The sequence below is a fragment of the Legionella taurinensis genome (assembly GCF_900452865.1).
In the GTDB taxonomy this organism is placed as follows: domain Bacteria; phylum Pseudomonadota; class Gammaproteobacteria; order Legionellales; family Legionellaceae; genus Legionella_C; species Legionella_C taurinensis.
This window is the reverse complement of sequence record NZ_UGOZ01000001.1, coordinates 864,382-919,973: the sequence shown is the minus strand read 5'-3', so window position 1 is coordinate 919,973 and position 55,592 is coordinate 864,382. Positions and strand designations below refer to the sequence as shown.

Genomic DNA, 55,592 nt, shown 5'->3' with positions numbered 1-55,592 from the left:
CATTGTTTTCTCTGATCGCCTGCCTGGGAGCGGGTCTGGTGATTAAACTCACGTGGCGTTCACAACACGCGGGCAAAGTACAACCCGGCAGCCCGTTGTCAATGCCAGGTGAATAACCACCAGAACATCGTGCGGTTTACGTCGGTGTTAACCCTACCGGCCGATTAATATAAAAATCGCCGCGGCCAGCGCAATCACGCCCACAATAAATGACGGAATCATCACACCGGGCACAATCGCAATGATGGCCACGATAATTAAATAAACAGCGAGAAGAATAAAACCAATGTTGTTAATCAGTCGCATCATCGAATCCTTTTTAATTAGCGAATTGACAAGCATTCAGATTAACTGGTTTGTTACGGTTTGCCAACATCAGTCGGAGTGTAAACCAGGCTTCGTCTGGCAGTCTGCAGCAGTTTTCTTCTGAATAAGGCGGCAGAACGCACCAGAAGCGTTGACATGGTCAGACGCAACAATTGACGAAACCCCTGATGTACCCGACCTTGCCGCCATCCCCAGACTAACGGGATAACCAGCAAAACGAGCAGGCTCTCCTGACGCTCAATCACAGAACTCAGGTACTGTTTATGTGCAAGTACCTTGTCATAGCAGCGATAAAGGACAGCCTCTTGATGGGCAATCTGTTCAATCAGTTTTTTGCGGGATCCGTGCATGGGGTTTATCCTTGGGCGCATTCAGGTAATGCCTGGTCCTGGCAAAACTCATACGGTGCAGGTTGGTTTTCAATCGTCCAGCTGACAAAGCCAATAAGGCAAGATGAATAAAAAGAATCAGCAGCAGCGTGACAATCAGACTTCCAGACACCAATAAAAGCCCATACCCGATTAATACCGCGACTGTTGCCCAGGTTGTAATCAGCAACGTCAGCAACAGGCAGGCATTTACCAGGAGAGGGTAAACGCTCTGTCCCGCTAATCGGGCTTCAAGCCTGATCAGCGAAACCAGCGTTTTCACTAGGCTAATTTTGCCGGTAATAAAGCCTTCCAACTCGGTTAGCAGTTTCATTTATTTTTTCAATAATGAAGACAGTAAAAAACCGATACCCCCTGCAATCAGGATGGAAGCCAAGGGATTATCTTTCACTCTAACCAGCAAGTCATCGGTGTATTGTTTCACATTGGTGCCCGCTTCGTTGACTTTATTCATCCCTTGTTCATAGACTTCATTAGCTAATTTTTTTCCGTCATCCAGGAGATCTTTTGCAGCTCTTTGTATTGGCGTTTCTTCGTGGTCTCTTGAATTATTTCTTTGGGTAAAATCTTGATTGTTTCCATTCATTTTTTTCTTCCTTGTTTTGTTATTAATAAAAATAATGTAGCACAAATTTTATTGAAAAATTAAAGTTGTGTTAAGAAAGCATAGCACAAAATTTCCTGTTGCGTTTCGATGCCTGCCGTGGTCACGAATCATTTAACCGCGACCTGACGCGGACTCAGAAGCCTTAGCAAACGAATTAATCTAACGTCTTCGGCAAATTTTTTCCAAAAAATTCTATCAATTAATTTAATTTTAAGACTATTTCGATACACTTTACCCATGCACCCATAGGCTGATTATTATGTTCTCTTTTTTTGATTTTGAAGCGATATGTTTTGATACCAACAATGCACACGAACCTTCCGAAAGCTCAGTGGGAAAAACTCACTACGAAAAGGGGATTGAATATGCGAAAAAACTCCGTTTAAATGAGACGGTGCTTGGCCTGGGTGATGAAGGTGACGGGCAGGCGATAATCACCTCAGGAAGTCACCCTGATTTCGTCGCCGGCTGCTTTGCAGGCGCCCGTGGAAAAAAGGTACGATTAATCAAAACAAGCCATGCAGGCGAACCTGCACGTATCGGCGTTAACCACTACGCCATCGACGGCAGTAACAAGCCCCTGCTCATTTCCTATCCCTGTGCACCATCGGTCAAAAAAAATGAACACATTTCTTTTCTAAAAAGCCTCGGCGAAAAGAGCTACCACCTGGACACCAAACGCATTACTTTTTATCCCCAGCAAAGCCTGATTATAAGCAGCCAGACCCCGCAACGAAAAGAGGCCTTCCCTCAAGAAGGCGGCACAGCCCTGGCACTGCATACCATTACGGGATTACCCGTAATTAAAATGCATAAAGACAGTCAGGCTCGCGCGCATGAAAAACCCGTGTTTGAACGGATTGGTAATGGCAGTACAGTCTATATCACCGGACATGGCAGTTTGGGTTCTGATGGGTTAAGTGGGCTCTATATAAACCCTCACACGAACGCGAAACAAAAATGGTCTCTGGAAAATTTCAGGGATCTCATTCTTGCAAACTCGCAATTGCAGGAAAACGATTCTTTAACCATTGTCCTCTGGGCCTGTGAATCGGGTGGCGGGGGTGTCGACAGTGTGGCAGCCAAACTGGCCCTGCTTTTTCAGGAGAAGGGCATTAACACCCGCATCATCGCCTCCACGGTCGAGATGCTGCGCTTTGACGGCAAACCTGAGCCACATGAAATCCTGACAACAGAAGGCGCTTCCGCTTTCAATCCCGATGATCATTACATACCCCAAGGCAGATTACGCTTTCGAACAGCCAAACCCGACACGGTGCGTGTTTTCGACTGCAACAAGGAAGGTCTGTTTGAATCAAAAAATAAGGGGCCAGTGTATTTCACTGCCCAGGGTATGACAGGCATCCAGGCAACGGAAACGGCAAAACTTCTGTCCAAAGCGATCCTTGAAATTCAGTGTTCGCCTTATTTCCGCAAGGATTTAACCGATCGTACGAAAGCCGATAAGGCGGTTAAAGACCTGTTCGAGAAGGACAAGTCCACCTCGCCTTTTGTATTGCGGCCCGCATCCAGACACATGCCCGGTTACTTCTCGTTTGTCCTGACTTATTTTGATAAAGAGAAGAAACACATTTCTAATATTCTTTATCGCATCGACCAGAAGGGCAATTTATACAACGCGGCTGAATCCGATAAGGTAGGGAGTCTCATCGAATGCAATGGCTTATCGCCGCTTAACAAAATCATGGCACTGAATCAGGATTTATTCAAAGGATCAGCCAATTCCACTAAACAGGAAGTAGACGAGGGGTTGATTTCGAAACCTGAATTAAACCCTCTTCCCCCCTCTCAATCACCCTCCCCTTTAAAGGCTTACGACGAAACACCTTTGCATCAAAAAATCCAAAAAGCGGTCAACCAGGCGTCAGCGTGTTACCTGAGCTATCATACACAGGGCGTGAACGATCGGAATCTTAGAAGGGGTCTGTTCAGTTTCTTTCGTCATGGACAGCAGGGACAGGTCAATGCCCGCGAACTGTCCACAAGCATTTCGAAAAAAACCAGCACCGGTGAGATACTAACTCTCCTGCGAAACACCGCGCATTTACGGTTCCATAACCATTCGTTTGGCAGTTACCTAAAGGATGAAATTGATCGTATTTTAAACTTGGCTCCTGACTCAGCGAACAGTTGGGATGTGACAATGGACAAGCTTTCCAGCTTAGCCCCAAAGCCTTAATGACCTTGCTAAACACAAGGGAAAACCAAGACTAAGCCCGCGCATCGTCCTTAAGCTTTTCGCTTAAAAAAAGAAGCAGCGGATGGTGGCAGTCGTAAGCGGTGTTATCGAGCCGTTGAACGGCTTGAACACCCTGAAGCGCATTACACACAAAAAGCGCATCGGCGTTATACAACTGGTGCTGTGTTAATGGCAATTCCTGACAGACCACCCCCCAATCACCCGCCTTGGTTACTAGCCGCTGCCGGATAATCCCCGCCAGCAAACCGCAGGACAATGGCGAGGTATACAGGCGATTGCCGCTAATCATAAACAGGTTGGCAACCGTCGTTTCAGTCGCCTCGCCTTCCGTATTATAAAAAAGCACATCATCGGCTCCACGCTCTGCCGCCTGGCGACGGGCCATGATAGCCTCGAGGTAATTAATCGATTTCAGGCCATACACGGGATTGTGACGGTCTCGCCGCCAACTGGAGGATACCAGCGTAAGCGGTGCGGTAATCGGTGAATAACAGAAGGCTGTCAGTACTAATTGAGGGTCGGTGCCTGTCGTTAAAAGCCCTCTGGCTGACCGTCCGCCGCTTAATAAAGCCTTCAGGCCATTCACAGGCTCTTTGGCTTCATGCAGGCATTGCTGAAGGCGTTGCAGCCAGTGGGCATAAGGCAGTTCAAAGGCAATGCGGAGACGGGCGGCGGAATCGTGTAAACGCTGCCAATGCAAGTCAGGATAACAGGGCTTTCCATCCTGCACCCGCAGGGTTTCAAAAAGCCCTTCACCGAGATAAATCCTGTCCTCCCTTGTAAACGGACTTAATGCCGCAGGATCAGGCGAAAGGGGCGGCATGCTCAGTAATCAAGAAAATCGTCAAGCTCTTCACGCAGACGTTTTTCTTCCAGCATATTTTCCAGACGACGACGGGCATCCAGCGTGCCATCAACAGCCGCTAACGCCTCCACATCAATGTCAATGTCGTCCCCGTCATTGACAAAGGATTCCTCTTCGATGATGTCTTCTTCTTCGCCTTCAAATAATTCAGTCATAGTTAACCTCAGCTAAAAATTTTGAATAAAGAACCCAACAAAATTTTCCAGCTGTATAACTTATTTTTTTAAATTTTCCTAGAGTATTTGCAAAAATTTTTCACGTTCAAGCCCTCACCGCTTTTCATGACAAATGTTGAGTCATTGCCTTATCTGGGCAATAATAAAAAAATGAAACAAAAAAGCACTGGTTATGGCTGATCCGTTAAAAAATGCATTGAGGCAAGCTTTACGCGGTTTGCGCGGCAGGCTCTCGCTTGATTATCAGCAACACGCATCCATCAAGGTATGTGAGCGCATTAAAACACTTCAACAATACCGTAAGGCCCGGCGCATTGCCCTTTATCAGGCCGCGCAGGGAGAGATTGATTTAAGTGCCATCTGGCGTTCCGCGCCCATGCAGGGAAAATATTGCTACTTTCCCAGTTTAAATGACGATAAAACCCTGACTTTTTTACCTGCGACGCCAGCCACTTCGTTTGTAACCAATCGATTTGGAATTAAGGAGCCGGATGTCGCACGCAGTGAAGCCATTTCACCCCATGAACTGGATATCCTTTTCCTGCCGCTTGTCGCCTTTGACCTGTTGGGCGCGCGAATTGGCATGGGAGCCGGGTATTATGACAGGACCTTAGCCGACACCACCTCGCCTCTGTTGCTTGGCGTAGCCTATGAATTTCAGCGGCAAGCGTACCTTTTCCCTCAGGAATGGGATATTCGTCTGCACGCCACCATTACCCCCAAACACGTTTACTGGAGTGTCTAATGCCTAACTACTGGCTGATGAAATCGGAACCGTCCTGTTTCAGTATTGATGACTTGCAAAACGCCCCCAACCAAACCACACACTGGGATGGTGTACGCAATTACCAGGCGCGTAATTTCATGCGCGATCAGATGCAGGTTGGCGATCAGGTCTTTTTCTACCACTCCAACTGCAATCCACCCGGCATTGCCGGCATTGCCGAAGTGAGCAGCCCAGCTTATCCCGATCACACCGCGTTTGATCCCTTAAGCGAGCACCCCGATGACAAAAGCACACCGGAGAATCCCCGCTGGTTTATGGTGGATATCCGCTTTAAAGAAAAATTTAATCACCTCATCGCGCTGGATGCCTTAAAGCAATACCCCGAACTTTCAAACATGCCGCTGCTGCGAAAAGGGAACCGTTTATCGGTCCTGCCTGTCAGCCAGGATGAATGGGATTTTATAAACAGGACGCTTCGGGATTAACCGATTGCGTCTTCACCCACCTCGCCGGTACGTACACGCACGACCTGCTCAAGGTTGTAAACAAAGATTTTACCATCGCCAATTTTGCCGGTGTAAGCGGCTTTGCAGATGGCGTCAATAGCCGGTTCGACCATGTTATCTGGCAGGGCCAGTTCGATTTTAATTTTTGGCAGGAAATCCACCACATACTCCGCTCCGCGATACAGTTCGGTATGTCCTTTCTGACGCCCAAAACCCCGCGTTTCGGAGATGGTGATGCCCGGCACTCCAATTTCCATCAAGGCTTCATGCACATCATCCAGTTTGAACGGTTTAATAATCGCGGTTAGCATTTTCATGGCAACGTCCCCTACTTAACTCATTAATAAATACATGACTGCAAGGTCTAATTTTTGTTAGACTGGCACCCAAGAACAATCCTCGCCGGGAGATTAGCATGTTTGATCCAAAACAATTCGATGATTTAGCCCAAAAACTTTTTTCTACCTTGCCTGTCAGTCTACAGAATTTTGAAAAAGAGATTCAACAAAAATTCAAAGATGTTTTACAGGCCGCTTTTGCCCGTATGGATCTGGTTACGCGTGAAGAATTTGATATTCAAACCAAAGTACTGGCCAGAACCCGTGAAAAACTTGACGCATTAAACGAGCAGGTGGAGGCCCTGATGGCTAAAAGCCAAACGCACTAACCGGCTCGATGTACAGGGCATTGGAAGGACTCTGTACACCCGCCGACATTTAAGTCCAATCAATAAGGAAATCAATGAATCTCGCGTTAACCTATACCCGTAGCGCACAGGGCATTCATGCCAGGGCGGTACATGTCGAAGTGCATTTATCCAATGGGCTGCCGCAATTTACCATTGTCGGTCTTGCTGAAACGGCCGTGAAAGAAAGCAAGGATCGCGTGCGCAGCGCCATCATTAACAGTCAATTTGAATTCCCCTGCCGTAAAATCACGGTCAACCTTGCGCCGGCTGATTTACCCAAAACCGGTAGCGGCTTTGATTTACCCATTGCCTTGGGCATATTGGCTGCATCCGGGCAAATTCCCTCGGAGGGATTGCTCTCCCATGAATTTATCAGTGAGTTGGCGTTAAGCGGTGAATTACGCGGCCACACGCCCATTATTCCCAGTGTGGTCGCTGCCCGTCGCGAGCAGCGGCGCTTGATCATTGCTGAAGCGAATGCACGTGAAGCCGCGCTCACCGCTTACGATCAGGTGTTCAGTGCGGGCAGCCTGCGGCAAGTGTGCGATTATCTTCTTCACCAGACACCGCTTGATGCGATGCCGGCACTGCCTCCCCCTTCAGTCGTTGATCCGGGGTTGGATTGGTCCGATGTCAAAGGGCAGTACCACGCCAAACAGGCCATGGTCATCGCAGCCTGCGGCGGCCATAGCCTTTTATTAAGCGGGCCGCCGGGCAGCGGTAAAACCATGCTGGCGAAACGCTTCACTACCTTGCTTCCTGAATTGAACGAAACGCAGGCTTTAGAATGCGCGGCGATCCATTCGCTTCGCGGCAAAGTACCACCCTATGAACACTGGCGCATCCCTCCTTTTCGCTCCCCTCATCACACGGCCTCGCCCGTCGCGCTGGTGGGCGGAGGCAGCCCACCCAAGCCCGGAGAAATTTCGTTGGCACACCACGGCATCCTTTTTCTTGATGAGTTGCCCGAATTTCACAAACAGGTGTTGGAGACCTTGCGCCAACCCCTTGAATCAGGGCTTATTTCCATTTCACGCGCCACCATGCAGACTGACTTTCCAGCCGAATTTCAGTTCATTGCCGCCATGAATCCCTGTCCCTGCGGCCAATGGGGCAATCCCAAGGCCAATTGCCTGTGTACACCGGATCGAATTAAACGCTACCTCGGCAAATTATCCGCTCCGCTTCTCGACCGCATCGACATGCAGGTGAACGTGCAGGCGTTGTCACAACAGGAATTACTCAAGGCCAGTCCAACCCAGGAAGGCGAAAGTCAACGCATTCGTCTTCAGGTGCAGGAGTCACGCGCCCTGCAAATCAAGAGGCAGGGCAGGCTCAATGCCCGGCTTGACAGCAAAGCTTGTGAACAGGTCTGTTATCTTGGCAAGGAAGAAAAGGCGTTCCTGTCGCTGGTACTGGATAAACTGCAACTGTCTGCCCGCGCTTACCATCGCTTTTTGAAGGTAGCCCGTACCATTGCCGACATGCACAATGAAGAACAGGTTAAGCGGCCCGCCCTGCAACAGGCCCTGTCGTTTAAGCAATGTTTGCAGATGCCGCAGTAAATTCCTAGAATGGAAAACCATGCAATCAATAGATACCAGGCTCCAGAAAAAGCCTGGACCTTGACAGGACTCCATGATGAAGAGTAAAGCCAACATTGAAACCGCCACTGTCCGCGATCATCTTGCCAATGAACGGACGTTTCTGGCCTGGATAAGAACCAGTATCGGCATCATGGCCTTTGGTTTTGTTGTGGAAAAATTTTCCCTGTTTCTGCGGCAGGCAGCCAGTTTTTTTCATAAAGCCCATCTGCCGCTGATGAACAACGTGTCCCCCAGCCTACAAAGTTACTCTGCGATGGTCGGCATTCTGCTTGTCGCGCTCGGGGCCTTGATGTGCCCTGTCGCTTTTATCCGTTATCATAAACTGAAAAAGCAAATCACAACGGGGAATTATATCCCCACCTTCTTTTTTGATGCCCTGCTCGCAATCATTGTTTTCATCATTGGCGTGTTTTTAACTGCTTCGTTAATTCGCGGCTTTTAATCCGATCTGTTTTTGAATCAGCGATTCGATGATGGCCATGCGCATAAATACCCCGTTATGTACCTGCTCAAGAATCACGGATTGCGGCCCGTCAGCGACGTCGCTTTCAATTTCCACACCGCGATTAATCGGTCCGGGATGCATGACAATGGCATCCGGTTTTGCCAGAGCCAAACGCTCTTGAGTCAAGGTAAAGAAGTGATGGTAAGTCGAAAGATCCATGTGCTCTTTTTTACCAAGACGCTCGCGTTGTACACGCAGGCACATCACCACATCCGCCTCGCTGATTCCTTCACGCAAGCTCTCGGTGAGACGTCCGTAATGAACTTCCTCCGGTTGCCATATCTCAGGAGCAACCAGCATTAATTCGCCAACGCCCATGAGTTTGCAGAGGGCCTGCAATGAATTAGCCACGCGTGAATGGCGCAGATTGCCTACCACCGCAATTTTTAATTGCTTGAGGTCTTTCTTTCTTTCAGCAATGGTCATCCAATCGAGCATGGCCTGCGTCGGGTGGGCGTGTTTGCCATCGCCCGCATTGATGATGTGAACAGGACTGTCCTGTAATTGCTGCGCCAACGTTTCCGGTAGACCCTCCTGCGTGTGCCGGATGACGAAAAGATTAATGTCCATGGCGGCCAGGGTTTTAATCGTGTCCTCAATGGACTCCCCCTTACTGACCGAGGAACTCTCCAAATCCAGATTAACGACGGTCACACCCAGGCGCTTGGCTGCCAGTTCAAAGCTGATGCGCGTACGGGTACTGTTTTCATAAAAAAGATTAGCCAGCGCATGCGAAGAATAATCGGGATATTGCCCGTGTTTTTTAAATTGAAAGGCACGTTGCAACAAGGCCTCGACATCCGCTGTTGAAAGCTGATTTATATCTAGAAAATGATTCATGCTGAACTCGTTAATGTGGGTACTGCAACCACTGCTCAAGAATAATACAGGCAGCGGTGCTGTCGACCTGAGAATTTTTAAGTTTACGATATCCCCCTTCGGCAAACAACTGCGAACGGGCCTCCACGGTGGTGAGCCGTTCATCCACCAGATGCACGGGAAGGGAAAAACGCTTTTTTAATTGTTTAGCAAAATGGCGGGCAAGGGGCGTGGTGTATTGTTCAGTGCCGTCAATGCAGGTCGGCAGTCCAACAATCAGGGCTTGCGGTTGCCATTGCTCAATCAGCTTGGTCACGAGCTGCCAATCAGGAATGCCCTGTCTGGCAACCAGAGTCGGCAACGGTCTGGCGCTCAACGTGACGGTTTGCCCTACCGCCACACCAATGCGTTTATAACCAAAATCAAAGCCCAGATAAACACCGTCTGGCATGCAAACACTCCATGAGGAAAAAGAGCAGCGGATTAAGCATGCCCTGCATCAGAAGACAATTGGCTCATTTTAACACCAATGAGCAGGCCTGCGTATTCCCAACGTTCAGAAAAGGGAACATCATAAAGCAGTTCGGATTTGTAGGGACAGACCAACCAGACATTATTCATGACTTCCTGTTCAAGTTGGTTTTCTCCCCAACCGGTGTAACCTAACGTAATCAAGGCATCTTTAGGACCCGTTTCAGCAGCAATAGCGCGAATGATGTCGCTTGATGTGGTCACTGTGACGTCATCACGCAGGGATAAACTGGAGCGCCATCCGCCAATCGGGCGATGAATGACAAAACCGCGTTCCGGTTGCACAGGGCCGCCATAAAGCAAGGGTTGCATGCTTCTTTCTTTTCTCGCCGGTTCGATTTGCATTTGCTCAAAGACAAGGCTTAGCGGGTACTGCATCGGGCGATTAATGATTAAACCCACCGTGCCTTGCACATGATGCTCACAAACGTAAACGACGGTGCGTTGAAAATTAGGGTCGGTCAGAGAGGGCATCGCAACCAGAATGTGATTGGCCAGTGAGGTGTCTATTGCCATGGCCGCCCTCCAATGGTGTGGTCTTAAGTTAAGTATATACTAAATAAATGAACGCATTGAATTTGCATTGGACAAGACCCGGCGTTTTTTTTTGCGTGATTTCATTTACTTTATCAAGCAGGCAAACTCCTCACGCAAAGCCGTGATTAACGCCTCTGCCTTCACTTCGTCATAAGGGATTGACTGCTCACCCGCAGCAGGTTGCCACACACTGTGCGGCCACAAGGGATCGTCTTTGTAACGGGCAATGACATGGATGTGCAATTGTTGAACAATGTTGCCCAAGGCACCGACATTGATCTTGTCTGCTTTAAAATACCGGCTGATCAGTTCGGAGGTTTTACCAATCTCCCACATCAATTGCTGACTGTCCTCACACCTCAGTTGATGTAGCTCACTGAGTCCGGGCAGGCGAGGCACAAGGATTAGCCAGGGAAACGTTGCCTCGTTTTTAAGGTACACTCGCGATAACGGCGCATCGCAAAGAAAGAGTGACGACTGTTCAAGTCGTGGGTCAACACTAAAAGACATGGTATCGAGAACCAGAGTAAAAGCGCAGTGTAACAAAATTACCTCTGAAGGAAAGCCATCCTGTTTCGAAACATTTAACCGGGTGTATGATAAGGAATAACTCATTGCAATAATCAACCATGGATCCCATCACTCAGGGCGCCTTGGGCGCGGCCTGTGCCCAAACGTTTTTTGGCAGGTACAGCCGGCATATCCCGTGGCAAGTCGGGGCTTTGGCCGGCATGACAGCCGATCTCGATGTTTTATTCGGCTCACGAAGCGATCCCTTGCGCATTGAGCTCTGGCATCGCCATTTTACCCATTCACTGGCTTTCATTCCGGCAGGTGCTTTAATAAGCATGCTTCTGCTGATGCTGTTTTCCTATTACCGTAACCATTGGCGTCTGGTTATAGCCGTATCGCTGGTGGCTTATGCAACGCATGGCTTATTGGATGCCTTCACCAGTTATGGCACCGTGCTTCTGTGGCCCTTTAGCCTGCGGCGCATCAGCTGGGATATTGTGTCCATCATTGATCCCTGGTTTACAGTGCCCCTTATTTTAGGCACTGCCTGGTCAGTCATTCATCAGCAGCCGCAGGCTGCCCGATTCGGCCTTGCTGCAGCCGCCCTGTTTTTGGTTTTTAACAGCGTACAGCATCAGCGGGCAATTCATTTTGTGCAGGAATATGCGAAAGCGCACCATCTTAATTTAACCCGACTGCGCGCCATGCCTGAACTGGCAAGCTCCACCCGTTGGCGGATTATCGCTAAAGAGCCGCCCTGCCTTTTTATCGCCACCGCCATCATTCCGCTCTGGGGGAACAACACATTAATACCCGCCTCACCTGCCGTTTTATTTTCAGCCCAGCAATTGCCTTTCCCGCTGTCGCCAGGTCAGCGGCGCGATCTGGCTGTTTTTTCCTGGTTCAGTGACGACTATTTAATTTTAGCCCGCAGCAAGCCCCCGCTTGCTGCCGACGCGCGGTATACTCAGGGGTTTGACACTGTCGTGTCCTTATGGGGAATTGGTTTTCAGCAAGATAAGCCTCATGTTGAACGCATGACGTCGGTTCCCATACAGACAACCTGCAGACGGGTTTAAATGGGCAGGTACTCACCCGGAACCCTTGTGTTTCCAATGTTTAACAATGTCAACAAAAAAATGATTTTTTTTTAAAAAACTATTGTTCCCGGTGCTACTTTTGCGTTATGGTGGATTGTATCTCTTGAAAAAGGGACACAGCCCATGCTTTTTATGGTGTTTACAATTGTCATTTAGGGACGAATGCAATTGCTCAGCTGGAGGATATCCAGTCGACGATTGATAAGCTTTAGCAAAAGGAGGAGTCATGGCTACAGGCGAAGTCAAATGGTTTAACAATGCCAAGGGATGGGGTTTTATTATGCCGGAAGGGGGTGGTGAAGACATTTTCGTTCACTTCTCTGCCATTCATGGTACAGGCTATAAAACACTGATTCCAGGGCAACAAGTAAGTTACGATGTAGAAAAAGGCGATCGAGGCTTGCATGCTTCCAATGTGGTGGCATTGTCTGAAACCACTTCAGCTTAAGCCGTTCCATGCAGTAACACAGTAGCTTTTTGCTGCTGTGTTACCGAACATCATGTATCATTGCCTTTTTTAATGCTGGATTTGAACATGATGAAGCAAGGTCTCCTGTTAATTAATCTCGGCACGCCCGATGCACCTGACACGCGTTCCGTGCGTCGCTATTTGCGGGAATTTTTAGCCGATCGACGTGTGATTGACTTACCGGCACTCATTCGCTATCCCCTTCTCTATGGGCTTATTCTTCCATTCAGGCCGCGCCGATCGGCTCATGCCTATCAAGCCATCTGGAAAGAAGACGGTTCGCCCTTACTCACCCACAGCCGAAATTTAGCCGCGAAATTGCAATCCGTTTTAGGTAATCGATGTCAGGTCGCCCTGGGCATGCGTTATGGCAATCCCTCCATTGAGCAGGCCCTTGAGCAGCTTAAGCATTGTAGCCATATCACCCTATTGCCCTTGTACCCTCAATATTCGTCAGCGGCAACCGGTTCATCCATTGAGAAGGTACTGACCTTACTGGCAAAAAAACCGGTTCAACCCTCGTTAACCATTATTCGGGATTTTTACAATCATCCCCGTTTTCTTGCAGCCCAGGCCCAGCGGATTAAACCTTACCTGGATGAGCATGATTATTTACTGTTAAGTTTTCATGGGCTGCCCGAACGTCATCTGAAAGCCAGTGGCTGTGAAACGGTTTGTGCTCACAGCTGCCCTCCGCTTGCAGCCGCTAATCAGGCCTGCTATCGGGCCCAATGCTTCGCGACCGGCCAGTTGCTCGCGGCGCGCCTGGGTTTGCCTGCCGGTTACTACCAGGTTGCTTTTCAATCCAGATTAGGTAAAACGCCCTGGATTAAACCTTACACGGATGACGTACTGGCGGAACTGGCTTCACAGGGAATCAAGCGGCTTGCCGTTGCCTGCCCGTCCTTTGTCGCCGATTGCCTGGAAACGCTGGAAGAAATCGGCCTGCGCGCTCAATTGCAATGGATGAAACTGGGGGGTGAGAAACTTACGGTCATTCCCTGTTTAAATGACATGCCGCAGTGGGTGGAAAGCTTAGTCGACATTAGTCAATTACGGCAGGAAGAACCGCTTACGGTGTAAGCGGCTCGACTATTAGCAGGGTTCCGTCTTCGATGCCGACCACTTTAACGCGGGTTCCGGCAGGCAACTCCGGCCCAGTTACAAACCAGTGCGCATCGTTGATGCGGATTTTACCGCGGCCATTTTCAATGGCTTCCACCAAGGTCACTGTTCGTCCCACCATCGATTCAAAGGGACGATTAATCAGGGAAGGCGGTGTGACAGCCGTCCGGTGTTTAAGAAAACGCCACCAGGCATACGCTAAGAAAATGCTGAAGATGGAAAACCAGACCAATTGCCACTGCCAGCTTATCAGCAGCAGCCAGGTGAGAACACCGGTGATGGCCGCTGCCATGCCTAATGCAATGAGAAAACCCGCGGCGCCCAAGGTTTCAGCAATGATAAGCAACAGGGCCAATGCCAACCAATGCCAATATAATAACCATGCCATGAAGAGACCTTACAATTGAACTTTGTTCGCATTCCTCGGATTGATATTCTTAAGCATTTCAGTCATACCGCCCAAGGCACCAATGACGCCGGTGGCTTCCACCGGCAGGAAAACCATTTTACTGTTTTGCGCATTACCGATTGTTTTTAAGGCATCGACGTATTTTTCAGCGATAAAGTAATTGATCGCATTAATATCCCCTTCAGCAATGGCCACAGAAACCATCTTCGTGGCATTGGCATCCGCCTGGGCTGTTCTTTCTCTGGCCTCTGCCGCAAGAAATGCCGCCTGTTTATCGGCCTCCGCTCTTAAAATCTGACCTTGCTTATCTCCTTCCGCACGCAGAATTTCAGCCTGCCTGTCCCCCTCTGCGGCTAAAATCGCAGCCCGCTTTTCCCTTTCTGCTTTCATCTGGTTAGCCATGGCATCAATCAGGTTTTGCGGCGGACGGATGTCTCTGATTTCAATGCGGGTCACTTTCACGCCCCAGGGATTGGTGGCGGCATCAACCACATGCATCAGACGATTATTAATTTCATCACGCTGACTCAACATGCCGTCCAATTCAAGCGAACCGAGCACTGTACGGATATTGGTCATGGTCAGGTTACGAATGGCATGTTCAAGATTATCAACCTGGTAGGCCGATTTGGCGGGATCAACCACCTGGAAGAAACACACGGCATCGATGGTCACCATGGCGTTGTCAGACGAAATGACTTCCTGAGGCGGGATATCCAGCACCCGTTCTCTCATGTTCACTTTATAAGTGACCCTGTCAATGAAAGGAATGATTAAACCCAAGCCTGGCAGGAGCGTTTGGGTGTAACGTCCGAAACGCTCAACAGTCCATTCCTCGGACTGCGGGACCACTTTTACACCAGCTAGAACAAATGCGATGGCAAAGATTGCCAATAACCCCAGAGTAATCAATGATCCCACGACATTCTCCCTTCTTTTTCAATTCGCTTGCTGTGAATTGAGGGTATTCTTACTTAAGCTTATAGCTTACCGCCAAGAAGATTGCAAAATCCAATTTTTTTATGCTATAGAAGTAGTTAATGGAAACTTTTGACGGAAAACCATGACTAACAAACAATTTGCTGAACGTCTTAATCGGGAGCTTGATGCCATAGGCGTCCCTCTGCGCAGCGATGAACGCATTGAAGTGTTTTCCAAGCTGATTAAAATTCCAAAATTTAAAGCCGAGGCCATGCTCAATGGCATTACCGTTCCCGATGACACGCTTCTGAAACTATTGGCTGAAGAACTGGAAGTCAATCCCGACTGGCTCATTGGAAAAAGCGAGCAGAAACAAAAAAAAACGAAAGCCAGTTAATGGCTTGATGGTAATCCTCAGGTTTTCATGCGCTTATATCAAGCTTTGTTGCAAAGCCATGCCTTGCAACAATTCACTTGATTACATCAGGAGATTGGGTTGTTTCAATCGTCTCAAAACAACATGTGTTTCATTTTAAATAACATTGCTTAAGAGAAAATTAAGAAAAGAAAGCTGGGCTTATTTTTTCTCTGTGCCGGACAATTTTTTAAAAAACAGTCTCATCTAAGGCAAACAGAATCCAATTTGATAATTTAGCAAACAATTTTATATTGATTCTGTGATTGGTGAGCAAATCTCTGAGATGATCTAAGCCCAATCGAAAAAAGCTATTTTTTGGTCTTTTTTGGTTGCGTAATTTTTTAAGAGGAATAGGCTTGATAGATGCTTTCCACTCGCCAATTCGATGTGCCCAAACAAAGCCCAAGGCGAGTAAAACCAAGAGCTTTTCGATGCGCTTAGGCTCAATGACTCGTGTATCTTCAAATCGCCATCCCTTTGTTTTTAAAGAGGCAAAAAGCGTTTCTATTTCCCAACGGCGCAAATAGCAAGCAATTGCATTTTTGGGTGGTTGATTTGTGATAACAATCATCAAGTCTTCCCGAGAATTTTTGCTTCCGGCCAAATAAAGTGAGTGCCCAAAAACATGGACTTTCATACCAAATACTTGGTGCTGACAAGGGGCTAAGTGGCTGAATAACTGTGCCGAAGCTTTAAATTTCTTTTTGCCAATACACACGTCTACGTTCCCCTTAATCCGTAAATAAAAGGGAATATTCTCTGCTACAAGCCAAGCTATGAGTGCTTTGTTAGGAAATTCTCGATCACCGAGTATGCCTTGTATTGATTCTTTACCAAACGTATTAATAAATCGAGATAATAATTCTATCTGCTCTTTACCCGTCGTGCCTCCTGCTTTTTTTAGCAGTCGCCAAAATATGGGTATGGCTATTCCTTCATAACAAATAGACAACATAAACACATTGATTTTGGCTTTACCCCAATACCAATTTGTCCTGTCTATGGCTAAATAAACCTTGTGAGCTTTATTAAAAAACAGAGAGTATATCCAGCGAGCAATCCAGGTAAAATCTACCTCAAACTTTGAAAAAAAACGGTATACTCTTTTGTAGCGGGAATCAATGCTCGCTCTATCACCATCCATTGCAACCGCAATTTCACTTAAATTAACACTTCTCACCATAAACAAGGCTAATAACATTTGGGCAAAACAGTCAATGCGTGACTTGTGCCAATTCAATCTCTGGCTTAAAATTCCACTCAACTCGCTGATATATTTCATATTTACATCCTTTTTTAGACGAAATGATTATATGAAATACATTTAAAATCAGCGAGTTATTTATAATATCTCATCTCTTTAAGCGTTTTTTGTCCGGCACAGAGTTATTTTTTTCGCGGCTCGTCTCCTAAGCAGAAGAGGGGTATTCAAAACCTTGACCCCGCTATTCCTGAGAAGAGCAGCCATTACCCGTGAAAGCGATGATTGGCGCTTATCGGCTTGGCATTTTTCTCAATGTACTGAATCACTTTGGCAGCAATATTGACATGCGTGGCCTTTTCAATGCCTTCCAACCCAGGCGATGAATTGATTTCAAGCACTAAGGGGCCATGGTTTGAACGAATCAAATCCACACCCGCCACCTTCAAACCCATGGTTTTCGCTGCAGCCACGGCGATGGCGCGTTCCTGGGGCGACAATTTGACTTTAAGGGCTTTACCGCCCTGATGCACGTTGGCACGAAACTCGCCTTCCTTGGCCTGGCGCTTGATGGCCGCTACCACTTTATCGCCAATCACAAAACAGCGGATATCGGTGCCCCGCGACTCTTCAATGAATTCCTGAACCAGGATATTGGCCGACATTTCTTTAAATGCATTGATGATGCTGACCGCGGATTGATGGCTGTCGGCGAGAATCACGCCTTTACCCTGCGTGCCTTCCAGTAATTTAATCACCAGCGGCGCACCGCCTACCATGCGAATCAAATCTTCGGTGTCGTCGGGGGATTGGGCAAAACTGGTGAGCGGCATGGGGATCCCCTTGCGCGCCAACAACTGCAGGGATCGAAATTTGTCCCGCGAGCGGGAAATGGCAATCGATTCATTGACTGTGTACATGCCCATGGTTTCCATGTGACGTAACACCGCTGTCCCATAATACGTGATGGAGGCGCCAATGCGCGGAATGACAGCATCATAGCGCGGCAACGGCTCGCCGCCGCGATAATGAACTTTGGGACAGGACGCAGCCACATTCATATAGCAATAGAGTGGATTAATAATACTCACCTCATGACCCGCCTCCTCACCGGCGGCTTTTAGCCGCTGATGGGAATACAATTGGGGGTTAGTGGCCAATATTGCAATTTTCATAACGCGCTGTTCCCGAATTTGATTTTTTTATTCTATAAGCAGAGCCTAGCTCAAAACTTACCTTTATGCTTGGCCTATCCCGGGCACATCCATTCCAATCCTGTACAAGCCATTAACCGACCAACAACTGGTAGTCCTTAGCGAGTGTCAATGCCTGATGCGGTGTCGTAAAGAAAGCGCTCAATTCCCCCTCAGGATTGAACAGCATGACAGTGCCGCTGTGCTGTACATCGTAATTTTGCGCATCCTGGCTCGTCGGCATGGCCACTTTGGCATAGGCAATGCCCATTTCCCGTGTCATTTTTTTAATCGCTTTGCTCTCGCCCCGCGCGCCGTAGAAATGCGGATCGAAGGATTTCACGTATCCCGCCAGCTTTGGCAGATCATCGCGCTCGGGATCAATTGAAATCATGACCACTCGCGGCAAGGGATTAACCCCTTTTTCCTCCAGAGACCGGTACATTTTTGCCAGTTCCGCCATGGTGGTCGGGCAAAGATAGCCACAGCTCGTAAAACCAAAGAAAACCAGAGTCCACTGACCTTTGAGGCTTTGATTATTAAAGGGTTGATTATCGATGCCGGTTAAGGAGAATTCATTCACGCCGCGCGGCGTTTCAAGCAGAGTCCCATGAAATTGAGAGACGTCTATTTTTTTTCCTTTATGCAAATGCTGTGAAACAAAAAAGCCGGTTACCAGTGCAACCAAAGCCAGTAATAAAATCACTGTCAGATTAATTCGATTTTTCTGAGCCGTCATGTTTCCCCCTAGAGATAATGGTCAATCAACAAAAAACAAAACAAAAGCATTAAATACACAATTGAAAAACGGAAGGTGCGCATGGCAATCACGCCTTGATCGGTTCGATACAGACGAAGCGACCACTGAAGAAAACGCCCCCCCAGCGCCAGCGCCGCTGCCAGATATAAAAGTCCGCTCATACCCACTGCAAAAGGCAGAATACTGACAACCAGCAATAAAATGGTATACAACAGCACATTTAATTTGGTAAACGCAATGCCATGCGTTACCGGTAACATGGGAATTTCCGCGTGTTGATATTCTTCAAAGCGGTAAATCGCCAGAGCCCAGAAATGCGGAGGGGTCCAGGTGAAAATAATCAACACCAGCAACAAGGCCTGAGGATCAAGCTGGTTAGTCACCGCCGTCCATCCCAGTAACGGCGGCGCTGCACCGGCTAAACCGCCGATGACAATGTTCTGCGGTGTCGCCCGCTTTAAATAACCGGTGTAAATGCCCGCATAACCGATGAGGGTAATAAAGGTTAACACCGCCGTCAGCGTGTTGACCCATAACCACAATAAAACAAGCCCACTTACGCCTAGCACGGCAGCAAAATAAATGGCTTGAGCAACCGACACACGGCCGTGGGCAACCGGTCTTTTTTTAGTCCGTGCCATAATGGCGTCAATGCGTTTATCCACCAGGTGATTAATGGCTGCCGCACTGCCGGCACAAAGCCCGATACCTGCCAGAGACACCAGCACCGTCGAAAGCGGAATCCACCCGGGTGCGGCCAGGTACATACCAACCACGACCGTCAGCAGCATCAAGGCGACGACACGCGGCTTGCACAGTTCAAGGTAATCGCGCCAGTCTACCGGTGTTGCCAGTTCATGCTTAGCCTGCATCGCGTTGTTTCCTCATCGTCAGATAAAACATCATGAAGACTGTTGCCATTAACAAAGCAGCAACCCCATTGTGTAACACAGCCACGCCAAGCGGCAGGAGATAAAGGACATTCAGTACGCCCAAAGTGAACTGGGCGGCGACCAGCACCAGCGCGGCAATGGCCAGTAGCCGCAGCGTTTTGTAAGGAACCCTGGCCAGCATCATTACACTCAGGCCAATCACATAAGCCGCAGTTACCAATGCCCAGAGGCGATGCAGGGTTTGAATGGTCACCCGCACCTCGTTATCAAGTACACCGCCCTGATAATTCGCCCCAACCGGTGAAAAGAGATTAAATCCCTGCGTAAAATGCAGAGCAGGCAACCATTGGCCATTGCATTGCGGGAATCCGATGCAGGCAATACCGGCATAATTGGAGCTGACCCACCCCCCCAGGGCAATTTGAATCACTACGATAATCAACCCGAGACCCACAGCAAAGCGCCATTGAGGCAGAGCGGGTGAAGCGGTGTTAAAGGATTGGAGGCAAAGGCAGCTTAAGCAGGAAAAAATAATGATCCCGCCAAGGAGGTGGGCCATCACCACCACCGGCAAGAGTTTCATCGTCACCGTCCACATACCGAGTGCGGCTTGAAAACAAACCAACCCGATTAAGAGCGCTGGCAACACCCAGGGTGTTGCGTTCTTTTTAAAACGGGATACCATCGCGCGGCATCCTAAAAAAACAATGACTAAAGCCAGGGTCCCCGCCGCGTAGCGATGCCCCATCTCTGTCCAGGCCTTTCGCGACTCAATGGGACTATCGGGATACGATTGCTGGGCGGCGGTCAATGCGGGTTTAGCGCTCGGCAGGACCAGATGCCCGTAGCATCCCGGCCAGTCGGGACAACCCAGTCCCGCATCCGTCAAACGCGTGTAAGCCCCGAGCATGACCACAAACAAGGCTAAGGCAACCGCCAGGACGGCGGCATAACGGGTGGTTTTTGTCTGCATGCTAACTACTCTTTTTTTCAACGGTGGTCAGTAACTGTTTTAAGTCGTGGAATATGTCTTCTGATTTGGCTGTTAATCCATAAGACAGAATCAGGTAATTATTAGGATCCGCGATGAATACCCGGTCTTCACCAGTCAAGCGCTCAATCACCTGACGTTGGGCCTGATTAAGACGCAGGACATGAATATCCTGCTCGTGCAGGGCATTCAGCAACGCCGCGGGCAACGCCGGATCGCTGTCATTGATAACCAGCCATTGCTCGACTTCATAAAGCCGTCGTCCCAAAGCAAGGCGCACACGTGCAAGCCGCTCGATCTGCTGACTGCACCCTGAGTCACAGCGGCCCGGGTGCCAGAGCAGCAGGTGCCACTTTTCCTTGTTATTGATGGCATTGAGCGACACGGCAGGTTTCAGCAGTTCCCCTTTGTTGGTCTGGGCGCCCAACCACTGGGGGTGTTTAAAAAACAGGTAAGCAATGGGCGCGGGCGCTGCAAACATCAGCGCGAGTAGAATTAAAGCCAGTTTCTGATTTTTAGTTTTTTTCATGGGTTTTCTTAAGATTCAGTACGATATAAATTACCAATACCGCGAGGGCCATGGCAAACCATTGTACCGCATAGCCATAATGACGTTGCGGAGACAGGGTCACGACCGGCCATTCACGAACGTACCCGTTCGCAGCATTTTTATTGAGGCGAATGATAAACGGATAGACTGATTTATGCAAAACTTGGCTGACTAACTTTGCATCAATTTTTTCGATAACGTAATATTTGTCTTTTTTCTGCTCAATAGCGTCACCCAATACCCATTGTTTAGTCGATGGATAATAAACACGGCCGGCAATGACTGAACGCTGTCGCGGCGTTATCACTTCGGGTAACTGGTTACGGTTAAGGCTGCCTTTAACCCATCCTCTGTCAACCAATACAATCTGGCCATTTTCAAGCAGTAAGGGATTGAAAACATGGTAACCAAACGCGTGGTCATAAAATTGATTATCCAGTAAAAACACCCGGGGAAGAAACCTGCCCTGGACGCGAATACGCTGGTACTGAGCGGGAAGCGGGCTGTCAGGCTGCCAGTCCACGGCCGGTTTTTTGGCGCGTTCGGCTTCCATTTCAAGCGTTTTCTCTTTTTCGTGGGCCCGGGCAATTTGCCAATACCCAAGGCCCGCAAGCGATGCGGTCACAATCACCGCCAGCAGGGTCATGCCCCATTTCGGTGCAAATCGATAATTACCAGTGAATAAATGAGTCATAATTAGATAGAAGCGGGTTCATCTTGTCGCGCAGTTAATCAAAGTGAGAGTATACCCCCCGATGTTCAAATTGTGGTATTTTAATTGAAAGTTTTTTAAGGATTGTTCCATGACTAAAGTTGTTATCATCCTTGCCATGCTCATCATCCTGATTTCTCTGGGTAGCGGCCTTTTTTTCTTAATCCGGGATGAGGGAAAAACCACGCGCACCGTCAAAGCGCTAAGCTGGCGTATTGGCCTGTCGCTTGCGCTTTTTATTTTCCTTATCGTGGCGTTCAGCCAGGGCTGGATCCAGCCTCACTCCGTTTAACGGGCATTGCATGCTTCTGCAGGCGGCGGCTGATTTTGCACAGCACGGGGCGGTTTGCCTGCGGCAATTGCTCAATGCACAGCAGGTTGACCGGTTGCGGCAGGGCATTGAGCTCAATTTAGCCGCCTTAAGCCCGCGCGCTAAAGTAGCCAGCCGTCCGGACGATCCCGGCTTTTTTGTTGAAGATTTCTGCACCTGGCAGCAAAATGCTTTTTACCAGCAGGTTATTTTTGACTCTCCTCTCGGTGAAGTCGCCGCTCAATTGATGAATAGCCGTCAGGTCAGGCTTTATCATGATCACCTGCTGGTCAAGGAGCCTCGCACCCGTCAACCGACGCCCTGGCATCAGGATCAACCCTACTACAATGTCAGTGGTTATCAGAATATCAGCTTCTGGATTCCAGTGGATCCGGTCAGCCGTGCCTCGACTCTGGAGTTTGTCGCCGGCTCTCATCGCGGGCCCTGGCTCATGCCGCGAACGTTCATGGATAATCAGGCCAAATGGTTCCCGGAAGGGTCGCTCGAAGAATTACCTGATATTGACGCAGCGCGCGAGCATTACCCCATTCTGGGTTGGGCGGTTGAGCCTGGCGATGTCGTGTGTTTCCATATGCTGACCCTGCATGCGGCCGCCGGCGTAGCCGACACACGAAGGCGGGTTTTTTCGCTTCGTTTTCTTGGCGATGACATGGTGTATGCCCCGCGACGCTGGTCCACCTCACCGGATTTTCCAGGCCTCAATGACGAGCTGGCCGCCGGCTCACCGCTTGACCATCCCCTCTTTCCCCTCGTCTGGCAGGAGAACGAAACTATTCCCAACACGGTCATCCGTCCGCTATAGTTTAAAGTTCCATGGAATGACAAGGACAATCATGTACACGCTTTATTCATTCGCTACGCCCAATGGCTTTAAACCCACCATTCTACTGGAGGAATTGCACGTTCCTTATGAAATAAAATGGGTGAATATTCGCGAAGGGGAGCAATTCAAGCCCGATTTTTTAGCGATTTCCCCCAACAACAAGATTCCCGCCCTGCATGACAGCGACAATGATTTTCATTTGTTTGAAAGCGTCGCCATTCTTGAATACCTGGCGGAAAAGCATGGCCAATTTCTACCCGCAGCCTTAAAGCCCAAATTTAATGTGCTGCAATGGTGTTATTTTCAGGTGGGCAGCATAGGCCCCATGTTCGGTCAATATGGCCATTTTACCGTTTATGCTCCTGAGCAGGTTCCTTATGCAAAAAAACGCTACAGCGATGAAGTGTTGCGCCTTCTGGCGGTCATGGATAAGCAGCTCATGCAACAGGATTTCATCGCCGGTCACGACTACACCATTGCTGACATGGCCATCTGGCCCTGGATTTATTGTTATGAAGTTTTTTACAAAACACCCCTCGATGCCAAACAGTTTCCCCATCTCGCCAACTGGTATCATTCCTTAAGCAAGCGCCCCGCCATTGAAGCAGCCCTCGCTGCCTATGAGCAACCGTAACACACCAGCAGGCTGCTGCTGTGAAAAGGCCCTCTGCCGCACAGAGGGCCTTCTTCTGTTCTTACAAGGCATCGTCGGCCAGTTGCCTCAGGTACTGTTCAGCCTGGGAAAGAATAGCTGTCTGTTTCTCGTTCGGCAATTTTTCCCAATTCATGTAAGCATAATGAAGGCGTGGGTTTTTTTGTAATTTTTGACGATGAGTATGGAGGAAGTTCCAGTAAAGCGAATTGAACGGACACGCGGTCTGCCCTACCGTGTCATTGGGATCGTACGCGCAGGATTGACAAAAATTGCTCATTCGCTGGATGTATTTGCCGCTGGCTGCATACGGTTTACTGGCCATTATACCGCCATCAGCAAACAGAGCCATGCCCAGCGTATTAGGCAACTCCACCCATTCATACGCATCGGCATAAACGGCCAGATACCAGGCACAGACGTCCTCGGGCTTAAGCCCAGCCAGCAAGGCAAAATTGCCGGTTACCATCAGCCGCTGGATATGATGCGAATAGGCGTATTCACGCGTGTGAGAGACCACTTCACTGAGGCAATGCATGCGGGTTGGTCCTCCCCAGTAGAATGACGGCAACGGCCGTTTAGCCTCAAGGTAATTGAGGCCCGCGTAATCCGGCATGTGTAACCAATAAACCCCACGAACAAATTCCCGCCAGCCCAATACCTGCCGGATAAAGCCTTCTGCCGTATTTAAAGCCACTTTTCTATCCAGGTACGCCTTCTCAACCCACTGGCAAAGTTCAAGAGGCAATAACAGCCCTGCATTGAGATAGGCCGATAATTTGGAATGATAAAGCGTTGCCTCGCCTGTCATCATGGCGTCCTGATACGGACCAAAAGCAGGCAGGTAGTGGTCAATGAAATAATACGCTTCCTCTAAAGCCTGTGCCCGGGTGACCGCCATGTTAAAAGCGTTTAGCGTACCAAAATGATCTTGAAAGCGATTTTTGACCAAATTCAAAACAGAACGGGTGGTGTCATCGTTTTCATGGATTAACCGTTGAGGGAGGTCAGGCGGCTGTTTTAAGCGCTTGCGATTGTCAGTATCATAGTTCCATTGCCCTCCTTCCGGCTGATTACCGGTCCCCATTAAGAGTTGATACCGTTTTCGCATGTCGCGATAAAAATACTCCATCCGTAATTGTTTTCTTCCCTGAGCCCAGGATTTAAAGTCCTGAATGGAGCATAGAAAGCGGTTATCCTTGAACACCTTGACTGGCAGAGGCAGTTCTTTTTTCCACGCGGAAAATTTTTGCCAGACACGCCATTCGCCTGGGCGGGTTAAAACGAGGCGGGTCGCCTTTTCCTCAATGACAGCGCGTTTTAACTCGTTGTCAAAGGTTCCCGTATTCGCCGGATCATCCAATTGGACATAACGCACTCTGTAGCCATCGGTCTTTAATTCTTCAGCAAAATGACGCATGGCTGAAAACAGGAACGCGATTTTTTGGGGATGATGCCTGACGTAAGTGGCTTCCTCCATCACTTCACAGAGAAAAACAACATCGTTCTGCTTATCAAGGCCTTGCAGGGCGTGCAGTGAATGCGTTAATTGATCCCCTAAAATAAAACATAGTGTTGACATGCAGAAATCCGGCTTACATTTTCATTTTCGCACGCACGGCACTTAATCCGCCGTCGACACCGAGAACCTGGCCTGTTATCCAGTTATTCTGTGGATCCATTAAAAAAAGAATGGCTCGGGCAATGTCATCCGGATGCCCTACTCTTCCCAGTGGGTGCATGGCTTTTGAAGCATTCAATGCGAGCTCATTGTTTAATAAACCTGCCGTTAGAGGCGAGGCAACCAGGCCGGGAGCCACGACATTGAAGCGAAGATTGGCATTGGCATACGTGGCTGCGGCCGAGCGTGCCAGACCAATCAATGCAGATTTCGCCGCCGCAATGGCTTCATGGTTTGCCAAGCCGACGGTGGCGGCAGCAGAGGAAATCAGCACCACCGAGCCGCCCTGTTTCATGGTCAAGCCGGCCGCCCGCACGGTCGCAAAGGCCGTGGTCAACGACGCATTCATCACGGACTGGTATTGCTCCTGAGTGGTCATATGAGCTGCTTTAAGCAGCAATGAACCGCTGCAATTCACCACCCCCTGAATGTCACCGGCGCGCCTGAACACGGCTTCCACGGCATTAAAATCAGACGCATCAAGAATGGCGTCGGGTTTTATTTTGCTTTCATCACGGGCGGTAGTAAAAACAGTATCTCCCTGTGCCAGCAAAGCCTGGGTTACCGCCTGACCAATCGCACTGCTTGCTGCAATCACCAAATAATGAGCCATTTTTTTTTCCTTACACTTAAACAGGATTGAGGCCAACTTCAATCTAATGATAATGTGTGAGATTGAACCTTAATACAATAGCCAGGTCGCACCATTCATCGTGACAAAAAAAGCCATTGGAATCATTTTACATGGGGCGCTTTATTACCTGAGCTGGGTGGCCTGTGTTTATTTTGCTCATAGGGAAGCCCCCTGGACGGGTCCCCTTCTCACTCTATTGTTGCTGTTGATTCAAGCGCTCTGGGAGAAAATGAATGGCGCTGATCTCGCCCGTCCGTTGCTCTTCACGCTGTGTTTTGGTGTGTTGGGCGCTGTTGTCGATAGCGTGTGGCTATGGGCAGGCCTCATCGTCTACAAAGCCAATCCATGGGCCCCTTACGTGGCCGCGCCCTGGATTATCGCCCTTTGGTTAAGCTTTGCCTTTTACCTGATTGTGACCTATGAAACGCTATTCACCTATTATAAAACGTTCGGTTTCCTCGCCCTAATCGGTGTACCCATTGCTTATTGGCTCGGAGTAAAAATCGGCGCAGCCTTGCCTCTACACTCCTGGTTTTACATCATCCTGGGTTGTTTTTGGGCCATGGCTTTACCGCTTTTTCTTTGGATTTACCATGCCCGAATACAATCCGCGCCTCAATGGTAGTTGTCCTGAGATTTGCCTCGGAATAGATAATAGGCATACAACGTGTAGGCCAGGAGCACTGGCAGCATGATACAGACCCCAACCAGAATAAAACTCAGGGTGGAATCGGGTGCGGCGGCTTCCCAGAGCGTGACCTGATGGGGAATTAAGTAAGGGTAGACGCTTAAAGCAATGCCTGCGTAAGCGCAGAAAAAGATAACAATGCTATACAGGAATGGGTTTCTTTCATGGCCTGCGGCTAAATTTTTCCAGACCAGGACGATGGCAACAAGGGTTATTAAGGGTAAGGGGCTTAATAAAAGGACATTGGGGAAGCTGTACCAGCGATTAAAAATTTCAGTGTTGTGAAGCGGCGTCCAGATGCTGACAAACAATAAAAACAGGCTGACGATGATCAACAGCCCCTTGGCATAATGGGTCATGTTTTTTTGCAGGGAACCGCTGCTTTTGATAATCATCCACGTAGCGCCCAAAAGCCCGTAGCCGCTGACCAAAGCAATTCCCGTCAACAAACTGAAGGGGGTCAGCCAATCCGCATCATTAATGGTCATTTGCGCTTCATTGATAGGAAAGCCCTGGACGAAGCACCCGAGCACCACCCCTTGAAAAAAGGCCGCAGCCAAAGAACTGATCGAAAACAACCAGTTCCATAACGGTTTTGACTGTTCCGCTTTAAAACGAAACTCAAAACTGACCCCTCGAAAAATGAGGGCGATCAGCATCAACATCAGTGGCATGTATAAAATGGGAAGCAACAGGCCATATACCTGCGGGAAACCGCCATAAAGAATTGCCCCGCCAAAAACCAGCCAGGTTTCATTGCCGTCCCAGACAGGAGCAATGGAATTCATCATTTGATCCCGCTCGCTTTCATTGGCAGTAAAGGGAAATAAAATGCCGACTCCTAAATCAAATCCGTCCAGAATAACGTACATGATCACAATAAAAGCAAGCAGGAAGGCAAAGATTAATGGCAGCATTAGTTATCCTCCCGGGATAAATCAGTCATGTACTGGAAGGCATGGTGTTCCGTTTTATCCTGTTCAGCCTCCTCGGGGCCTCGGCTTATTAATTTCAGGAGATAATACAGATAAAAACCGAAAACAATGCCATAAGCCAGGACTAATAATACAAACGAAATGATCACTTCTTCCAACCCAATAGCCGATACGGCATCGGAGGTACGCAAGAGCCCATAAACCACCCAGGGCTGACGGCCTAATTCAGCCGTTAACCAACCCGCGACACTGGCTACAAAACCCAAAGGGGCTAAGCCTAAACTCAGATAATGGAACCATCGACTGGTGTAAAGCGTTTTCCTGATCCGCAGAGTGAGGCCAACCAACGCCGTAAACAGCATGAGCAAGCCGATGCCCACCATGATGCGGAAGGAAAAAAACACAGCGGCAACCCGTGGTTGATCCTGTCGAGGGACGGTGTCGAGACCGGTCATTTGCCCATCCCAATCATGCGTATTGATGAAGCTCGCCAACTTGGGAATGGTGATGGCATAGTCATTTTGTTGCTTTTCCTGCGACGGCAGGGCAAAGACCACCAGCGGGGCGCCCTTTTGAGTCTCCCAAAGCCCCTCCATCGCGGCGGTTTTAATGGGTTGATGCTCGTGGATCTTTAATCCAACCAAATCACCCACGGCAATTTGCAGGGGGACGAGGATTAAAGCTGACCACAATGCGAACGAAAGGCATGTTTTCGCAACCGCAACGGCTTTATCCTTTAAGAGGTAATAACCGGATACCGCAATAATCACAAACGAGGTCGTCACATAAGAAGCCAGCATCATGTGAATGAAGCGAGGAATAAAGGATGGATTAAACACGACAGCCCACCAGCTGGCAACGATGTATTTGCCATCCATGAGCTCATAGCCGCTGGGCATCTGCATCCAGGAGTTGGCCGATAAAATCCAAAAAGCCGAGACGGTTGTTCCCAGAGCGACCAGGATGGTGGCGGTAAAATGCAACCAGGGAGGAACCCGTTGCCAGCCAAACAGCATGATGCCTAAAAATCCCGCTTCAAGGAAAAAGGCAGTCAGCGTCTCGTAGGCAAACAGTGCACCGAGAACATTGCCGAACTCACTGATAAACGGGCCAAAATTGGTGCCTATCTGATAAGCAAGCACTATCCCGGAGACAACGCCCATACCAAAGGTGAGCGCAAAAATTTTGGTCCATAATTTACAAATTTTAAGGTAGTCGCTCTTTCCTGTCTTAAGCCACAGGCCTTCCATGATAATCAGGAATACCGCCAACCCGAGGTTCAATGTCGGAAACAGAATATGAAACCCAATGCTAAATCCAAATTGAATTCGCGATAGAAGTTCTACACCCATGGTCTTTACGCCCCATGATTTGTTATGTGCCCATCATACCATAAAAATAGAGGATGGGGTCCGTTCCCTGCTGCTTTTCCGTCTGCCTGGAAATGATTGCTGGGACGCTCCCCGCAGCCATTTCCAGGCATTGATGACTAGGATGTTTGTTTGCCGCTGACACCCTCATTCACGCGATCGAATCGATCGAGATTCATCACCTTCACCCAGGCTTTAACGAAATCCTGAATAAATTGTTCCTGAGCATCATTACTGCCATAGACTTCGGCCACTGCCCTCAATTCGGAATTGGAACCAAAGATGAGGTCAACAGAAGTGGCTTTCCATTTTAATTTCCCTGTAGACCTATCGTACCCCTCGTACTCGCCTTCCACTGATGAGGATTTTTTCCATTCAGTCGACATGTCCAAGAGGTTGACAAAATAATCATTGCTCAAGGTGCCTGGTTTCGTCGTGAACACACCGTCATTGCCATTAGCCGCATTGGCGCCCAGCACACGCATCCCGCCGATCAGTACAGTCATTTCAGGAACGGTGAGATCAAGAAGGCTCGCCTTTTCAACTAACATTTCCGGAGGGGATTTCACATTATCTTTTTCAAAGTAGTTTCGAAAGCCATCAGCTGTGGGTCTTAAGACCGCGAACGAGTCGACATCGGTCTGCTCCTGTAGCGCGTCGTTACGACCGGGAGTAAAAGGGACGACGATATCAACCCCCCCTTTTTTTGCCGCCTGTTCAATGGCTACGCCTCCTCCCAATACGATCAGATCAGCCAGTGAGATTTTTTTGCCATTGGCTTGCCCCTGATTAAATTCATCCCTTATTTTTTCAAGCGTACTCAACACACCAGCCAACTCCAGGGGATTATTCACAGGCCAGTTTTTTTGCGGCTCGAGGCGAATCCGGGCGCCATTAGCACCTCCACGCCTGTCTGTTTTGCGGAATACTGAAGCAGATGCCCAGGCTGTTCTGACCAGCTGAGGCCCGGTTAATTGCGAATTGATAATTTTCGTTTTCAGCGTCTCAATGTCTTTCGCATCGACCAGAGGATAATCAACAGCCGGGATTGGATCCTGCCATATCATCACTTCTTTAGGCACCATCGACCCTAAATAGCGGGAACGCGGCCCCATATCCCGGTGGGTTAATTTAAACCAGGCTTTGGCAAACGCCATTTCGAACTCTTTGGGATTATCCCTAAAACGTTTGGCAATTTTGCTATAGGCAGGATCAAATTTAAGCGCCAAATCCGTTGTAAACATCATCGGCGGATGTCTTTTGGCTGCATCCGAAGCATCGGGTACCAAGGATGAGGCACTTTTATCTTCAGGCATCCATTGAATGGCTCCCGCTGGACTCCTGGTTTGTACCCAGTTGAAGCGAAACAGGTTGTCTAGGTAATTGTGGGTAAACTGTACCGGGGAAACCGTCCAGGCACCCTCAAGACCACTGGTTATCGTGTCTTTTCCTTTTCCTGTACCATAACTGTTTTTCCAACCAAAGCCTTGTTCTTCAATGGCTGCATTTTCGGGGGAAGGGCCTAAATATTTTCCGGAAGCCGCGCCATGGGCTTTACCAAAACTGTGTCCACCGGCAATCAAAGCCACCGTTTCTTCATCGTTCATGGCCATGCGGGCAAAGGTTTCACGAATATCTCTGGCAGCGGCCAGAGGATCGGGATTCCCCTGCGGACCCTCAGGATTAACGTAGATGAGTCCCATTTGAGTTGCGGCGAAAGGTTTATCCAATACCTTGTCTTTTGTCTCCCGATGACTGGCCAGCCATTCACTTTCAGAGCCCCAATTCACCAATTCCGGCTCCCAGGCATCGACACGCCCCCCGGCAAAGCCCAGCGTTTTAAATCCCATTGATTCCAATGCGACATTGCCTGCCAGAATCATTAAATCAGACCATGAAATGTTATTCCCATATTTTTTCTTAATCGGCCAAAGCAGACGTCGCGCCTTATCGAGGTTAACGTTATCCGGCCAGCTGTTTAATGGGGCAAAACGCTGCATTCCACCGTCTCCGCCCCCACGACCGTCAAAAATACGATAAGTTCCTGCACTATGCCAGGCCATTCGAATGAACAGAGGACCATAATGGCCAAAATCAGCAGGCCACCAATCCTGAGATTGAGTCATCAACGCGGTGAGATCGCTTTTAACAGCATTGAGGTCCAGAGTATTAAACGCTTTGGCATAATCAAAATCAGGGCCCATTGGATTTTCCAGGGCATCATGCTGGCGAAGCGGACTGAGATCCAGCGCCTTCGGAAACCAGTACTGGTTAGTTTTTGGCGGGCTGGCTTCAACGTTTGCATGAAGGGGAACCATCGGCGCCATGGTGAAAACCAACAGCGATGAAAAAACAGCTTTCCGGCTAATCATGATCATCCCTAACTTAATTAATTAATGATTTTTCCCAGTGTGACGGATTTGATGCAATAGAGCAATCGTTACTGTCAATACCAAATAACCCTTAAGCGTTTATTGCTTCGCATAGGTTTTGGCGCGTAAGCAATAGCCATGTTCAATGCTGGTTTTATTCAGGTAAGTCCAGGTAGACGCCATGGAGCCATCCTGTTTGACTTCCGCTGCCACGACCCCGGTTTCCGCTGCGTTTTTAGGGTTGATAAAAACGAGGGTCAGCTGCCGTTTTTCTGGGAAATAAATGCCCGTGCCCAGGTAAGAGGAGCCATCATCACACAGCGATTTGATGCGGTAAGTTTCCCCGGTTTTTTCAATGGACATGTTGCATTTAAAATCGGCATGGGTATCGATTTCCTTACCACCGCATTCATAGCGGCCTTCCAGTTTAACGGGCTCAGCCGCTGCATAGGCGCTCTGGACCATTGTGACTAACAGCATTGCAACCATGGATTTCAGCATGTCTTTTCTCTGCATTTGAAGTGAACTATGATTTTTACGCGTTGCCTTAGCGGCGTCAACCGCTATTTGACAAGAGGCAAATCGGACCATCGCGTGGTATAGCAGGGAGAGCGCATGGCAGAACGCATGGCCCAGGGCCTGGCATGTCCCTCCGCGCCAAGACGAATCATCTGACCGCCGTATTTTTGATTGATCGCATCATAAACCGCCAGGAACCGTCTGGTCTGCTGCTGTTGATGGGGGGACGACGAATCAAAAAGATCCAGTTGCTGCACAGTCTGGCGTTGTAAATCGCCCAAATAGACGCCGACTTTATTGTATTGGAAACCCGAACGGTAAATTCGGTTCAGACACCACTTGGCCCATCGCGTTAATTCCCGCAAGTCATCCGTAGGCTGAGGCAAACACACTCCCAGGGACGGTGCATACTGCGGCAGATCCGCCCGGAAAGGGTTGGTGCGGATAAAAATACCGAGATAGCCGGCGACAGAATGCTGCTGGCGTAATTTTTCATAGGCACGGGCACAATGGGCGCTTAGCGCCTGCGCTAAAATGTCCTGTTCACTTTGCAGGCAGCCAAATGACCGCGAGGATAAAATGCTTTTTCGTTCTTCGCTTTCTTCAAAACCAATGCAGGGAATGCCGCGCAACTCAAGGGCTGTACGCTGCAACACCACATTAAAGCGGGCTTTGAGTGACTGCAGGGGCAAGGCAGCCAAATCACTGGCCCAATGAATGCCCTGCTGCATCAGGGCTTTATGCCATTTTCTGCCGATCCCCCAGACTTCACCGATTTCAATCTGCGAAAGCCAGTGGTTTTGACCAACCCAGTTAAAAACCGGGACATTCAGGCGGCGTTTAGCGACATAATTGGCCAATTTAGCCAGCGTTTTGGTTGGAGCAAGGCCAATGGACACCGGGATGCCGGTGTATTGCAGAATTTTTTTCTGCACGCTTCGGCAGAAAGGCTCCTGGTCTTCTAGAGGCAAGGTTTTTAAATCCAGAAACGCTTCATCAATGGAATAAACCGCCACGTCCTGCCAGCTTTCCTCGATAATCGACATCACCCGCCGCGACATGTCGCCATAGAGGCTGAAATTGGATGAAAACACATGGACTCCCTGTTGCCGGCACAAGCCCTGAATTTTAAAAAACGGCACCCCCATGGGAATACCCAAGGCTTTAGCTTCGTTGGATCGGGCAATCACACAGCCGTCATTATTCGACAGAATGACTACCGGCTTGTCAATGAGATGCGGTTTAAAGACCCGCTCGCAGGAAGCGTAAAAATTATTACAGTCCACCAGCGCATACATCAGAGCACCGCATGAATGACATGGGTGACAACCCCCCAAATCACAACATCCTGATCGTGGGTTAAATCGATGGCGGCGAATTCGGGGTTTTCTGCCAGCAGGCGGGTTTTGCCCTGCACGCGTGATAAGCGCTTGACCGTCAGTTCGCCATTGACTGCCGCAATCACCACGTGGCCATGCACCGCCTCGATGCTGCGGTCGACCACCAGCATGTCGCCGGAATGAATGCCGGCATTGATCATGGATTCACCCGATGCCCTGACAAAAAAAGTAGCCGCAGGATGCTTAATCAGGTGCTCATTCAAATCGAGGTATTGCTCGATGAAATCATCGGCAGGTGAAGGAAAACCGGCTTTGACCGAACTGGCATACAGCGGAATACGGATGGCTGCCTCACCCTTGTTCAGATAGTGCATGACCTCGCCAACCCGAGACACCGGAATACGCACCGACTTGGTCGCCTCGCCAAACTTCCCCTGCCCCCGCGGCCGCCCTGCCCCAACCCGTGCGCCACCGTGTGACATAAACGCTCTCTCTTGAATTTTGATTCATTATTCAAGTCTATCGCGGCAATCCGCGGCTGTAAAGGACAGCCGGCAATTCTGGGCTATAATTTGGGATGAACTGGTATTAGCAGGAGTTCAGTATGTCTCGAAAATCACACAAACCCGGCAAGCACATCCGCAAAGAAAATAAAAAAATTCTTCACCACAATTTACGCGACATATCCGGAGGCGCCAACCTCATCGACTTCAAACCCGGCACCAATCCCTACCCAGCCACCGCGCCCAGTAAAAACTAACGCATCAGCCAAAGTCCGGCGTGCTCGATTCGAAATCATTGTCTATCCGGGATATACTGAAACAGAGGGCCATGATTCAGGACAGCAATGGATAAACTGTTTCGTGAAAAAAGTTTAAACCGATTAAACAATCCGGAAAAACTGGATACGCTCTTTCGTATTGTCCCTCCCTTAAACTGGCTTATTCTCACCACGCTGGTTTTGCTGCTGGGGACGATTGCCGCATGGTCGGTGTTTGGCAGCATTGATACGCGGGTTTCCGGCAATGGCATCCTCATCAGCGGCGGTCAGAAAATTTACGATGCCATTGCTGAAGATTCCGGACGTTTATTGACCGTGGAGGTCCAGGTGGGCGATGTGGTCAAAACGGGGCAGCGATTGGCAACCCTGAAATTGCCGCTCCTGCTGCTGGATATCGAAAACAGGCAGCAAACGGTCCTGTCACTGCGAAAACAGGTCAGCGATTTGCAGCGTTTCATTGACAAAGACTTTAAACTGGAACAACAGAACAATGAAACGCTGCGGAAAAACTGGGCGAAGGATTTGGAAAATGCCAACCTTCATCTGCAGTTTCTAAAAACAGCCCTGGAGGAGCGGGAAAAACTGGTGGATAAAGTGATTTCACGCCAGGAACTCGCCGAACTGAAAAGCAATTATTTCAAGGAGCTGCAGTTGCGCGACGAGATCAGCAAAAAAATCGCTGACAACATCATTGAATTTAAACGCCGCGTGGAGGCCAACCAACAACGGCTGATTGAATTGAAGAATCGACTGCGGCAGGCAGAGCAGGATGTTGCTTTTTTGATGAAAAAATTAAAAGTCCACAGCATCATTGTAAGCCCTGTTGATGGGGAGGTTATCAATATCATTGGTAAACCCGGTGAAATTGTGCAGCCGGGCAGCAAAATCATGGACATCGAACCCTATGCCGAAACCGTGGATGCGGTCATTTACGTGCCGGCCGGCATGGGTAAAGTCGTCTTGCGGGGCATGTCCGCCCAGGTGGTACCGAGCACCGTTAAAAAGCAGGAGTACGGCAGCATTGTCGGCGTGGTTGAGGACGTGGCTAGCTTTCCCAGCAGTCAAAGCAGCATGATGGCGGTCTTGGCCAACGAGAAACTGGTGGAGGATTTCAGTCAAAGCGGGCCGCAATTGTACGTGCGTGTTCGTCTGATGAAAGCCGATACACCAAGCCATTATCAATGGACAACATCCCAGGGCCCCAACATGCTCATTACCAATGGGACCCTGTGCACGGCTGACATCATTACCAAATCCCAGCCGCCGATTACACTGGTCATTCCATCCATTAAAACATTTCTGGGGATAGATTAACGGGTATGGACATGGGAAACTGGTTTAAAACGATACCAAAGACCCCCACCATTCTACAGATGGAAGCCGTGGAATGCGGAGCCGTCGCCTTAGCCATTGTTCTGGCTTACTACGATCGCTGGATTCCGCTGGATGTCTTACGCATGGATTGCGGAGTATCCCGGGATGGCAGCCGTGCTGACAACATTTACCGTGCGGCGGCCCTGCATGGCATGGCGGTTGAAGCCTACAGCCTTGAACCGGACGACATTCACGACTGCCGCCTGCCTGCCATTATTCATTGGGAATTCAATCACTTCGTGGTGCTTGAGGGCGCCGGCAGACATCATGTTTACATCAATGATCCCGCCCATGGGAGGCGAAAAGTAAGCCTTGAAGAGTTTGATGAGGGATTTACGGGCGTGCTGCTTGAACTGACCCCAGGCCCCCAATTCGTCAAGGCAGGGCATAAACCTAAAATTTTCACGAATCTGATGACCCGCCTGCGTCACTCCAAAGAAGCCGTCGGTTTTATTATTCTTGCAACCTTAAGTCTTGCCATACCGGGCATTGCCATCGCCGGGCTAAACAAAATTTTTATTGATGACGTCCTCATTCAGCAACTGAATCACTGGCAAAGGCCCGTTTTGCTGGGTTTACTGATTGCCGGTCTTTTCAGCGCCCTGCTCACCTGGTACCAGCGAACCATGTTAAGCCGACTTGAAGTGAAAATGGCGCTTGTGAATGGCGCGTCGTTTTTCTGGCATTTACTTCGCCTGCCCATGTCTTTCTTTAATCAACGCTACCTTGGCGACATTCTTAATCGCCTGCAATCCAGCGATTCGGTGGCATCATTGGTCTCGCAGCAATTCGGCACCAACATGGTGAGCCTTCTTCTGGCGTTGATTTACCTGATTATCCTCTTTTTGCTCAGTGTGCCGCTGACCCTGTTGGTGTTACTCGCCACCGCGATCAATGTCATCGCCCTGCTGCTGATTGCACAGAAGCGAAGCAGTGAAAGCCAGCGGCAAACCAAGGCGCAGAATAAACTGATGAGTACCGCCATCAGTGGTCTGCAGATGATAGAAACGTACAAGGCTTCTGGCGCTGAACAGGATTTTTTTAAGAAATTCGCCGGCATGCATGCCAATTATTTAACTGCCGAACAACAACTGAGCTGGACGCGCGATTGCTTTGCCGCACTCCCCATGGCGCTGGATTTGCTCACCAATGCCGGCATTCTCTGCTTTGGGGCCTGGTTAGCCATTGAAGGGCAGTTGAGCATCGGGACTGTCGTCGCCTTTCAGATTTTATACCGCAGCTTTATCCAGCCAGTCAAAATGCTGGTGATGCTCGCCGGCACCATTCAGGATATTGCAGCCGATTTATTTCATCTGGAAGACATCACATCCCATCCCGTGGCCCAACGTTACGAGCCTGTGCCTGAACAGGACAGCATCCCCGAAGCCAAATTAACTGGCCATGTGGTCTTTGAAAACGTCACCTTCGGCTATAGCCCGCTTGCCGAGCCACTATTGCGTGATTTTTCTCTGGAAATTCAACCCGGCCGCCGCCTGGCGCTGGTTGGCAGTTCAGGCAGCGGCAAATCCACCATTGGTAAATTACTGTTGGGTTTTTATGAGCCCTGGACAGGACGCATCCTGATTGATGGCAGGGAATTGCGCCAAATCTCGAATGCCGTTCGCGTTCGTTCCATCGCCAGTGTCGATCAGGACATCAGCCTGTTTCATGCGACCTTAAAAGAGAACTTAACCTTGTGGGATCCCACCATTGACGATGAAGCCATCCTTAATGCCTGCAAAGCCGTCTTTATGCATGACATGATTGCCGGCGAACGGGAGATGGGCTATGAAAGCGTCATCAATGAAGGCGGCTCCAATTTCAGCGGCGGCCAGCGCCAACGCCTGGAAATCGCCCGCGCCATGCTGCAGAAACCTAGCATTTTAATTCTCGATGAAGCCACTTCTGCTCTGGATGCGCAAATGGAAAAAGCCATTGATACCGCTTTACGTCGTCTGGGATGCACCCTGCTGATTATTTCGCACCGGTTAAGCACCATACGCGATGCCGATGAAATCATTGTTCTTGAGCAGGGCCAGGTGGTTGAACGAGGCACCCATGACCAATTACTGGCGCTCAAAGGCGCTTATTGCCGTCTATTGGCGAGCGAGGCTTGATGATGACAGACCATGCTCCCCCCAATGAACTGGATCTCCTGCAAAGCGACAGGCACTACCGGGTACTTAAAGGCCATGTGCATCTGTTCCTTGTCCCAGGCGAAGGCCCTTATCGACGGTATCTTATCGGCCATTGTCAACCGGGCGATGTGCTTCTTGGGCTTAAAGGGCATGCACCTGAAGCCGGCTGGCAGCTCCTTGCTTCCTGCGGTACAGAGGCTGAATTGCAGGCTGTGACGGACGCCTGGCTGAATAAAGAGGAGCAACGGGCGTCTCTTAAATCCTGGCAGCAACATTTTGTCAATTACCTTAAGAACACCCCTTTCGATGGCCAGGTCAGTCAGCTCAATGATAACCACACCGGCACATCGCAACAGGCGGCCGCTGGCAAAGCATTCGTTAAATCGATTCTTCCTGACTTGGTTCAAGCCAGTGACTGGTTAAGGCAGCAGGAAGAAGAACGTGCCCGTGAAAGGAAAAAAATAGAAAACAACCGCTTGAAACGGGCGTATCTGTCGATGATTTCCACGCTTGGAAGCAAACAGCCTGTGGCCCAAACCGGACGGCAAGATACGCTGACGTATTGCGTACAACGCACAGCCGCCTTCTATCAACTGGCGCTTCCCGAGCATGTTCACGTCGACGCGATTCAGGAAATCAACCTGAAAACCGGCATGGCCATCCGCCCCGTGCAATTAAACGGCACCTGGTGGCGCGGCGCCACCCATCCGCTGCTGTTGCAAAAGCCTGAGGACAACGCCTATTACCTGGCCTTGCCTACCCTGACCCGGGGCCTGTTGTTGATTGATCCGGTGCAGGGAATCAGTAAAAAACTCACCCCCAAGGAAGCGGCTTTTTTTGCCGGGGAGGCTTGGCAAATGTATTGCCCCCTGCCGCAAAAGCCGTTGAAAATAAGAGACTTAATTCCTTTTGCCTTCCGAGGCGGGCAACGCGATCTGATTCGCCTGCTGAGTGTGGGCTCTCTGGCAGCACTGCTCAGCCTGGTCACCCCCTGGTTTACCGGGATTCTGTTCGAGCAGGTCGTCCCCGCGGGCGACATCAACCAATTGCAGCAAATTATTCTGGCACTCTTAATTGCCGCCTTTTCCGCTGGTCTATTTGAATTGGTACGCACCATTACCGTCCTGCGATTAAGCAGTCGGTTAAACTTAAACCTCGAAGTGGCCATCTGGGATCGTCTAATCCGCCTGCCGGTGACTTTTTTCAAACAATTCACCACCGGCGATCTGACGCAGCGGGCCATGGCAATCAGCCACATCCGCACGTTGTTAGCCGGTGTGGTGGTCAACTCCCTGCTCAGCGGCATTTTTTCATTGTTCAGCCTGATTTTGTTGTTCTATTACGACCTAAGCCTTGCCGTGACAGCGACGCTCATTATTCTCGCCATTTGTGCCTATACCCTGATCATCAGTTTAAGGCAGTTAAAGCATTATAAAGAGCAGGAAACCCTGCAGGGCGACTTGTCAGGCATGGTGGTGCAGTTACTTGGCGGCATTGGCAAAATTCAAAGCTCGGGTCGGGAAAAAACCGCCTTTTCCCAGTGGGCGATTAAAAACAGTCAAATCAAACAGGCCGCCTACCGAACTAACCAGGCCGGTGCGTTGTTAGCCAGTCTCAACAGCTTCTTTTTAACCCTCCTGTCCGTCGTGGTGTTCACCCAGTTTCTGCACCGTACCGACACCTTGAGTCTCGGACTTTTTCTCGCGTTTAATGCCACCCTGGGACAATTCACCGCCGGCATGCTTGGCCTCACCGACATCGCCGGTACGCTGATTAACAGCATTCCTTTACTGAAACGGGCAGCCCCTATCCTTGAGGCCCTTCCTGAAACCCATGCTGGCAAACGCGATCCTGGGGTACTGAAGGGAAAGATTGAGGTCGACCATCTGCGCTTCTCCTATGCCAAAGAACAACCGGTGATTAAAAACGTGTCGTTCACTATTCACCCCGGGCAATACGTGGCGATTACCGGCCCCTCCGGCTCAGGCAAATCGACCCTGCTTCGTCTTCTCCTTGGATTTGAAACACCCGATCAGGGCAATCTTTTTTTTGATGACCATGACATCAAACAGCTCAACGTGCAACGCGTACGCGAACAATGCGGCGTCGTCCTGCAAAACAGTACGCTCCTTTCAGGCACCTTGTTTGAAAACATTGCGGGGTCAGCCCTCCTCAGTCTGGATGAAGCCTGGGACGCGGCCGACATGGCCGGCCTTGCTGCCGACATTGAAAAAATGCCCATGGGCATGCACACGGTCATCTCCGAACGCGGTGGCACACTGTCCGGCGGGCAGCGGCAACGGGTATTGATTGCCCGTGCGCTGGCTAAAAAACCGCGATTGCTGTTTTTCGACGAAGCCACCAGCGCGCTGGATAATGTTACCCAGGCCATCGTTATCCAAAGCCTTGCAACACTCAACATCACCCGCGTGGTGATTGCTCATCGCCTGACCACCATCGAGAAAGCAGACTTTATCCTGGTGATGGATCAGGGCGAGGTGGTTCAATGCGGTTCTTATTCCCAACTCATGGACGAAGACGGTCTTTTTCGGCAAATGGCCACGCGTCAACTCATTAATTGATCAATTTCAATACAATCTTCTATACTTAAACAGTCTTTCCAGTGAGGGAGTGAAATGAAACGTCAACCGCAAAAACCCACAGGCAAGCCCGATAAATCCATCAATCCCGATGAATTAAGTCAAGTCTCGGGCGGTTCACATGAGAGACGGGATCGGTCACGACCCCGGCATGTGGATGAAGCAAGAATCAGGCACCGTCAAGGTTCCAGTGAATGAGAGGTCAATGATGAGCAAACACAAAACCAGAAAGGGCCAGTTAAGTAAAGAGCATTTAACACAGGTCAGCGGCGGGCAACAGGATCGCCGTAAGCCCCCCGTCCTCACAAGGCCGGAACCGACACGACCGGCTCGTCCGGGTTTACCGCCCTTAACCCGTATGGATGAATAACAGCCAGCCCAGACAGCGGCTGGCTTTTTTTATCAGGCCGGGCAGTCTGCCAGTTCAGCGCATTCCAATACGTTCCTGGCCTGCGCCTGACGGTGTTCGCTGACGGCCTGACGGTATTGTGGGTATTTATTAGCCAGGATCATGGCAGCCAGGATTGCCGCATTAGCAGCTCCAGGCTTACCTACGGCCAATGTACCCACAGGAATACCTGCCGGCATTTGCACTATGGACAATAAAGCATCCAGGCCGTTACTAAACGTTGATGACGGCATGGGTACCCCCAATACCGGCAGCAGGGTTTTAGAAGCCACCACGCCCGGTAAATGCGCAGCCCCGCCCGCGGCGGCGATAAACACCTCGACCCCTCGCGCTTCGGCGGATTGCATGTACTCACTCAGCGCCTCGGGTGTGCGATGCGCCGATAAGGCACGGGCTTCATGCGGGATCTGAAATTTTTTCAGTATTAAACTGGCCTCTTCCATGATAATCCAATCGGATTTTGAGCCCATAAGCAGTGACACCAGAATTTTTGACATGTTCGCTTCCTGATTAGTTAATAACTGTTTCCTGCGATGCATTGGCTGCAATGCGTCCAATAGCCGCCACTAAGGCTTGCCCTTCCAATTGCTGCACGCGGCTTCGCAACCTGTCCGGCGTGTCCTCAGCATAAACCGGGCAGGTTTTCTGAATTAAAATCGGACCGGCATCCACGTCCTCGGTGACGTAATGCACGGTACAACCGCTTTGTGTTTCTCCCGCCCCTAACACCGCGCGGTGAACATCCAAATCCATTAATCCTGAATAAGCAGGCAATAAGGAGGGGTGGACATTGATGATCTGCTGCCGCCAGGTTTGAACAAAGGGGGCAGATAAAATGCGCATATAGCCAATAAGAACAATCAATTCCACGTCAAAACGGCGAAACACCTGATTCAATTGCTGATCATAATCCGGCCGGGTTAAGCCGGTGGGATCAACAAAAAAGGCAGGGATAGTCGAATGCCTGGCTTTTTCAAGAATTAAAGCCTCGGCTTTATTGCTGACGACCAATTCAATCCGGGCGGCCAATTTTTTGCCGGCTATCGCTTCCTGCAATGCCAATAGATTGGTTCCCCTGGTGGAGCCCAGAATGCCAAGCCGGATCATGACTGGCGCAACCGGTGCATGTGAGCCCTGCGGGCTTCAATCCGCTCGGGAGTGCCGATGTCGCGGCGGTGATACAGGGGCCCCGCGACACGTGCAATCTCCTCTTCGGCTTTTTTTTCCGCCTCAGCCAATGTCGCGCCAATTCCGACATAGGCCGCGGTTCTTGACCCCGTTGCCACCAATTGCTCACCCTGCTGATGGACCGCGCCCAGATAAAAATGAGACGGATCCTGAATCAGGCTGCAATCAATTGGAAACTGTTGAAGGGGGGTATCCGGATAACCCTGAGGAACGGTGTATTTGCACACGGTCGCATACGCGGCGAAACGCACGTCGGCGGCATTCAGCTCGCCCTGCACCATGGCGATGCAATGATCCACCAGGTCGCTTTCAAGCAGGGCAAGGACATTCAGGGATTCCGGATCACCCAGCCGCGCATTAAACTCAATGACAGACACCCCCCGTGCCGTAGCCATAAAACTGCCATACCAAAAGCCGATGTAGGGCTGCTGCAATTCAAGCTGCAAGGCATGATAAACCGATTGATTGATAGCCCAGGCCGCCGCAATGTCAGCCGTTGACAGGAAAGGCAGGCCATGATCCGCGGCTGAATAACTGCCCATACCGCCGGTATTGGGCCCTTTATCCCCTTCAAACGCCCGTTTATGGTCCTGGACCAGCGGCATCGGCACCAGGGTTTTTCCGTCCGCAAAGGCCATGAACGAGAACTCTTCACCAATTAACTTTTCTTCGATAATCAAGGGTTGACCTTCAGCCAGGAGGCTTTGGCAATAACCCAGGGCTTCAGCCAGCGAGTGCAGGTGTTCTCCTGCCACCTTAACCCCTTTGCCTCCCATCAGGCCATCGGCTTTAATAACATACCGCCCCTCACCCAGACTCTTTAAATAGTCTTCGATACCCTGCATGGAATCAAACTGACTGTAGGCCGGCAGGCCGGGGATGGCGTGTTTTTTCATTAAATTGCGGGCAAACTGCTTACTGGTCTCAATTCGAGCAGCCGCTTTGCGGGGGCCAATGACTGCAATACCCGCCTGCCACAACGCATCAGCCACCCCGTTTTCAAGCGGCGCTTCCGGGCCAATAATGGCCAATTCAATGCCCCAGGCCAGTGCCTGAGTCACCACCGCTTCACTTTGGGTGATGTCCCCGCAGGCATAATGGCGTGTCAAACGACTAATGCCCGGATTGAATGATGGCCCATAACAGAAGAGCAGTGGGGTTTGCGGTGAGCGGTGCAAGGCATGAACTAACGCCTGTTCCCGAGCCGCGGAGCCAATAACGAGAATATTCACCTGGTCAATTCCTCTTCTTTTAGTTCAAGACGTAGTTTTTGCCGTTGCTGCTCCAATTGCTGCATTTTGGCCGGCGTGATGGATGGGCAAAAGTAATCACCATCCATGCAGGCCATGCAGGGCTTTTTGATGCGATGCTGGCCACGGCGAGTCACCGCCTCGATTAAATCCTCCTGAGTCTGGTACATGAGGATATCGACGCCAATAAAGCGGGCTATCTCCGTTTCACTCATGTTGGCCGCGATCAATTCACCGCGCGAAGGAATATCAATGCCGCTGAAGCAGGGATTTTTCAAGGCGGGCGATGTGGAAACAAAATAAATGGTCTTTGCCCCAAGCGCCCTGACCATTTTGACAATTTCGCGCGAGGTGGTACCGCGCACAAGGCTGTCATCAACAATCAACACCGATTTGTTTTCAATTTCAGTGCGCTGCGGTGTTAATTTGTAACCTATGCTCTGCTTTCTTGCCTTTTGATTAGGCATAATAAAGGTACGGCCAATAAACGGATTTTTATAAAGCCCTTCGGAATAACGCACACCCAGTTCATGCGCAAACGCCATGGCGGACGTGTTGGCGGTAAATGGCACCGGAATCACGACATCGGGAATAATATCCGGGTATTTTTTTTGCCATTGCCGGCTTAAATTCTGTCCCATGCGTAAACGCGCCCGATACACACTGACATGATTAAGCGTCGCGTCCGGACGGGCAAAGTAGACGTATTCAAAGACACAGGGTCGAAAGTCTTTGCGGCGAATAACCCGACGGTAGACCTTACCGCTTAAACTGACAAAAGCCACCTCACCGGCATCGATATCGCCTTCATCCTTAAACCCCAGCGCATAAAAAGGCGTGGTCTCGGAAGCAAACATGATGTCCTGATGGCCGGACTGATTGTCGCGGCTCCCCATGACTAAGGGCCTGATGCCGTGGGGATCGCGAAAAGCAACCAGCCCCTTGCCGATAATGACGCTGACAATGGAGTAGGCGCCCTGCACCCGATCAAACAGGTAAGCCACCGCCTCGCACAGTAATTCGAAAAAGGCTTCATCGTTTTCATAACCATAAGCCCCCTTGGCCAATTGATCAGCCAGCATCAATAACAGCACTTCCGAGTCGAGTGAGGAATTGAGGTGACGGTATTGATTCAGCCGGATTTCATCGGCTAACTCCTGGTAATTGGACAGGTTGCCATTATGGGCCAAGGCAATGCCGCGCGGGCTGCCAATCCACAGGGGTTGAATATCGGCTTCGCTGTATCCTCCTGCGGTGGGGTAGCGGGAGTGGGCAATGCCTATTGTGCCGTGCAGGGACTGAACGTTCTCGGGTGTGAAGATTTCTCTCACCAACCCCAGGCCCTGCTTGACATAAAAACGCTGGTCACTGGTCAGGATACCGGCCGCATCCTGACCGCGATGCTGCAAATGCACCAGACTGTCTAACAGCTCGGAGGCCACGGGTTCCACGCTGTAAATCCCTACTATTCCGCACATGAGAGTCCGCCTATCGTAAGTAAGGGGCAATATTTCTTAAAATGCGCTGCTCGACCGGTTCGTGATGGGTTGGAAAGGCAAACGGTTTTCCGGTGATCATTTCATACAATTGAATATACCGTTGGGATAACTGTTCAACCAACGCCTGTGGCGCCTGCGGCAGGTCTTTGTCGTGGTAGGGATCGCAGTGTTTGGCAAACCACAACCTTAAAAATTCCTTATCGATGTTCTCCGGCTCAAGGCCTGCCGCCAGGCGCTCCTGATAAGACGAGGCCAGCCAGTAACGGCTGGAATCGGGGGTATGGATTTCATCGACAACCAGGACATTGCCTGCATTGTCAACGCCAAACTCGTATTTGGTGTCGACCAGAATCAATCCATGCTGGGCCGCCAATTCCACACCGCGTTGATACAAGGTCAGCGCCAGCGCACTGGCTTTTACCCAGTGCTCTTCCGTCATCCAGCGCTCTGCAATGATCTCGTCCGGTGAAATGGGACGATCATGAATTTTTTCCTTGGTGGTCGGGGTCAGTACCGGCCGCTCCAGGGCCTGGTTTTTCTTCAGGCCTTCAGGGAAGGTCATGCCGCAATACTGACGAACCCCTTTTTGATACTGGGTCCATAAGGACGTGTCCGTTGTCCCGGTAATGTAGCCTCGCACCACAAATTCAATGGGAAAAACCTGGCATTTTTTTGCAACCACCGCATTGGGATCCGGCACGGCAATCACATGATTGGGAACCAGACTGGCTGTTTGCTCAAACCACCAGGCACTGGTAAGGTTCAACACCTGCCCCTTGCAGGGAATCAACGCCAGAGGCCGGTCAAATGCGGTCAGGCGATCGGTGGTAATGAGCAGAATATGTTCACCCAAATCATAGGCATCCCGGACTTTTCCCTGGGTGCGGTGATTAACGGGCAAATGAGTCTTATCGAGAAGAAACGGCCACTGGGCGCGAATTTCATCCTGATAGCGTGGCGTCGTAGCGATAGCATTCATGAGCGTATGGATTCCCTATCATGTTGGTGGAAAGAATTCTATCAATCAGCGTGGTGACATCGGCTTCATCACTCTCAAACTGCCAGACAATGCCGTGATGAACCGTTTTCACTGCCTCAAAACCGTACTGGCCAATTAAGGTTTGCCGCATGTCTTGACCGTGGACATCGTCTTTAGCTCGAACTAAATAGGACAGCGCTCTGGCCTGATGGAGTGCGTCAGGCGACATTTCCTGTTCTTTGCGATCGCAAAACAACACGCCTGCCTGTTTAATTGCCTGCATCATCCCGGAGTCAGGACCAACCAACTCCCAATGCACATAACGATGAACGCGCACGGGAAAACCCATCGCCTGCAGGGTTTTCTGCACGGTCATGGCCTGATTGTCCGTGATGGTTAACTTCACCAGGCATTGGTGAGCCTGAGTGGCCTGACGGTAAGTCGCATCAGGTCCTGAGACAGTGCGGGCAGGGCAATCGGTTGCGCCGGCAGAGCGAATGCCTGTTTCAATGGACTCACGCATGGAGGTAAACAGTTTATCGCCATTCACCGTGCGCTCCGGGTGCGGCATCATCGCCAGCACGTTACCGGCGGCATTGCCGACTGCGGCGAGGTTGTTGACTGAGCCATTAGGGTTTACCGGGAACTGATCCACAGTCCGGCCTTCGGCATCGCAATATTGGAACAGATTCAGCCCGCGGGCAATGAGTTGCTGCAATAAGCCATCCGGCATGACAAAACGCCCCTGGGCATGCGCAACGGGAAGGTGAAGCCTGTCGCTGGCATTCAGATGTCGGGTAAAGGCATTGGCTTGATGACCCTCGCTCAGACAAAGGGTGATCCACGCGTTGTAGAAACCGGTTCCGAGAATGCGGCCCTGGCGGATACGCCGGTTTTCAGTCAATGCCATTTGCCCCTCGGCATCAGCCAAGCCGGGCACCAGCCCAGCCTCAACGAGGATCTGCGCCCCGTTACAGATACCCAGGATGGGTTTACCGAGGCGGCTTTGCTGTTTGATTTCCTGCATAATGGGCTGCAGCGCCGCGATAATACCGGCACGGGAACGGTCTTCGTAAGAAAATCCCCCCACCAGAATAAAGCCGTCCAATGCCCGCAGGGTCTCGGGCGGTTCATTCCATAACACGTCAACCGGGTGCATGCCTGCCCGTTTTACCGCCATCGCGGTCTCACGCTCGCAATTGGAACCGGGAAAGAGCAGCAATCCAATCCGTATCATAGTAAGGTCACCTGTTGCGGGCCGCGAACGACCTTGCCAATTTCATAGACAGGCAGGGAGTAGGATTTCTGCAGGACGTCCCTGACCGCGCTCACATCCTGGGGCGAAAGAATTAAAACCAGGCCAGCCCCCATGTTAAAGGTGCGGAACATTTGCTCATCATCCAAACGGCTCAACTGCTTCATGACATCAAAAACAGGCAAATGCGGAATGCGTTTTTTTTCAATTTCCACCCCACAATCCGGCGGCAGGATACGCGGAATATTTTCCAATAAACCGCCGCCGGTGATGTGGGCCATGCCTTTGATAGTGAGGCCTTGCGCTAAAATACGATGGACGGGTTGCGTGTAATTGAGGTGAGGCGTTAACAATTCCTCGCCAATGGTGCGCCCCAAATCGTGATGATAACTGTCGACATCAAGACCTAAGACCCCAAAAAACAGTTTGCGTGCCAGCGAGTAACCATTGGTATGCAGTCCACTGGAAGGAAAAGTCACCACACTGTCGCCTTCACAGATGGTTTTTCCAGTAATTGCCTTGTGTTTGTCGACTACGCCGGTAATCACACCGACCAAGTCAAACTCCCCAGGCAGGTAGGTCCCCGGCATTTCAGCGGTTTCACCGCCGACCAGTGAAATCTGATTTTCCCGGCAGGCAACGACCATGCCGCTCACGATTTGTTCAACAATGGCTGGATCGAGTTTATCATTGGCAATGTAATCCAGCAGAGTCAGGGGTTTGGCGCCAAGGACAATGATGTCATTGGTGGTGGCGCTGACTAAATCCATGCCGATGGTATCGAACTTTTGCATCCGTTTCGCCACCATCATTTTCGTGCCGACACCGTCAATGCTTTGCACCATGACTGGATGCTCATACTCCTCCAGTAAGGGTTTTAAATCAAACATCGACGCAAAATGACCAATTCCGGTTAATACGCGCGGTGAGAAGGTGCTCTCCACGGCCGCTTTAATGCTTCGCACAGCCCGGTTACCGGCTTCGACATCCACCCCGGCCGCCTTGTAATCAATGCTTGTCACAACAATCTCCTTCACGTAAACCGTTTTCCCAGGCCTCGCGAGCCAGGGCCAGGGGTAAATGAATGGCTGAATGCACTGTCAGGGTAGCGGAAGCCGTTGTCTCGCCGATAGCGACACAGGGAACAGCGCTTTCTTTAAATAATTGTTCAATTGAACGGGCGTGCTGCGGCGGTACTTCCAGGATAAAGCCGCCCTCTTCCGCGAATAACCAGGGGACTAATGCGGTAGCCGCAGGCGGGGTAATATCGACGCCCACGTTGTTTTTAAACGCCATTTCGGCGACAGCCACCGCAAGACCGCCGCGCGTGATGGCATGGGTGGCAAGAACTAGCTGACGCTGAATCGCGTCATAAACAGCCTGTAATTCGGCCTGCAAAACAGCAAGATTCGGCTGAGGAATATCCGTGGCGGCGCAGGAATGAAGAGCATCATAGACGCTGCCGCCGCCCTGTTGGCGCCGCTCGCCGATGAGGTACAGTACCGAGCCTTGTTGTTTTAAATCGAAGGTCAATGCCTGGGTGTAATCGGGCATACGGCCTAAACAACTGATCATGGGGCTTGGGGGAATAGCGCCGGCAGAAGAGTCGTTATAAAGCGATACATTGCCTGAGATAATGGGCAAACCCGCTCCCGTATCAAGCATTTTCACCGCTCCCGCCGCATCCGCAATGCCTTTGACGGCCTGCACAAAGTCTCCCATCTGCTCCGGTTTTTCAGGATTGCCGAAACACAGGCAATCGGTGAGCGCACAGGGCCAGGCACCCGTCGCAACCACCTTACGCACCGCCTCAGTGACGGCATTGACTGCGCCCCAATAGGCGCTGATTTTATTGAACCTGGGATTTTGTCCTACCGCCAGGGCAATGCCGGTTTTTTGAATTTCTTCCGGGTATTTGTCTTCGTTAAAAGGGGCCATTACCCCCGCATCAGCGCAGCCACGCTCCAGAATAGTGCGCCCCTGCACCTGTTTATCGTACATTTCGTAAATGGGGGCTCTTGAAGCAATGGTTTCATGAGCGAGCAAACGGAGCAGATCCTCGGTTAAATGCCCGCTGGCAGGCCGGTGCGCCTCGGAGAAATGAACGGGACGGCTGACGTAGGGTCTATCGTATAAAATCCCCTGAGTAATGTCTTTTGCGCGCGCATCAACCAGGTTTTTGCCCTGATAACGCACCACGTAGCGATCATCCTGACGTAAACGGCCGATGACCGTGGCCCTGGCGCCATCACAGATTTCCGGCAGGGCAAAGCGTTCGTTGTAATGACTCAGCAAATCGGAGAGAAGGCTTTGGGGCACGACCCACATGAAGCGTTCCTGGGTTTCGGAACACAGGATAACCGCGGGCGAGAGATTGGTCATGCTGGTGGGCACCGTTTCCAAATCAATTTCAGCGCCATAACCGCCGGCTTCGGCCAGTTCCACGCTGGCACAGGCAATGCCGCCGGCGCCTAAATCCTTAAACCCTACCCGATCAATCAGGTTGCGCTCACGCAACCTGGTAAAAAACGCCTCATTGGCTTTCAGCAGGTGACGCTGCAGGAAGGCATTCGGTTCCTGAACTGCGCCCTTGTTTTCTTCTTCCCGTTCGCTGTCCAGATTGGATGAGGCAAAGGCTGCGCCGCCGAAACCGCTGTTGTCCGTTGGTTTGCCGACCAGAACAAAATGATAGTCATCCGCATTGGGCGGTGCACAGGAATGAATCACCTGATCTTCGCGGACAACGCCCAGCGTCACGACGGTTACCAGACAATTTTCATTATACCCTTCATCGTAGTCGACATCGCCTGCCAGATTGGGGATACCCAAGGGGTTGGCATAGCCTGCGATGCCGCGAACGACCCCTTGTTCCAGCCAACGGGTTTTAGGCAGATGACGCTGGCCAAATCGCAGACTATCAGCGACCGCAATCACTTCGGCTCCCATACAGCACACATCGCGAACATTGCCGCCCACTCCGGTCGCCGCGCCTTCATAAGGCACCAGTTGCGATGGGTGATTGTGTGACTCATGACTCATGACAATGCCATAACGCCGTCCTTCATGGTCGGCGGCTACAGCCACGATACCCGCATCTTCCTTGGGTCCAAGAATCACATGCGGCGCGTCGGTAATGAACTGTTTAAGGTGTTTTCTGCTGCTTTTATAGGAACAATGTTCAGAGCCCTGAATGGACCAGAGAACGCATTCAGCGTAGGTCGGAGGACGTTTTAATAATTCATTCTGGATGGTTAGGGCTTCATCGACGCTAAGTCGCAGGTTGAACTCCTGAAGCCGGCAAGCCGCTTCATCCCTGGACAATTGAGAAAAATCAAAAAAATCCGGCGTTTTCAACACGTGAGGACCTGGCCTGCAAGCTAAAACGAAGGGATACGATAATGATTTTTTCCCATAAAATCAAATGTTTTATTTTGCTTTGCCTGGCCCTGCTGTTGACTTTCTGACAAACAGTGTATCCTTCCAGCTCCACCCCTGTTAACAGGAACTTTTGCACAATGAAGACGCTGGCTGTTTTTTGCGGCGCAAGCCCGGGTCACTCCGCAGTGTATGCCGAACAGGCGAAGGCGCTGGCGGATGCTCTGTCGGATAAAAACATCACCTTAATTTATGGGGGTGCAACCGTTGGCCTGATGGGTATTCTGGCCAACCGCCTTCTGAGCCAGGGAGGAAAAGTCATCGGAGTCATTCCTCAATCCCTGGTGGAAGTCGACATTGCCCATGAGCGCTTAACCGAACTTCACATCGTCCATTCCATGGCCGAAAGGAAACAAGTAATCGCCAGTCTGGCCGAGGGTTTTCTGATGCTGCCCGGCGGCGCCGGTTCACTGGATGAGTTTTTTGAAATGGTCGTTTCAGCACAGCTCGGCCACCATCAAAAACCCTGTGGCTTATTGAATACCGCCGGTTATTATGATTTGCTTATTCAGTTCATGGATCACGCGGTCACTGAAGGGTTTTTTAACAGCCGCTGCCGTCAAGGGATTCTTGTTGGTCAGTCGCCTCTGGATTTACTGGACAGGTTCATGCATTATCAATCCTCTGCGAGCCCGCGGTGGATGAAAGAACCGGCCTGACAAGCAGAATTAATATTTCATAATCTAAAACTGCTACGATAAAGTAGTTTGTGTAACGAGTTGTATTTATGATTACCGTCAACATCTGGCTTTCGACCACCCAATTATTCAACAAGCGTATCACCCACAGGTATTTTGGGCCTTTACTGGCTTCCCAGGATAACAATGAACACATCGGGCATGTCAACATTCAGCTTGAAATCACTGAGAACTCAATGCATTTTGCTTATTCTCAAACGGCTCTGGAGCCCCTTAAAGGCAAAGCCACCTTAAAAACCATTGCCGTGCCGGTGGATGAAAAAAAAGAGAGCCACGCGTCCCATAAACCCCAATGGGTGCGCTGCAATAGCTTTACCTTAAGCTTCTGGCCTGAAGATCGCCCCAAATTATTAAAAGAAGCCGCACACCTGTTTTTCAAACTCACCGACAGCAAACCCCGGGTTAAAGGGGTTAAACCGGAATTTAAAACCCATGCTGAGGATATGCTGCTTGAAGAGACCGCGCCTCAACCCGTCACTATCAAACATCCTACATTACACTACCGAAAGGACAACGCGATCAGCCTGCAACTACAGAAATTAAAGCGGGAGCTGATCGAATTCGCCGACCTGCATGCCATGCTCCCACTCAGCCAGTTCAAACTGGAAGAAAACCGTGAGCAACAAAAAAAGCTGCTTCAGCAAAAGCAGGCCCTGGATCTTAGTCATACACAGAAGATGCAGCAACTGCAGTATGAGTTGCAAAAAAACCGAAAAGCGCAACAAAAGACTCAGACGCAATTAACCAGGAAAAAAACCGTCCATCGTTATCTGTCCAGACTTGAACAGCGGGATGACCAATCCAATGCGCAATTTCTGGCATTAACCAAGGAAATCAATAAACTGACCAAGCAACAGCAACGGCTTGTCCATGAAGAAGAAGGGCTGCTGCGCACTCAGAAAAAGCTGGAGAAGCATTACCACCGCGATAACCAAAGTCTTGATGAGCAATTGGTGCAACGTCAGCAGGAAGAGCAGGAGTGGAGAGGCCAGCTTGACGGCGCTACCCTGCGCCTCAACGGCCGCGATGAGGAAGAGATGAAAATCCTGCGCGCCCAATACATTGACCTCAGCCTGCGCGAAAATGCATTCCTAGCCGCCGAATCGCAGGTTACCACCGGCCGCCACCCGGACATGACCCTTTATTTACCTGCAGCAGATTCAGTCACCATTGGCCTTGATGAAAAGAAAATCATGCAGGCTATGGCAGAGGAAAAAGACCAAACGTACTCGTTCATTGTCAATAATTGCGCAAGCAGCGTCAAACGCTGTTTACTGGCCGGCATTGATAACGCGTTAAAAAAGCAATTGCAGGACCAGGGACTTGAACCTGACTTTTTCAAGGTGAAAAAAATTGAAACCTGTCAAAGCCTTAAAAAATGGACAAAAACCCTGGAACATCACCTCATCATGCTCAATGCCGCAGCGCATCGCTCTGAGACCACCCCTTCTATGAACCTGTAAATTCCATGGATTTGCCCAGGCATCAGACTTAGGCAAATCCGACTTTAAAGGTTTTTTAAATCCTGTCGAAATAAGGTTATCAAGAAAAAGAAAAGTGACTCCACCATGTCCATTCTTAACTCGGATGTTTTGAAAAGCCATGTGAACCGGTATTCGCTGCTTGGCTTGCTGATTTCGATAGGAAGTATTTTAACCGCGACACTGATTGTTGCGTACCAAATCACAGGCAGCATCACCCTCGAGAGCATTGTCTTAGCCCAGACCACCAATCCAGCCATTTGGGCCCTTGATCTCACCCCCTTTATGTTTGCTTACTGGGGGCAATCATTCTGCTATGGCCTTGTGCACAAGGCTGAAACCATCCTTCGTGATAAAACCCGCGAATTAACCAGCAAAAAAGACGATCTTGAAATCAAGCTCAAGTACGAAAGCACCCATGACAGCCTGACTAACCTGCCAAACTACAAGCTGTTTGTGGAAAGGATAAAACAGGCCATCACTCAAATTGAACAGGAAAACCAGGAAAGCAGAGTAGCCGTTTTTGTCTTAAGCATCAGTGACTTCAAAGAGATTAGCTACAGTTTTGGTACGTTTCATTCCAACAGTTTTCTTAAGCAGTTTGCCGAAAAATTAAAAAGCCTGCTGATTGAACCCTTCATGCTCGAAGCCTACATGGGCATGAATGTGATCGCCCGGTTAAGGAATGATGAATTTGCCATTCTCCTGCCGCGTTTAAGCCCCCATCAAGACATCGATGAGCTGCTGCATCGGATTCAGCAATACACCTCCGTCAATTTCATGATTGAAGGCATTAACATGAACATCATGACCACCATCGGCGCCGCCCTTTACCCTACCCACGGCACCAAGGCCGAAACGCTGATGATGCATGCCACCGACAGCATTTATTTTGCTAAAAAAGAAGGCAAGCCTTATGCGATTTATCACAAAGACATTCAGGAAAGAACCACCATCAATCGCGAAATGCTGGATGAATTTGAACAAATCATGGATGCTGAACAGGCTGTCATCCAACTCCAGCCTCACTATGAACTGGCCACGGGAAAAATAGTGGGCGTCGAAGGCTCAGTCAAACTGGATTTGGCCGATTGGGAAATTTTAAATGAAGAAAAGCTCTTCCAATTAATGAACGATACCCGCTATGCTAAAAAAGTCACCTTTTTCTCGTTAAAAACATTGATCAAACAATTATCCCTCTGGCACAAAGAAGGCCATATGATCTACGGCGAAGTCGATTTGTCGATCATGGACATTGGCGATCCGGAACTGGTGACTACGATTAAGGATTTGCTGACTGCCCACCAGCTTGACGGAAAATACCTGAAATTGGCCTTGACCGAAAAGGCGTGCCTGAGTGATCAGGCCCGTGCATTGCACACCCTGATGCCGCTGACGCAGATGGGCATTCAAATTGCCATTAAGGATTTTTCCACTGGCTACACCTCCTTTGTTTACCTGACCAATTTCCCCGTACGCGAAGTCAAAATTGATCGCTCCTTTGTGATAAAAATGGCCCAGGATGAAAAGAAAACGCGCATCGTTCATACCATCATTCAGATGGCCGCGGCCCTTGAATTGAGTGTCATGGCCTGTGGCATTCCCGATGAAGCGACGGTTGAGAAATTAATCAGCGTCGGCTGCCGCTACGGTCAGGGCGGGTATTTTGGATCACCGGCCAGTGTGGAAGAAATCACTGAAAAATTAAACAAAAAGTAACATTTAACTCTAGACTTAAGATAAGCCATTATTCAGGGAGAACTCGATGGATTATAAACAATTAACGGATGACAACGGGCAAATCTATTACGAAGTCAAAACGACGGACTTCGCCCTGATAACCAACCCCATTCTGAATAAAGGCTCCGGTTTCAGCAACCAGGAACGGGTGGATTTTAAATTATTCGGCCTGTTGCCCCCTGAGGAAAGTAACCTCGCCCAGCAGCGCGCCCGTTCCTATGAAGCCTTTAAAAGCAAAAGCAGTGAATTGGAAAAATACATCTACATGCGTGATCTTCAGGACTCGAACGAAACACTGTTTTATAGTTTACTTTGTGAACACATCACTGAAATCATGCCCATTGTCTACACGCCGGTCGTGGGCTCCGCCTGTCAACGATTCAGTCATATTTATCGTCGCCCGCGCGGCTTGTTCATTTCCTACCCCTACCGCGACAAAATCGACATGATTCTTGCCAACCCTCGCTTTGATAATGTCAAAGCCATCGTGGTCTCTGATGGCGAACGCATCCTGGGTCTTGGGGATCAGGGCGCAGGCGGAATGGGCATTCCCATTGGCAAGCTGGCCCTGTATTGCGCCTGCGCAGGCATTCATCCTGCGTCCACCTTGCCAGTGTTGCTGGATACCGGAACAAACAACAGCGATTTGCTGCAGGATCCCCTGTACATGGGCTGGCGGCATGAACGGGTTCGTGATCAGGAATACGATGACTTTGTTGATCGTTTTGTTCAGGCCTTGAAAAAACGCTTTCCCCATATTCTTCTGCAATGGGAGGATTTTGCCCTGCAAAACGCGACCCGTTTGCTCAATACCTACCGCGATCAGCTGTGCACCTTCAATGACGACATTCAAGGAACAGCCGCCGTCGCCACAGGCACCTTGTTTGCTGCCGTTCAGGTGACCGGTATCCGCTTAAGTGAACAACGCATTGTCATTGTCGGCGCCGGATCTGCCGGTTGCGGTATTGCCGAACTGATTGTGCATGCCATGGTCGAAGACGGCATTTCGGAAGCACAGGCGCGTTCGCAGATTTACATGATTGATCGAAACGGGTTGCTGCTCGAGGGCATGACCGGCCTCCTTCCCTTCCAACAGCAACTGTTAAAACCCCGCGCCGCCATTTCAGGCTGGCAATGCGAAAACAATGCGGAAATCAGCCTGAAAGACGTGATTCGCAACTTGCATCCCAATGCTCTGCTGGGGGTTTCCGGCCAGCCCAATCTCTTTACTGAAGAGTTGATTCGGGAAATGGCCGCTCACGTGGAGCGTCCGATTATTATGCCGCTCTCCAACCCGATTTCACGCAGTGAAGCGATTCCTCAGGATTTAATCCAATGGACTGACGATCGCGCCGTGATTGGTACAGGCAGTCCTTTTGGCGTCATCAAACGCCGCGGCCAGGATTTCCGTATTGATCAGACCAACAATGTCTATATTTTCCCAGGCATGGGGCTTGGTTTGATTGCCGTTCAGGCAAGACGGGTCACGGACAAAATGTTCATGGCCGCCGCCAAAGCCTTAGCCAGCTGCTCGCCAGCCCTGCAAAACCCAAATGCCAATCTGCTGCCCCCGCTTGACGACGTGCGGGAAGTGTCATACCGGGTGGCTCTGGCAGTGGCTAAAGAGGCAGTTAAAAGTGAACTGGCGGATTATAAAACC

61 protein-coding genes (2 of these 61 only partly in view) are annotated in these 55,592 nt (G+C 50.1%); 25 read left to right on the top strand and 36 right to left on the bottom strand.

The genetic code is table 11. The features are described from left to right. Positions 1–116, top strand: partial view of a TVP38/TMEM64 family protein gene (locus tag DYE45_RS04345; protein WP_108292367.1) — the 3' end only. Its footprint begins 562 nt before the window's first position; the window shows 116 of its 678 coding nt (coding positions 563–678); its start codon lies beyond the left edge, outside the window; it ends in the stop codon at positions 114–116. Positions 117–153: 37 nt separating this feature from the next. Here the strand turns inward: DYE45_RS04345 and DYE45_RS14665 are convergent, their stop codons facing one another. Genes DYE45_RS14665 through DYE45_RS04330 form a run of 4 tightly spaced genes read right to left on the bottom strand, consistent with a single transcriptional unit; the run spans position 154 to position 1,302 of the window. Then, positions 154–309: a hypothetical protein gene (locus tag DYE45_RS14665; protein ID WP_156413042.1), complete on the bottom strand. Its 156-nt coding sequence runs from the start codon at positions 307–309 to the stop codon at positions 154–156. A 50-nt stretch (positions 310–359) separates the two neighbouring features. Further along, entirely contained in the window at positions 360–677 is a 318-nt protein-coding gene (locus tag DYE45_RS04340; RefSeq protein WP_108292369.1) for a hypothetical protein, read from the bottom strand. Next, positions 649–1,029 carry a hypothetical protein gene (locus DYE45_RS04335; RefSeq protein ID WP_108292371.1) on the bottom strand — a complete coding sequence of 127 codons (381 nt, stop codon included), beginning with the start codon at positions 1,027–1,029 and terminating at the stop codon, positions 649–651. Before DYE45_RS04335 ends, DYE45_RS04340 begins: the two co-directional genes overlap by 29 nt. Next, positions 1,030–1,302, bottom strand: coding sequence for a hypothetical protein (locus DYE45_RS04330; RefSeq protein ID WP_242602670.1), 273 nt, complete (start codon positions 1,300–1,302; stop codon positions 1,030–1,032). It lies immediately after the preceding gene. Positions 1,303–1,582: 280 nt separating this feature from the next. Here DYE45_RS04330 and DYE45_RS04325 point away from each other — a divergent pair, with 280 nt between their 5' ends. Further along, positions 1,583–3,523: a hypothetical protein gene (locus DYE45_RS04325; RefSeq protein WP_108292373.1), complete on the top strand. Its 1,941-nt coding sequence runs from the start codon at positions 1,583–1,585 to the stop codon at positions 3,521–3,523. Positions 3,524–3,554: 31 nt separating this feature from the next. On the opposite strand, the gene DYE45_RS04320 is transcribed toward DYE45_RS04325, so the two are convergent. Both DYE45_RS04320 and DYE45_RS04315 read right to left on the bottom strand, forming a co-directional pair. Further along, positions 3,555–4,367 (bottom strand): aminotransferase class IV, encoded by an 813-nt coding sequence (locus DYE45_RS04320; RefSeq protein ID WP_115300515.1) that lies wholly within the window; start codon positions 4,365–4,367, stop codon positions 3,555–3,557. Between the two features lie 2 nt (positions 4,368–4,369). Then, on the bottom strand, positions 4,370–4,564 hold the full coding sequence (locus DYE45_RS04315) for a PA3496 family putative envelope integrity protein (RefSeq protein ID WP_108292377.1): 195 nt from the start codon (positions 4,562–4,564) through the stop codon (positions 4,370–4,372). Positions 4,565–4,757: 193 nt separating this feature from the next. Between DYE45_RS04315 and DYE45_RS04310 the strand changes: the two genes are divergently transcribed. Beyond that, the gene (locus DYE45_RS04310) at positions 4,758–5,330 is read left to right on the top strand and encodes a 5-formyltetrahydrofolate cyclo-ligase (RefSeq protein WP_108292379.1); all 573 of its coding nucleotides are present in this window, start codon (positions 4,758–4,760) and stop codon (positions 5,328–5,330) included. Beyond that, positions 5,330–5,797: an EVE domain-containing protein gene (locus DYE45_RS04305; protein ID WP_115300514.1), complete on the top strand. Its 468-nt coding sequence runs from the start codon at positions 5,330–5,332 to the stop codon at positions 5,795–5,797. The genes DYE45_RS04310 and DYE45_RS04305 overlap by 1 nt, the downstream gene beginning before the upstream one ends. Here the strand turns inward: DYE45_RS04305 and DYE45_RS04300 are convergent. After that, on the bottom strand, positions 5,794–6,135 hold the full coding sequence (locus DYE45_RS04300) for a P-II family nitrogen regulator (protein ID WP_058525665.1): 342 nt from the start codon (positions 6,133–6,135) through the stop codon (positions 5,794–5,796). The two genes, DYE45_RS04305 and DYE45_RS04300, sit on opposite strands and share 4 nt — an antisense overlap. Positions 6,136–6,233: 98 nt before the next feature. Between DYE45_RS04300 and ubiK the strand changes: the two genes are divergently transcribed. The 3 genes from ubiK to DYE45_RS04285 all read left to right on the top strand — a co-directional run bounded on the left by ubiK (position 6,234) and on the right by DYE45_RS04285 (position 8,555). Continuing rightward, complete coding sequence (ubiK, locus tag DYE45_RS04295) at positions 6,234–6,485, top strand: ubiquinone biosynthesis accessory factor UbiK (protein ID WP_108292383.1); 252 nt, start codon at positions 6,234–6,236, stop codon at positions 6,483–6,485. A gap of 74 nt (positions 6,486–6,559) precedes the next feature. After that, a complete protein-coding gene (locus DYE45_RS04290; protein WP_108292385.1) occupies positions 6,560–8,071 on the top strand; it encodes a YifB family Mg chelatase-like AAA ATPase in 1,512 nt (503 codons plus the stop codon). A gap of 73 nt (positions 8,072–8,144) precedes the next feature. After that, the gene (locus DYE45_RS04285) at positions 8,145–8,555 is read left to right on the top strand and encodes a YidH family protein (protein WP_108292387.1); all 411 of its coding nucleotides are present in this window, start codon (positions 8,145–8,147) and stop codon (positions 8,553–8,555) included. On the opposite strand, the gene DYE45_RS04280 is transcribed toward DYE45_RS04285, so the two are convergent. From DYE45_RS04280 to DYE45_RS04265, 4 genes are all read right to left on the bottom strand, one after another. Beyond that, a complete protein-coding gene (locus DYE45_RS04280; protein ID WP_115300513.1) occupies positions 8,538–9,458 on the bottom strand; it encodes an aspartate carbamoyltransferase catalytic subunit in 921 nt (306 codons plus the stop codon). The genes DYE45_RS04285 and DYE45_RS04280 overlap by 18 nt on opposite strands. A 10-nt stretch (positions 9,459–9,468) precedes the next feature. Beyond that, positions 9,469–9,888, bottom strand: coding sequence for a Holliday junction resolvase RuvX (gene ruvX, locus DYE45_RS04275; protein WP_115300512.1), 420 nt, complete (start codon positions 9,886–9,888; stop codon positions 9,469–9,471). Between the two features lie 32 nt (positions 9,889–9,920). Continuing rightward, on the bottom strand, positions 9,921–10,484 hold the full coding sequence (locus DYE45_RS04270; RefSeq protein ID WP_058531972.1) for a YqgE/AlgH family protein: 564 nt from the start codon (positions 10,482–10,484) through the stop codon (positions 9,921–9,923). 105 nt (positions 10,485–10,589) lie between these two features. Further along, positions 10,590–11,015, bottom strand: coding sequence for an HIT domain-containing protein (locus DYE45_RS04265; RefSeq protein WP_108292500.1), 426 nt, complete (start codon positions 11,013–11,015; stop codon positions 10,590–10,592). Between the two features lie 119 nt (positions 11,016–11,134). Here DYE45_RS04265 and DYE45_RS04260 point away from each other — a divergent pair, with 119 nt between their 5' ends. The 3 genes from DYE45_RS04260 to hemH all read left to right on the top strand — a co-directional run bounded on the left by DYE45_RS04260 (position 11,135) and on the right by hemH (position 13,670). Further along, positions 11,135–12,097, top strand: a complete 963-nt coding sequence (locus tag DYE45_RS04260; protein WP_108292393.1) for a metal-dependent hydrolase — start codon at positions 11,135–11,137, stop codon at positions 12,095–12,097. Positions 12,098–12,344: 247 nt separating this feature from the next. Continuing rightward, positions 12,345–12,566: a cold-shock protein gene (locus tag DYE45_RS04255; protein ID WP_058531970.1), complete on the top strand. Its 222-nt coding sequence runs from the start codon at positions 12,345–12,347 to the stop codon at positions 12,564–12,566. Between the two features lie 90 nt (positions 12,567–12,656). Beyond that, positions 12,657–13,670 (top strand): ferrochelatase, encoded by a 1,014-nt coding sequence (gene hemH, locus DYE45_RS04250; protein ID WP_108292502.1) that lies wholly within the window; start codon positions 12,657–12,659, stop codon positions 13,668–13,670. Here the strand turns inward: hemH and DYE45_RS04245 are convergent. Together DYE45_RS04245 and DYE45_RS04240 are read right to left on the bottom strand one after the other, a co-directional pair. Then, complete coding sequence (locus tag DYE45_RS04245) at positions 13,660–14,100, bottom strand: NfeD family protein (protein ID WP_108292395.1); 441 nt, start codon at positions 14,098–14,100, stop codon at positions 13,660–13,662. The two genes, hemH and DYE45_RS04245, sit on opposite strands and share 11 nt — an antisense overlap. Positions 14,101–14,109: 9 nt before the next feature. Beyond that, the gene (locus DYE45_RS04240; RefSeq protein ID WP_108292397.1) at positions 14,110–15,042 is read right to left on the bottom strand and encodes an SPFH domain-containing protein; all 933 of its coding nucleotides are present in this window, start codon (positions 15,040–15,042) and stop codon (positions 14,110–14,112) included. A 142-nt stretch (positions 15,043–15,184) separates the two neighbouring features. Here DYE45_RS04240 and DYE45_RS04235 point away from each other — a divergent pair, with 142 nt between their 5' ends. Further along, positions 15,185–15,439 carry a hypothetical protein gene (locus tag DYE45_RS04235; RefSeq protein ID WP_108292399.1) on the top strand — a complete coding sequence of 85 codons (255 nt, stop codon included), beginning with the start codon at positions 15,185–15,187 and terminating at the stop codon, positions 15,437–15,439. A 208-nt stretch (positions 15,440–15,647) separates the two neighbouring features. On the opposite strand, the gene DYE45_RS04230 is transcribed toward DYE45_RS04235, so the two are convergent. The 7 genes from DYE45_RS04230 to DYE45_RS04200 form a co-directional block, all read right to left on the bottom strand. Further along, on the bottom strand, positions 15,648–16,742 hold the full coding sequence (locus tag DYE45_RS04230) for an IS4 family transposase (protein WP_115300511.1): 1,095 nt from the start codon (positions 16,740–16,742) through the stop codon (positions 15,648–15,650). A 185-nt stretch (positions 16,743–16,927) separates the two neighbouring features. After that, positions 16,928–17,836, bottom strand: a complete 909-nt coding sequence (rimK, locus tag DYE45_RS04225; protein ID WP_108292401.1) for a 30S ribosomal protein S6--L-glutamate ligase — start codon at positions 17,834–17,836, stop codon at positions 16,928–16,930. A gap of 112 nt (positions 17,837–17,948) precedes the next feature. Beyond that, a complete protein-coding gene (locus DYE45_RS04220) occupies positions 17,949–18,593 on the bottom strand; it encodes an SCO family protein (protein WP_108292403.1) in 645 nt (214 codons plus the stop codon). 8 nt (positions 18,594–18,601) lie between these two features. After that, on the bottom strand, positions 18,602–19,486 hold the full coding sequence (cyoE, locus tag DYE45_RS04215; RefSeq protein WP_108292405.1) for a heme o synthase: 885 nt from the start codon (positions 19,484–19,486) through the stop codon (positions 18,602–18,604). Then, on the bottom strand, positions 19,476–20,480 hold the full coding sequence (locus tag DYE45_RS04210; protein WP_115300510.1) for a COX15/CtaA family protein: 1,005 nt from the start codon (positions 20,478–20,480) through the stop codon (positions 19,476–19,478). Before DYE45_RS04210 ends, cyoE begins: the two co-directional genes overlap by 11 nt. A gap of 1 nt (position 20,481) precedes the next feature. Continuing rightward, the gene (locus tag DYE45_RS04205; protein ID WP_108292409.1) at positions 20,482–21,027 is read right to left on the bottom strand and encodes a redox-active disulfide-containing membrane protein; all 546 of its coding nucleotides are present in this window, start codon (positions 21,025–21,027) and stop codon (positions 20,482–20,484) included. Beyond that, on the bottom strand, positions 21,014–21,742 hold the full coding sequence (locus DYE45_RS04200) for an SURF1 family protein (protein WP_165481689.1): 729 nt from the start codon (positions 21,740–21,742) through the stop codon (positions 21,014–21,016). The genes DYE45_RS04205 and DYE45_RS04200 overlap by 14 nt, the downstream gene beginning before the upstream one ends. 109 nt (positions 21,743–21,851) lie before the next feature. On the opposite strand from DYE45_RS04200, the gene DYE45_RS04195 reads away from it, so the two are divergent. From DYE45_RS04195 to DYE45_RS04185, 3 genes are read left to right on the top strand one after another with little or no spacing between them, the layout of a single operon-like run. Then, the gene (locus tag DYE45_RS04195; protein WP_058531960.1) at positions 21,852–22,052 is read left to right on the top strand and encodes a twin transmembrane helix small protein; all 201 of its coding nucleotides are present in this window, start codon (positions 21,852–21,854) and stop codon (positions 22,050–22,052) included. 10 nt (positions 22,053–22,062) lie between these two features. After that, positions 22,063–22,893, top strand: coding sequence for a phytanoyl-CoA dioxygenase family protein (locus tag DYE45_RS04190; protein WP_108292411.1), 831 nt, complete (start codon positions 22,063–22,065; stop codon positions 22,891–22,893). Between the two features lie 31 nt (positions 22,894–22,924). Then, on the top strand, positions 22,925–23,548 hold the full coding sequence (locus DYE45_RS04185; RefSeq protein ID WP_108292413.1) for a glutathione S-transferase N-terminal domain-containing protein: 624 nt from the start codon (positions 22,925–22,927) through the stop codon (positions 23,546–23,548). A 61-nt stretch (positions 23,549–23,609) separates the two neighbouring features. Here the strand turns inward: DYE45_RS04185 and DYE45_RS04180 are convergent, their stop codons facing one another. Next, positions 23,610–25,148, bottom strand: a complete 1,539-nt coding sequence (locus tag DYE45_RS04180; RefSeq protein WP_115300509.1) for a cryptochrome/photolyase family protein — start codon at positions 25,146–25,148, stop codon at positions 23,610–23,612. 13 nt (positions 25,149–25,161) lie between these two features. After that, entirely contained in the window at positions 25,162–25,860 is a 699-nt protein-coding gene (locus DYE45_RS04175; protein ID WP_108292417.1) for an SDR family NAD(P)-dependent oxidoreductase, read from the bottom strand. Between the two features lie 100 nt (positions 25,861–25,960). Here DYE45_RS04175 and DYE45_RS04170 point away from each other — a divergent pair, with 100 nt between their 5' ends. After that, entirely contained in the window at positions 25,961–26,506 is a 546-nt protein-coding gene (locus DYE45_RS04170; RefSeq protein WP_160160678.1) for a DUF2878 domain-containing protein, read from the top strand. Here the strand turns inward: DYE45_RS04170 and cydB are convergent. The 6 genes from cydB to DYE45_RS04140 all read right to left on the bottom strand — a co-directional run bounded on the left by cydB (position 26,497) and on the right by DYE45_RS04140 (position 33,587). Beyond that, positions 26,497–27,486 (bottom strand): cytochrome d ubiquinol oxidase subunit II, encoded by a 990-nt coding sequence (gene cydB / locus DYE45_RS04165; RefSeq protein WP_115300508.1) that lies wholly within the window; start codon positions 27,484–27,486, stop codon positions 26,497–26,499. The genes DYE45_RS04170 and cydB overlap by 10 nt on opposite strands. After that, positions 27,486–28,856 carry a cytochrome ubiquinol oxidase subunit I gene (locus tag DYE45_RS04160; protein ID WP_115300507.1) on the bottom strand — a complete coding sequence of 457 codons (1,371 nt, stop codon included), beginning with the start codon at positions 28,854–28,856 and terminating at the stop codon, positions 27,486–27,488. Before DYE45_RS04160 ends, cydB begins: the two co-directional genes overlap by 1 nt. 137 nt (positions 28,857–28,993) lie before the next feature. Beyond that, complete coding sequence (katG, locus tag DYE45_RS04155; protein ID WP_115301066.1) at positions 28,994–31,201, bottom strand: catalase/peroxidase HPI; 2,208 nt, start codon at positions 31,199–31,201, stop codon at positions 28,994–28,996. A gap of 144 nt (positions 31,202–31,345) precedes the next feature. After that, complete coding sequence (locus DYE45_RS04150; RefSeq protein WP_133138189.1) at positions 31,346–31,747, bottom strand: hypothetical protein; 402 nt, start codon at positions 31,745–31,747, stop codon at positions 31,346–31,348. Positions 31,748–31,809: 62 nt separating this feature from the next. Beyond that, positions 31,810–33,063: a Y-family DNA polymerase gene (locus tag DYE45_RS04145; RefSeq protein ID WP_108292429.1), complete on the bottom strand. Its 1,254-nt coding sequence runs from the start codon at positions 33,061–33,063 to the stop codon at positions 31,810–31,812. After that, a complete protein-coding gene (locus tag DYE45_RS04140) occupies positions 33,063–33,587 on the bottom strand; it encodes a LexA family protein (RefSeq protein WP_108292431.1) in 525 nt (174 codons plus the stop codon). The genes DYE45_RS04145 and DYE45_RS04140 overlap by 1 nt, the downstream gene beginning before the upstream one ends. 122 nt (positions 33,588–33,709) lie before the next feature. On the opposite strand from DYE45_RS04140, the gene DYE45_RS14660 reads away from it, so the two are divergent. From DYE45_RS14660 to DYE45_RS14650, 6 genes are all read left to right on the top strand, one after another. After that, positions 33,710–33,865, top strand: a complete 156-nt coding sequence (locus DYE45_RS14660; protein WP_160160677.1) for a hypothetical protein — start codon at positions 33,710–33,712, stop codon at positions 33,863–33,865. Between the two features lie 87 nt (positions 33,866–33,952). After that, positions 33,953–35,200 carry an NHLP bacteriocin system secretion protein gene (locus DYE45_RS04135; protein ID WP_108292433.1) on the top strand — a complete coding sequence of 416 codons (1,248 nt, stop codon included), beginning with the start codon at positions 33,953–33,955 and terminating at the stop codon, positions 35,198–35,200. A gap of 11 nt (positions 35,201–35,211) precedes the next feature. Next, positions 35,212–37,377, top strand: coding sequence for an NHLP family bacteriocin export ABC transporter peptidase/permease/ATPase subunit (locus DYE45_RS04130; RefSeq protein WP_160160676.1), 2,166 nt, complete (start codon positions 35,212–35,214; stop codon positions 37,375–37,377). Beyond that, the gene (locus tag DYE45_RS04125; RefSeq protein ID WP_115300506.1) at positions 37,377–39,980 is read left to right on the top strand and encodes an NHLP bacteriocin export ABC transporter permease/ATPase subunit; all 2,604 of its coding nucleotides are present in this window, start codon (positions 37,377–37,379) and stop codon (positions 39,978–39,980) included. The genes DYE45_RS04130 and DYE45_RS04125 overlap by 1 nt, the downstream gene beginning before the upstream one ends. A gap of 54 nt (positions 39,981–40,034) precedes the next feature. After that, complete coding sequence (locus tag DYE45_RS14655; protein WP_160160675.1) at positions 40,035–40,196, top strand: hypothetical protein; 162 nt, start codon at positions 40,035–40,037, stop codon at positions 40,194–40,196. A gap of 7 nt (positions 40,197–40,203) precedes the next feature. Then, entirely contained in the window at positions 40,204–40,368 is a 165-nt protein-coding gene (locus DYE45_RS14650) for a hypothetical protein (RefSeq protein ID WP_160160674.1), read from the top strand. 32 nt (positions 40,369–40,400) lie between these two features. On the opposite strand, the gene purE is transcribed toward DYE45_RS14650, so the two are convergent. From purE to purL, 8 genes are read right to left on the bottom strand one after another with little or no spacing between them, the layout of a single operon-like run. Beyond that, positions 40,401–40,904 carry a 5-(carboxyamino)imidazole ribonucleotide mutase gene (purE, locus tag DYE45_RS04120; protein WP_108292439.1) on the bottom strand — a complete coding sequence of 168 codons (504 nt, stop codon included), beginning with the start codon at positions 40,902–40,904 and terminating at the stop codon, positions 40,401–40,403. Positions 40,905–40,917: 13 nt separating this feature from the next. Next, a complete protein-coding gene (gene purN / locus DYE45_RS04115; RefSeq protein WP_115300505.1) occupies positions 40,918–41,514 on the bottom strand; it encodes a phosphoribosylglycinamide formyltransferase in 597 nt (198 codons plus the stop codon). Beyond that, complete coding sequence (purD, locus tag DYE45_RS04110; protein WP_115300504.1) at positions 41,511–42,827, bottom strand: phosphoribosylamine--glycine ligase; 1,317 nt, start codon at positions 42,825–42,827, stop codon at positions 41,511–41,513. Before purD ends, purN begins: the two co-directional genes overlap by 4 nt. Next, positions 42,824–44,323 carry an amidophosphoribosyltransferase gene (purF, locus tag DYE45_RS04105; protein WP_115300503.1) on the bottom strand — a complete coding sequence of 500 codons (1,500 nt, stop codon included), beginning with the start codon at positions 44,321–44,323 and terminating at the stop codon, positions 42,824–42,826. The genes purD and purF overlap by 4 nt, the downstream gene beginning before the upstream one ends. A gap of 10 nt (positions 44,324–44,333) precedes the next feature. Then, on the bottom strand, positions 44,334–45,323 hold the full coding sequence (locus DYE45_RS04100; protein ID WP_115300502.1) for a phosphoribosylaminoimidazolesuccinocarboxamide synthase: 990 nt from the start codon (positions 45,321–45,323) through the stop codon (positions 44,334–44,336). Then, the gene (gene purQ, locus DYE45_RS04095) at positions 45,286–46,560 is read right to left on the bottom strand and encodes a phosphoribosylformylglycinamidine synthase I (protein ID WP_115300501.1); all 1,275 of its coding nucleotides are present in this window, start codon (positions 46,558–46,560) and stop codon (positions 45,286–45,288) included. Before purQ ends, DYE45_RS04100 begins: the two co-directional genes overlap by 38 nt. Beyond that, positions 46,557–47,600 carry a phosphoribosylformylglycinamidine cyclo-ligase gene (gene purM, locus DYE45_RS04090; RefSeq protein WP_108292451.1) on the bottom strand — a complete coding sequence of 348 codons (1,044 nt, stop codon included), beginning with the start codon at positions 47,598–47,600 and terminating at the stop codon, positions 46,557–46,559. The genes purQ and purM overlap by 4 nt, the downstream gene beginning before the upstream one ends. Beyond that, the gene (purL, locus tag DYE45_RS04085) at positions 47,587–49,935 is read right to left on the bottom strand and encodes a phosphoribosylformylglycinamidine synthase subunit PurL (protein WP_115300500.1); all 2,349 of its coding nucleotides are present in this window, start codon (positions 49,933–49,935) and stop codon (positions 47,587–47,589) included. The genes purM and purL overlap by 14 nt, the downstream gene beginning before the upstream one ends. A gap of 158 nt (positions 49,936–50,093) precedes the next feature. Here purL and DYE45_RS04075 point away from each other — a divergent pair, with 158 nt between their 5' ends. The 4 genes from DYE45_RS04075 to DYE45_RS04060 form a co-directional block, all read left to right on the top strand. Further along, positions 50,094–50,672 (top strand): LOG family protein, encoded by a 579-nt coding sequence (locus tag DYE45_RS04075; protein WP_108292455.1) that lies wholly within the window; start codon positions 50,094–50,096, stop codon positions 50,670–50,672. 68 nt (positions 50,673–50,740) lie between these two features. Then, positions 50,741–52,174, top strand: a complete 1,434-nt coding sequence (locus DYE45_RS04070; protein ID WP_108292457.1) for a hypothetical protein — start codon at positions 50,741–50,743, stop codon at positions 52,172–52,174. A gap of 105 nt (positions 52,175–52,279) precedes the next feature. Beyond that, entirely contained in the window at positions 52,280–53,911 is a 1,632-nt protein-coding gene (locus tag DYE45_RS04065) for a bifunctional diguanylate cyclase/phosphodiesterase (protein ID WP_115300499.1), read from the top strand. 46 nt (positions 53,912–53,957) lie between these two features. Further along, positions 53,958–55,592, top strand: partial view of an NAD-dependent malic enzyme gene (locus DYE45_RS04060; protein WP_108292461.1) — the 5' portion only. 75 nt of this gene lie beyond the right edge of the window; the window shows 1,635 of its 1,710 coding nt (coding positions 1–1,635); the start codon lies at positions 53,958–53,960; the stop codon falls past the right edge of the window.

What these genes read in the sequence shown, in the direction of transcription:
- DYE45_RS04340 (WP_108292369.1), bottom strand. Translation starts at nt 677, where the DNA reads ATGCACGGATCCCGCAAAAAACTGATTGAACAGATTGCCCATCAAGAG.
- DYE45_RS04235 (WP_108292399.1), top strand. Translation starts at nt 15,185, where the DNA reads ATGACTAACAAACAATTTGCTGAACGTCTTAATCGGGAGCTTGATGCC.
- DYE45_RS04205 (WP_108292409.1), bottom strand. Translation starts at nt 21,027, where the DNA reads ATGAAAAAAACTAAAAATCAGAAACTGGCTTTAATTCTACTCGCGCTG.
- DYE45_RS04160 (WP_115300507.1), bottom strand. Translation starts at nt 28,856, where the DNA reads ATGGGTGTAGAACTTCTATCGCGAATTCAATTTGGATTTAGCATTGGG.
- DYE45_RS04265 (WP_108292500.1), bottom strand. Translation starts at nt 11,015, where the DNA reads ATGTCTTTTAGTGTTGACCCACGACTTGAACAGTCGTCACTCTTTCTT.
- DYE45_RS04245 (WP_108292395.1), bottom strand. Translation starts at nt 14,100, where the DNA reads ATGGCATGGTTATTATATTGGCATTGGTTGGCATTGGCCCTGTTGCTT.
- purF (WP_115300503.1), bottom strand. Translation starts at nt 44,323, where the DNA reads ATGTGCGGAATAGTAGGGATTTACAGCGTGGAACCCGTGGCCTCCGAG.
- DYE45_RS04330 (WP_242602670.1), bottom strand. Translation starts at nt 1,302, where the DNA reads ATGAATGGAAACAATCAAGATTTTACCCAAAGAAATAATTCAAGAGAC.
- DYE45_RS04310 (WP_108292379.1), top strand. Translation starts at nt 4,758, where the DNA reads ATGGCTGATCCGTTAAAAAATGCATTGAGGCAAGCTTTACGCGGTTTG.
- DYE45_RS04315 (WP_108292377.1), bottom strand. Translation starts at nt 4,564, where the DNA reads ATGACTGAATTATTTGAAGGCGAAGAAGAAGACATCATCGAAGAGGAA.
- ubiK (WP_108292383.1), top strand. Translation starts at nt 6,234, where the DNA reads ATGTTTGATCCAAAACAATTCGATGATTTAGCCCAAAAACTTTTTTCT.
- DYE45_RS04150 (WP_133138189.1), bottom strand. Translation starts at nt 31,747, where the DNA reads ATGCTGAAATCCATGGTTGCAATGCTGTTAGTCACAATGGTCCAGAGC.
- DYE45_RS04285 (WP_108292387.1), top strand. Translation starts at nt 8,145, where the DNA reads ATGATGAAGAGTAAAGCCAACATTGAAACCGCCACTGTCCGCGATCAT.
- DYE45_RS04300 (WP_058525665.1), bottom strand. Translation starts at nt 6,135, where the DNA reads ATGAAAATGCTAACCGCGATTATTAAACCGTTCAAACTGGATGATGTG.
- DYE45_RS04065 (WP_115300499.1), top strand. Translation starts at nt 52,280, where the DNA reads ATGTCCATTCTTAACTCGGATGTTTTGAAAAGCCATGTGAACCGGTAT.
- DYE45_RS04325 (WP_108292373.1), top strand. Translation starts at nt 1,583, where the DNA reads ATGTTCTCTTTTTTTGATTTTGAAGCGATATGTTTTGATACCAACAAT.
- DYE45_RS04195 (WP_058531960.1), top strand. Translation starts at nt 21,852, where the DNA reads ATGACTAAAGTTGTTATCATCCTTGCCATGCTCATCATCCTGATTTCT.
- DYE45_RS04135 (WP_108292433.1), top strand. Translation starts at nt 33,953, where the DNA reads ATGGATAAACTGTTTCGTGAAAAAAGTTTAAACCGATTAAACAATCCG.
- katG (WP_115301066.1), bottom strand. Translation starts at nt 31,201, where the DNA reads ATGGCGCCGATGGTTCCCCTTCATGCAAACGTTGAAGCCAGCCCGCCA.
- purN (WP_115300505.1), bottom strand. Translation starts at nt 41,514, where the DNA reads ATGATCCGGCTTGGCATTCTGGGCTCCACCAGGGGAACCAATCTATTG.
- DYE45_RS04200 (WP_165481689.1), bottom strand. Translation starts at nt 21,742, where the DNA reads ATGACTCATTTATTCACTGGTAATTATCGATTTGCACCGAAATGGGGC.
- purE (WP_108292439.1), bottom strand. Translation starts at nt 40,904, where the DNA reads ATGTCAAAAATTCTGGTGTCACTGCTTATGGGCTCAAAATCCGATTGG.
- DYE45_RS04130 (WP_160160676.1), top strand. Translation starts at nt 35,212, where the DNA reads ATGGGAAACTGGTTTAAAACGATACCAAAGACCCCCACCATTCTACAG.
- DYE45_RS04260 (WP_108292393.1), top strand. Translation starts at nt 11,135, where the DNA reads ATGGATCCCATCACTCAGGGCGCCTTGGGCGCGGCCTGTGCCCAAACG.
- DYE45_RS04230 (WP_115300511.1), bottom strand. Translation starts at nt 16,742, where the DNA reads ATGAAATATATCAGCGAGTTGAGTGGAATTTTAAGCCAGAGATTGAAT.
- cydB (WP_115300508.1), bottom strand. Translation starts at nt 27,486, where the DNA reads ATGCTGCCATTAATCTTTGCCTTCCTGCTTGCTTTTATTGTGATCATG.
- DYE45_RS14655 (WP_160160675.1), top strand. Translation starts at nt 40,035, where the DNA reads ATGAAACGTCAACCGCAAAAACCCACAGGCAAGCCCGATAAATCCATC.
- rimK (WP_108292401.1), bottom strand. Translation starts at nt 17,836, where the DNA reads ATGAAAATTGCAATATTGGCCACTAACCCCCAATTGTATTCCCATCAG.
- DYE45_RS04305 (WP_115300514.1), top strand. Translation starts at nt 5,330, where the DNA reads ATGCCTAACTACTGGCTGATGAAATCGGAACCGTCCTGTTTCAGTATT.
- DYE45_RS04125 (WP_115300506.1), top strand. Translation starts at nt 37,377, where the DNA reads ATGATGACAGACCATGCTCCCCCCAATGAACTGGATCTCCTGCAAAGC.
- hemH (WP_108292502.1), top strand. Translation starts at nt 12,657, where the DNA reads ATGAAGCAAGGTCTCCTGTTAATTAATCTCGGCACGCCCGATGCACCT.
- DYE45_RS04335 (WP_108292371.1), bottom strand. Translation starts at nt 1,029, where the DNA reads ATGAAACTGCTAACCGAGTTGGAAGGCTTTATTACCGGCAAAATTAGC.
- DYE45_RS04270 (WP_058531972.1), bottom strand. Translation starts at nt 10,484, where the DNA reads ATGGCAATAGACACCTCACTGGCCAATCACATTCTGGTTGCGATGCCC.
- DYE45_RS04070 (WP_108292457.1), top strand. Translation starts at nt 50,741, where the DNA reads ATGATTACCGTCAACATCTGGCTTTCGACCACCCAATTATTCAACAAG.
- DYE45_RS04255 (WP_058531970.1), top strand. Translation starts at nt 12,345, where the DNA reads ATGGCTACAGGCGAAGTCAAATGGTTTAACAATGCCAAGGGATGGGGT.
- ruvX (WP_115300512.1), bottom strand. Translation starts at nt 9,888, where the DNA reads ATGCCAGACGGTGTTTATCTGGGCTTTGATTTTGGTTATAAACGCATT.
- DYE45_RS14650 (WP_160160674.1), top strand. Translation starts at nt 40,204, where the DNA reads ATGATGAGCAAACACAAAACCAGAAAGGGCCAGTTAAGTAAAGAGCAT.
- DYE45_RS14660 (WP_160160677.1), top strand. Translation starts at nt 33,710, where the DNA reads ATGTCTCGAAAATCACACAAACCCGGCAAGCACATCCGCAAAGAAAAT.
- DYE45_RS04100 (WP_115300502.1), bottom strand. Translation starts at nt 45,323, where the DNA reads ATGAATGCTATCGCTACGACGCCACGCTATCAGGATGAAATTCGCGCC.
- DYE45_RS04075 (WP_108292455.1), top strand. Translation starts at nt 50,094, where the DNA reads ATGAAGACGCTGGCTGTTTTTTGCGGCGCAAGCCCGGGTCACTCCGCA.
- DYE45_RS04320 (WP_115300515.1), bottom strand. Translation starts at nt 4,367, where the DNA reads ATGCCGCCCCTTTCGCCTGATCCTGCGGCATTAAGTCCGTTTACAAGG.
- DYE45_RS04180 (WP_115300509.1), bottom strand. Translation starts at nt 25,148, where the DNA reads ATGTCAACACTATGTTTTATTTTAGGGGATCAATTAACGCATTCACTG.
- DYE45_RS04175 (WP_108292417.1), bottom strand. Translation starts at nt 25,860, where the DNA reads ATGGCTCATTATTTGGTGATTGCAGCAAGCAGTGCGATTGGTCAGGCG.
- DYE45_RS04145 (WP_108292429.1), bottom strand. Translation starts at nt 33,063, where the DNA reads ATGTATGCGCTGGTGGACTGTAATAATTTTTACGCTTCCTGCGAGCGG.
- DYE45_RS04290 (WP_108292385.1), top strand. Translation starts at nt 6,560, where the DNA reads ATGAATCTCGCGTTAACCTATACCCGTAGCGCACAGGGCATTCATGCC.
- purQ (WP_115300501.1), bottom strand. Translation starts at nt 46,560, where the DNA reads ATGATACGGATTGGATTGCTGCTCTTTCCCGGTTCCAATTGCGAGCGT.
- DYE45_RS04185 (WP_108292413.1), top strand. Translation starts at nt 22,925, where the DNA reads ATGTACACGCTTTATTCATTCGCTACGCCCAATGGCTTTAAACCCACC.
- DYE45_RS04140 (WP_108292431.1), bottom strand. Translation starts at nt 33,587, where the DNA reads ATGTCACACGGTGGCGCACGGGTTGGGGCAGGGCGGCCGCGGGGGCAG.
- DYE45_RS14665 (WP_156413042.1), bottom strand. Translation starts at nt 309, where the DNA reads ATGATGCGACTGATTAACAACATTGGTTTTATTCTTCTCGCTGTTTAT.
- DYE45_RS04280 (WP_115300513.1), bottom strand. Translation starts at nt 9,458, where the DNA reads ATGAATCATTTTCTAGATATAAATCAGCTTTCAACAGCGGATGTCGAG.
- cyoE (WP_108292405.1), bottom strand. Translation starts at nt 19,486, where the DNA reads ATGCAGGCTAAGCATGAACTGGCAACACCGGTAGACTGGCGCGATTAC.
- DYE45_RS04220 (WP_108292403.1), bottom strand. Translation starts at nt 18,593, where the DNA reads ATGACGGCTCAGAAAAATCGAATTAATCTGACAGTGATTTTATTACTG.
- DYE45_RS04210 (WP_115300510.1), bottom strand. Translation starts at nt 20,480, where the DNA reads ATGCAGACAAAAACCACCCGTTATGCCGCCGTCCTGGCGGTTGCCTTA.
- DYE45_RS04190 (WP_108292411.1), top strand. Translation starts at nt 22,063, where the DNA reads ATGCTTCTGCAGGCGGCGGCTGATTTTGCACAGCACGGGGCGGTTTGC.